The 55794-nt window shown below is 69.6% G+C and carries 56 protein-coding genes; 17 read left to right on the forward strand and 39 right to left on the reverse strand.

The annotated features are described in order from the left end of the window. Nucleotides 1-52: 52 nt before the first annotated feature. From ACWFRB_RS09595 to ACWFRB_RS09620, 6 genes are all read right to left on the reverse strand, one after another. Nucleotides 53-1045: a sulfate/molybdate ABC transporter ATP-binding protein gene (locus ACWFRB_RS09595; RefSeq protein WP_027499945.1), complete on the reverse strand. Its 993-nt coding sequence runs from the start codon at nucleotides 1043-1045 to the stop codon at nucleotides 53-55. Then, the gene (cysW, locus tag ACWFRB_RS09600; RefSeq protein ID WP_452640669.1) at nucleotides 1042-1818 is read right to left on the reverse strand and encodes a sulfate ABC transporter permease subunit CysW; all 777 of its coding nucleotides are present in this window, start codon (nucleotides 1816-1818) and stop codon (nucleotides 1042-1044) included. The genes ACWFRB_RS09595 and cysW overlap by 4 nt, the downstream gene beginning before the upstream one ends. Nucleotides 1819-1844: 26 nt before the next feature. Continuing rightward, on the reverse strand, nucleotides 1845-2639 hold the full coding sequence (cysT, locus tag ACWFRB_RS09605; protein WP_452640670.1) for a sulfate ABC transporter permease subunit CysT: 795 nt from the start codon (nucleotides 2637-2639) through the stop codon (nucleotides 1845-1847). 127 nt (nucleotides 2640-2766) lie between these two features. Then, nucleotides 2767-3813: a sulfate ABC transporter substrate-binding protein gene (locus ACWFRB_RS09610; RefSeq protein WP_452640565.1), complete on the reverse strand. Its 1047-nt coding sequence runs from the start codon at nucleotides 3811-3813 to the stop codon at nucleotides 2767-2769. A gap of 170 nt (nucleotides 3814-3983) precedes the next feature. Then, on the reverse strand, nucleotides 3984-4082 hold the full coding sequence (locus ACWFRB_RS09615; RefSeq protein ID WP_452640566.1) for an Ms4533A family Cys-rich leader peptide: 99 nt from the start codon (nucleotides 4080-4082) through the stop codon (nucleotides 3984-3986). Nucleotides 4083-4216: 134 nt separating this feature from the next. Further along, on the reverse strand, nucleotides 4217-4423 hold the full coding sequence (locus ACWFRB_RS09620; RefSeq protein WP_452640567.1) for a hypothetical protein: 207 nt from the start codon (nucleotides 4421-4423) through the stop codon (nucleotides 4217-4219). A 125-nt stretch (nucleotides 4424-4548) separates the two neighbouring features. On the opposite strand from ACWFRB_RS09620, the gene ACWFRB_RS09625 reads away from it, so the two are divergent. Beyond that, entirely contained in the window at nucleotides 4549-6495 is a 1947-nt protein-coding gene (locus ACWFRB_RS09625) for a glycoside hydrolase family 15 protein (RefSeq protein WP_452640672.1), read from the forward strand. 22 nt (nucleotides 6496-6517) lie between these two features. Here the strand turns inward: ACWFRB_RS09625 and ACWFRB_RS09630 are convergent, their stop codons facing one another. The 3 genes from ACWFRB_RS09630 to lepA form a co-directional block, all read right to left on the reverse strand. Then, the gene (locus ACWFRB_RS09630) at nucleotides 6518-7504 is read right to left on the reverse strand and encodes an ABC transporter substrate-binding protein (RefSeq protein WP_452640568.1); all 987 of its coding nucleotides are present in this window, start codon (nucleotides 7502-7504) and stop codon (nucleotides 6518-6520) included. 69 nt (nucleotides 7505-7573) lie between these two features. Beyond that, nucleotides 7574-8503 carry an NAD(P)H-dependent flavin oxidoreductase gene (locus ACWFRB_RS09635; RefSeq protein WP_452640569.1) on the reverse strand — a complete coding sequence of 310 codons (930 nt, stop codon included), beginning with the start codon at nucleotides 8501-8503 and terminating at the stop codon, nucleotides 7574-7576. A gap of 47 nt (nucleotides 8504-8550) precedes the next feature. Next, the gene (gene lepA / locus ACWFRB_RS09640) at nucleotides 8551-10407 is read right to left on the reverse strand and encodes a translation elongation factor 4 (RefSeq protein ID WP_452640674.1); all 1857 of its coding nucleotides are present in this window, start codon (nucleotides 10405-10407) and stop codon (nucleotides 8551-8553) included. Nucleotides 10408-10602: 195 nt separating this feature from the next. Here lepA and ACWFRB_RS09645 point away from each other — a divergent pair, with 195 nt between their 5' ends. Then, nucleotides 10603-11163 carry a type II toxin-antitoxin system PemK/MazF family toxin gene (locus ACWFRB_RS09645; RefSeq protein ID WP_452640570.1) on the forward strand — a complete coding sequence of 187 codons (561 nt, stop codon included), beginning with the start codon at nucleotides 10603-10605 and terminating at the stop codon, nucleotides 11161-11163. Between the two features lie 24 nt (nucleotides 11164-11187). Here the strand turns inward: ACWFRB_RS09645 and ACWFRB_RS09650 are convergent, their stop codons facing one another. Both ACWFRB_RS09650 and ACWFRB_RS09655 read right to left on the reverse strand, forming a co-directional pair. Continuing rightward, a complete protein-coding gene (locus tag ACWFRB_RS09650; RefSeq protein WP_452640572.1) occupies nucleotides 11188-11595 on the reverse strand; it encodes a DUF3224 domain-containing protein in 408 nt (135 codons plus the stop codon). Nucleotides 11596-11712: 117 nt separating this feature from the next. Beyond that, nucleotides 11713-12489 (reverse strand): aquaporin, encoded by a 777-nt coding sequence (locus tag ACWFRB_RS09655; RefSeq protein ID WP_452640574.1) that lies wholly within the window; start codon nucleotides 12487-12489, stop codon nucleotides 11713-11715. Nucleotides 12490-12707: 218 nt separating this feature from the next. Here ACWFRB_RS09655 and rpsT point away from each other — a divergent pair, with 218 nt between their 5' ends. Then, entirely contained in the window at nucleotides 12708-12968 is a 261-nt protein-coding gene (rpsT, locus tag ACWFRB_RS09660) for a 30S ribosomal protein S20 (protein ID WP_027499933.1), read from the forward strand. Between the two features lie 60 nt (nucleotides 12969-13028). Here the strand turns inward: rpsT and ACWFRB_RS09665 are convergent, their stop codons facing one another. Further along, nucleotides 13029-13802: a class I SAM-dependent methyltransferase gene (locus ACWFRB_RS09665; RefSeq protein ID WP_452640576.1), complete on the reverse strand. Its 774-nt coding sequence runs from the start codon at nucleotides 13800-13802 to the stop codon at nucleotides 13029-13031. Further along, nucleotides 13799-14773 carry a DNA polymerase III subunit delta gene (gene holA / locus ACWFRB_RS09670; RefSeq protein ID WP_452640577.1) on the reverse strand — a complete coding sequence of 325 codons (975 nt, stop codon included), beginning with the start codon at nucleotides 14771-14773 and terminating at the stop codon, nucleotides 13799-13801. Before holA ends, ACWFRB_RS09665 begins: the two co-directional genes overlap by 4 nt. Nucleotides 14774-14948: 175 nt before the next feature. Between holA and ACWFRB_RS09675 the strand changes: the two genes are divergently transcribed. Further along, a complete protein-coding gene (locus ACWFRB_RS09675; RefSeq protein ID WP_452640578.1) occupies nucleotides 14949-15947 on the forward strand; it encodes an AurF N-oxygenase family protein in 999 nt (332 codons plus the stop codon). On the opposite strand, the gene ACWFRB_RS09680 is transcribed toward ACWFRB_RS09675, so the two are convergent. Genes ACWFRB_RS09680 through ACWFRB_RS09690 form a run of 3 tightly spaced genes read right to left on the reverse strand, consistent with a single transcriptional unit; the run spans nucleotide 15926 to nucleotide 19922 of the window. Next, nucleotides 15926-16663, reverse strand: a complete 738-nt coding sequence (locus ACWFRB_RS09680) for a TetR/AcrR family transcriptional regulator (RefSeq protein WP_452640579.1) — start codon at nucleotides 16661-16663, stop codon at nucleotides 15926-15928. The genes ACWFRB_RS09675 and ACWFRB_RS09680 overlap by 22 nt on opposite strands. Before the next feature lie 31 nt (nucleotides 16664-16694). Continuing rightward, nucleotides 16695-19046, reverse strand: a complete 2352-nt coding sequence (locus ACWFRB_RS09685; RefSeq protein WP_452640581.1) for a ComEC/Rec2 family competence protein — start codon at nucleotides 19044-19046, stop codon at nucleotides 16695-16697. Next, nucleotides 19047-19922: a ComEA family DNA-binding protein gene (locus tag ACWFRB_RS09690; RefSeq protein ID WP_452640582.1), complete on the reverse strand. Its 876-nt coding sequence runs from the start codon at nucleotides 19920-19922 to the stop codon at nucleotides 19047-19049. It abuts the gene before it with no gap. A 181-nt stretch (nucleotides 19923-20103) separates the two neighbouring features. Here ACWFRB_RS09690 and ACWFRB_RS09695 point away from each other — a divergent pair, with 181 nt between their 5' ends. After that, nucleotides 20104-21570, forward strand: coding sequence for a beta-propeller fold lactonase family protein (locus ACWFRB_RS09695; RefSeq protein WP_452640583.1), 1467 nt, complete (start codon nucleotides 20104-20106; stop codon nucleotides 21568-21570). 29 nt (nucleotides 21571-21599) lie between these two features. On the opposite strand, the gene ACWFRB_RS09700 is transcribed toward ACWFRB_RS09695, so the two are convergent. The 8 genes from ACWFRB_RS09700 to ACWFRB_RS09735 all read right to left on the reverse strand — a co-directional run bounded on the left by ACWFRB_RS09700 (nucleotide 21600) and on the right by ACWFRB_RS09735 (nucleotide 28851). Beyond that, nucleotides 21600-22502 (reverse strand): DegV family protein, encoded by a 903-nt coding sequence (locus ACWFRB_RS09700; protein WP_452640584.1) that lies wholly within the window; start codon nucleotides 22500-22502, stop codon nucleotides 21600-21602. A gap of 4 nt (nucleotides 22503-22506) precedes the next feature. Then, nucleotides 22507-23280, reverse strand: coding sequence for a diglucosylglycerate octanoyltransferase (gene octT / locus ACWFRB_RS09705; protein WP_452640585.1), 774 nt, complete (start codon nucleotides 23278-23280; stop codon nucleotides 22507-22509). After that, nucleotides 23270-23938: a histidine phosphatase family protein gene (locus ACWFRB_RS09710; protein ID WP_452640586.1), complete on the reverse strand. Its 669-nt coding sequence runs from the start codon at nucleotides 23936-23938 to the stop codon at nucleotides 23270-23272. Before ACWFRB_RS09710 ends, octT begins: the two co-directional genes overlap by 11 nt. Beyond that, nucleotides 23935-24369: a ribosome silencing factor gene (rsfS, locus tag ACWFRB_RS09715; RefSeq protein ID WP_136910151.1), complete on the reverse strand. Its 435-nt coding sequence runs from the start codon at nucleotides 24367-24369 to the stop codon at nucleotides 23935-23937. The genes ACWFRB_RS09710 and rsfS overlap by 4 nt, the downstream gene beginning before the upstream one ends. Next, nucleotides 24369-25043 carry a nicotinate-nucleotide adenylyltransferase gene (gene nadD, locus ACWFRB_RS09720; protein ID WP_027499922.1) on the reverse strand — a complete coding sequence of 225 codons (675 nt, stop codon included), beginning with the start codon at nucleotides 25041-25043 and terminating at the stop codon, nucleotides 24369-24371. Before nadD ends, rsfS begins: the two co-directional genes overlap by 1 nt. A 101-nt stretch (nucleotides 25044-25144) precedes the next feature. Continuing rightward, complete coding sequence (locus ACWFRB_RS09725; protein ID WP_452640588.1) at nucleotides 25145-26587, reverse strand: vWA domain-containing protein; 1443 nt, start codon at nucleotides 26585-26587, stop codon at nucleotides 25145-25147. Between the two features lie 29 nt (nucleotides 26588-26616). Then, nucleotides 26617-27495, reverse strand: a complete 879-nt coding sequence (locus ACWFRB_RS09730; RefSeq protein ID WP_452640589.1) for an AAA family ATPase — start codon at nucleotides 27493-27495, stop codon at nucleotides 26617-26619. Nucleotides 27496-27543: 48 nt separating this feature from the next. Further along, nucleotides 27544-28851, reverse strand: a complete 1308-nt coding sequence (locus tag ACWFRB_RS09735; protein ID WP_452640590.1) for a glutamate-5-semialdehyde dehydrogenase — start codon at nucleotides 28849-28851, stop codon at nucleotides 27544-27546. Between the two features lie 71 nt (nucleotides 28852-28922). Here ACWFRB_RS09735 and ACWFRB_RS09740 point away from each other — a divergent pair, with 71 nt between their 5' ends. The 6 genes from ACWFRB_RS09740 (at nucleotide 28923) to ACWFRB_RS09765 (ending at nucleotide 35686) form a co-directional block, all read left to right on the forward strand. Then, nucleotides 28923-30317 (forward strand): amino acid permease, encoded by a 1395-nt coding sequence (locus ACWFRB_RS09740; RefSeq protein ID WP_452640591.1) that lies wholly within the window; start codon nucleotides 28923-28925, stop codon nucleotides 30315-30317. A 30-nt stretch (nucleotides 30318-30347) separates the two neighbouring features. Beyond that, nucleotides 30348-31214, forward strand: a complete 867-nt coding sequence (locus ACWFRB_RS09745) for a ribokinase (RefSeq protein WP_452640593.1) — start codon at nucleotides 30348-30350, stop codon at nucleotides 31212-31214. Between the two features lie 34 nt (nucleotides 31215-31248). Next, nucleotides 31249-33357 carry a RecQ family ATP-dependent DNA helicase gene (locus ACWFRB_RS09750; protein WP_452640594.1) on the forward strand — a complete coding sequence of 703 codons (2109 nt, stop codon included), beginning with the start codon at nucleotides 31249-31251 and terminating at the stop codon, nucleotides 33355-33357. A 121-nt stretch (nucleotides 33358-33478) separates the two neighbouring features. Then, nucleotides 33479-34015, forward strand: coding sequence for a diaminobutyrate acetyltransferase (gene ectA / locus ACWFRB_RS09755; protein WP_452640595.1), 537 nt, complete (start codon nucleotides 33479-33481; stop codon nucleotides 34013-34015). After that, a complete protein-coding gene (gene ectB / locus ACWFRB_RS09760; RefSeq protein ID WP_452640596.1) occupies nucleotides 34012-35274 on the forward strand; it encodes a diaminobutyrate--2-oxoglutarate transaminase in 1263 nt (420 codons plus the stop codon). Before ectA ends, ectB begins: the two co-directional genes overlap by 4 nt. A 13-nt stretch (nucleotides 35275-35287) precedes the next feature. Further along, a complete protein-coding gene (locus ACWFRB_RS09765) occupies nucleotides 35288-35686 on the forward strand; it encodes an ectoine synthase (protein WP_452640597.1) in 399 nt (132 codons plus the stop codon). Between the two features lie 66 nt (nucleotides 35687-35752). On the opposite strand, the gene ACWFRB_RS09770 is transcribed toward ACWFRB_RS09765, so the two are convergent. Beyond that, on the reverse strand, nucleotides 35753-36181 hold the full coding sequence (locus ACWFRB_RS09770) for a nuclear transport factor 2 family protein (RefSeq protein ID WP_452640599.1): 429 nt from the start codon (nucleotides 36179-36181) through the stop codon (nucleotides 35753-35755). A gap of 135 nt (nucleotides 36182-36316) precedes the next feature. On the opposite strand from ACWFRB_RS09770, the gene ACWFRB_RS09775 reads away from it, so the two are divergent. Then, a complete protein-coding gene (locus tag ACWFRB_RS09775; protein WP_452640600.1) occupies nucleotides 36317-37240 on the forward strand; it encodes a D-isomer specific 2-hydroxyacid dehydrogenase family protein in 924 nt (307 codons plus the stop codon). On the opposite strand, the gene ACWFRB_RS09780 is transcribed toward ACWFRB_RS09775, so the two are convergent. Together ACWFRB_RS09780 and ACWFRB_RS09785 are read right to left on the reverse strand one after the other, a co-directional pair. Further along, entirely contained in the window at nucleotides 37234-37407 is a 174-nt protein-coding gene (locus ACWFRB_RS09780) for a hypothetical protein (protein WP_452640601.1), read from the reverse strand. The genes ACWFRB_RS09775 and ACWFRB_RS09780 overlap by 7 nt on opposite strands. 41 nt (nucleotides 37408-37448) lie before the next feature. Next, nucleotides 37449-37940 carry a VOC family protein gene (locus ACWFRB_RS09785; RefSeq protein ID WP_452640603.1) on the reverse strand — a complete coding sequence of 164 codons (492 nt, stop codon included), beginning with the start codon at nucleotides 37938-37940 and terminating at the stop codon, nucleotides 37449-37451. 67 nt (nucleotides 37941-38007) lie between these two features. On the opposite strand from ACWFRB_RS09785, the gene ACWFRB_RS09790 reads away from it, so the two are divergent. Together ACWFRB_RS09790 and ACWFRB_RS09795 are read left to right on the forward strand one after the other, a co-directional pair. Next, nucleotides 38008-38859, forward strand: coding sequence for a Sir2 family NAD-dependent protein deacetylase (locus tag ACWFRB_RS09790; protein ID WP_452640604.1), 852 nt, complete (start codon nucleotides 38008-38010; stop codon nucleotides 38857-38859). A 9-nt stretch (nucleotides 38860-38868) separates the two neighbouring features. Next, nucleotides 38869-39036: a hypothetical protein gene (locus ACWFRB_RS09795; protein ID WP_452640605.1), complete on the forward strand. Its 168-nt coding sequence runs from the start codon at nucleotides 38869-38871 to the stop codon at nucleotides 39034-39036. Between the two features lie 4 nt (nucleotides 39037-39040). Here the strand turns inward: ACWFRB_RS09795 and proB are convergent, their stop codons facing one another. From proB to ACWFRB_RS09845, 10 genes are all read right to left on the reverse strand, one after another. Then, nucleotides 39041-40162: a glutamate 5-kinase gene (gene proB / locus ACWFRB_RS09800; protein ID WP_452640606.1), complete on the reverse strand. Its 1122-nt coding sequence runs from the start codon at nucleotides 40160-40162 to the stop codon at nucleotides 39041-39043. Next, the gene (obgE, locus tag ACWFRB_RS09805; RefSeq protein ID WP_452640607.1) at nucleotides 40162-41622 is read right to left on the reverse strand and encodes a GTPase ObgE; all 1461 of its coding nucleotides are present in this window, start codon (nucleotides 41620-41622) and stop codon (nucleotides 40162-40164) included. Before obgE ends, proB begins: the two co-directional genes overlap by 1 nt. A 131-nt stretch (nucleotides 41623-41753) precedes the next feature. Further along, nucleotides 41754-42017 (reverse strand): 50S ribosomal protein L27, encoded by a 264-nt coding sequence (gene rpmA / locus ACWFRB_RS09810; protein WP_031938324.1) that lies wholly within the window; start codon nucleotides 42015-42017, stop codon nucleotides 41754-41756. Between the two features lie 28 nt (nucleotides 42018-42045). After that, entirely contained in the window at nucleotides 42046-42357 is a 312-nt protein-coding gene (gene rplU, locus ACWFRB_RS09815; RefSeq protein WP_077042085.1) for a 50S ribosomal protein L21, read from the reverse strand. Nucleotides 42358-42564: 207 nt separating this feature from the next. Continuing rightward, nucleotides 42565-45618, reverse strand: coding sequence for a translation initiation factor IF-2 N-terminal domain-containing protein (locus tag ACWFRB_RS09820; RefSeq protein WP_452640608.1), 3054 nt, complete (start codon nucleotides 45616-45618; stop codon nucleotides 42565-42567). 427 nt (nucleotides 45619-46045) lie between these two features. Then, nucleotides 46046-46465, reverse strand: a complete 420-nt coding sequence (ndk, locus tag ACWFRB_RS09825) for a nucleoside-diphosphate kinase (RefSeq protein ID WP_097211416.1) — start codon at nucleotides 46463-46465, stop codon at nucleotides 46046-46048. Between the two features lie 18 nt (nucleotides 46466-46483). Beyond that, nucleotides 46484-46918, reverse strand: coding sequence for a DUF4233 domain-containing protein (locus ACWFRB_RS09830; protein ID WP_452640610.1), 435 nt, complete (start codon nucleotides 46916-46918; stop codon nucleotides 46484-46486). Beyond that, the gene (folC, locus tag ACWFRB_RS09835; RefSeq protein ID WP_452640611.1) at nucleotides 46915-48351 is read right to left on the reverse strand and encodes a bifunctional tetrahydrofolate synthase/dihydrofolate synthase; all 1437 of its coding nucleotides are present in this window, start codon (nucleotides 48349-48351) and stop codon (nucleotides 46915-46917) included. The genes ACWFRB_RS09830 and folC overlap by 4 nt, the downstream gene beginning before the upstream one ends. After that, nucleotides 48348-51020: a valine--tRNA ligase gene (locus tag ACWFRB_RS09840; protein ID WP_452640676.1), complete on the reverse strand. Its 2673-nt coding sequence runs from the start codon at nucleotides 51018-51020 to the stop codon at nucleotides 48348-48350. Before ACWFRB_RS09840 ends, folC begins: the two co-directional genes overlap by 4 nt. 74 nt (nucleotides 51021-51094) lie before the next feature. Then, complete coding sequence (locus ACWFRB_RS09845; protein WP_452640613.1) at nucleotides 51095-51706, reverse strand: GNAT family N-acetyltransferase; 612 nt, start codon at nucleotides 51704-51706, stop codon at nucleotides 51095-51097. A 55-nt stretch (nucleotides 51707-51761) separates the two neighbouring features. Between ACWFRB_RS09845 and ACWFRB_RS09850 the strand changes: the two genes are divergently transcribed. Together ACWFRB_RS09850 and ACWFRB_RS09855 are read left to right on the forward strand one after the other, a co-directional pair. Further along, nucleotides 51762-52085, forward strand: a complete 324-nt coding sequence (locus tag ACWFRB_RS09850) for a DMT family transporter (RefSeq protein ID WP_452640614.1) — start codon at nucleotides 51762-51764, stop codon at nucleotides 52083-52085. Then, the gene (locus ACWFRB_RS09855; RefSeq protein WP_452640616.1) at nucleotides 52085-52426 is read left to right on the forward strand and encodes a DMT family transporter; all 342 of its coding nucleotides are present in this window, start codon (nucleotides 52085-52087) and stop codon (nucleotides 52424-52426) included. The genes ACWFRB_RS09850 and ACWFRB_RS09855 overlap by 1 nt, the downstream gene beginning before the upstream one ends. 3 nt (nucleotides 52427-52429) lie before the next feature. On the opposite strand, the gene ACWFRB_RS09860 is transcribed toward ACWFRB_RS09855, so the two are convergent. Together ACWFRB_RS09860 and ACWFRB_RS09865 are read right to left on the reverse strand one after the other, a co-directional pair. Next, nucleotides 52430-54193 carry a DUF222 domain-containing protein gene (locus ACWFRB_RS09860; protein WP_452640618.1) on the reverse strand — a complete coding sequence of 588 codons (1764 nt, stop codon included), beginning with the start codon at nucleotides 54191-54193 and terminating at the stop codon, nucleotides 52430-52432. Between the two features lie 247 nt (nucleotides 54194-54440). Next, nucleotides 54441-54914 (reverse strand): flavodoxin family protein, encoded by a 474-nt coding sequence (locus ACWFRB_RS09865; protein WP_452640619.1) that lies wholly within the window; start codon nucleotides 54912-54914, stop codon nucleotides 54441-54443. 284 nt (nucleotides 54915-55198) lie between these two features. Between ACWFRB_RS09865 and ACWFRB_RS09870 the strand changes: the two genes are divergently transcribed. Then, the gene (locus tag ACWFRB_RS09870) at nucleotides 55199-55756 is read left to right on the forward strand and encodes a dihydrofolate reductase family protein (RefSeq protein ID WP_452640620.1); all 558 of its coding nucleotides are present in this window, start codon (nucleotides 55199-55201) and stop codon (nucleotides 55754-55756) included. Nucleotides 55757-55794: the final 38 nt, after the last annotated feature.

Genomic DNA, 55794 nt, shown 5'->3' on the forward strand with positions numbered 1-55794 from the left:
GGGGGTTCACTCGTGTCTGGACTCGTCAACCGCGCACGGGCCGCGGAGCGGCCTAGGCCGGGATGTTGGGGATCAGGGTCGCGCGGGCGTAGACGGTCTCGCCCTCCTTGAGCTGCAGCGCCTCGCTGTCGCCGCGGGTCACCTGGGCCGCGAACAGGTCGCCGGTGGCGGCGTTGCGCAGCTCCACCCGCACCTCGAAGCCGAGGTGCACCACCCGCTCGACCGTCGCCCTGGTCACGCCTGCCGATTCCGCGGTGCCTGCCTTCTGCGCGACCGCCATGCTGGGGTCGCGGCCGACGCGGATGTCGTGCGGGCGCACCAGCTGGCCGTTCAGCTTGGCCACTGGGCCGAGGAACGACATCACGAAGTCGTTCGCGGGCGTGTCGTAGAGGTCACGCGGGGTGCCGACCTGCTCGATCCGCCCCTTGTTCAGCACCGCGATCCGGTCGGCGACGTCGAGCGCCTCCTCCTGGTCGTGGGTGACAAGGACGGTCGTGACGTGAACCTCGTCGTGCAGCCGCCGCAGCCAGGTCCGCAGGTCCTCGCGAACCTTGGCGTCGAGCGCGCCGAACGGCTCGTCGAGCAGCAGCACCTGCGGGTCGACGGCGAGCGCGCGGGCAAGCGCCATGCGCTGCCGCTGACCGCCGGAGAGCTGGGCCGGGTAGCGGTGCTGGAAGCCGTCGAGGCCGACGATCTCGAGCAGCTCGTTGACCTTCTTGTCGATCTCGGGCTTCGGCCGCTTGCGGATCTTCAGCCCGAACGCGACGTTGTCGCGAACGGTCATGTGCTTGAACGCCGCGTAGTGCTGGAACACGAAGCCGATGTCGCGCTTCTGCGGGGGCACACCGGTGACGTCCTTGCCCCCGATGGTGATGGTCCCCGAGTCCGGGTTCTCCAGCCCGGCGATCGACCGCAGCAGGGTCGACTTGCCGGACCCGGACGGGCCGAGCAGCGCCGTCAGGGAACCGGCCGGGATGTCCAGCGACAGGTTGTCCAGGGCCGCGAAGTCACCGAAGTTCTTGTTGGCGCCGATCACGGAAATCATGTGTTGCTCCTCTTGCGGTCGAGCAGCGTCATCAGCAGCAGGGTCACCAGCGCGATGCCCATCAGCAGCGTCGCCGCGCAGTAGGCCCCGAAGGTGTTGTGATCGTCGATGTAGCGCGAGTGCACGAGCAGGGTCAGGGTCTGGGAGACGCCGGGGAACCCCGAGGACACCATGATCACCGCGCCGAACTCGCCGAGCGAACGGGCCACGGTGAGCACGACGCCGTAGGTCAGGCCCCAGCGGATCGCGGGCAAGGTGATCCGCCAGAAGGTCTGCCACTTGGAGGCGCCGAGGGTCGCGGCGGCCTGCTCCTGCTCGTCACCGATCTCGTGCAGCACCGGCTCGACCTCGCGGACCACGAACGGCAGCGTGACGAAGATGGTGGCCAGCACCATGCCGGGCAGGCCGAAGATCACCCGGAACCCTGCCTCGTCCAGTACGCCGAACCAGCCGTTGACGCCCCACAGCAGGATCAGCGAGACGCCGACGACGATCGGCGAGACCGCGAACGGCAGGTCCACGACGGCCTGCATCAGGCCGCGGCCGGGGAACCGTCCCCGGACCAGTGCCAGGGCCGTGACAATGCCGAAGATCACGTTGATCGGCACGACGATGGCCACGATCAGCAGCGAGAGGTTCAGCGCCGAGATCGCCGCCGGGGTGGTGATCGCATCGATGAAGGCGCCGATGCCCCGCTCGAAGGTGCGCCACAGGATGACGCCGATCGGCACCAGCAGCAGCAGGAACAGGTAGCCGAGCGCGACGACCCGCATCCCGAGCTTCGATCCGGTCGAGAGGTTCACTGGGCCTGCTCCTCACGTCGCTGGTTGCGGCTCGAGATCAGCCGCAACACCAACAGGGTGACGAAGGCGATCGCCAGCAGCGCCACCGACACGGCGGCGGCGTTGACCGGCCGGTCGATCTCGATCTGCTGCTGGATGTACTGCGAGGTCACCTGCGTCTCGCGCGGGATGTTGCCGCCGATCAGCACGACCGAGCCGTACTCGCCGATCGCCCGGGCGAACGCCAGGCCCGCGCCGCTGATGATCGCAGGCGACAGGATCGGCAGCACCACCTTCCGGAAGATGGTCCAGTTGCTGGCGCCGAGGGACGCGGCGGCCTGCTCCACCTCCCGGTCGGTCTCGATCAGCACCGGCTGCACCGACCGGACCACGAACGGCAGCGTGACGAACGCCAGCGCGACGACGAGGCCGGGCTGGGTGGCGTTGAGCTGCACACCGATCGGGCTGTTCGGCCCGTACAGCGCCAGCAGCACGATGCTCGCCACGATGGTCGGCAACGCGAACGGGAGATCGATGAGCGCGTTGACGATTCGCTTGCCGGGGAACTCGTCGCGGACCAGCACCCAGGCGATGAGGGTGCCCATCACCACGTTGATGAGGGCGACGACCGCCGAGACCGTGACGGTCACGCGCAGCGAGGCCAGCGCGACCGGGCTGGTCACGGCGTCCCAGAACCCGCTGAGGCCGTTCTCGAACGAGGTCACCGTCAGCGCCGCGAGCGGGAGCAGCACGATGACGCTGAGCCAGAGCATCGCGACGCCGATGCCAAGCGGGCCAACGGTGCCGGTCACGGCGGTCCACTTGCGCTTCTTCGCGCGGGTAGGCCGAGCGGGGGGACCGGTCTCGGTCGACTGCTGTCCTACGGACTCGGACACCAGTCCCCCCGTCGTTGCTTCTGTAATGCTGGTCACGGTCAGATTACTTGGTGGCGTTGTCGTAGATCGTCGCGATGGAGCCGGTTTCCTTCTTGAACAGGCTCTCGTCGACGGCCTTCCAGCCGCCCAGGTCCGCGATCGTCCACAGCTTCGCGGGCGCAGGGAAGTCGGCAGCGAACTCGGCCGCGACAGCGGGATCGACCGGACGGAATCCGGCCTCGGCCCACAGCTTCTGACCCTCGGTGGTGAAGAGGAAGTCCTTGAACGCGTTGGCCTTCTCGAGGTTCTTGCTGTTGTTGATCACGGCGACCGGGTTCTCGATCTTGAACGTGACCGGCGGGGTGACGTGCTCGACCGGGTCCCCGTTGCGCTCGGCGAACAGGGCCTCGTTCTCGTAGCTCAGCAACACGTCGCCGGTGCCCTGCAGGAAGGTCTCGGTGGCCTCACGACCGGACTTCGGCTGGACCTTCACGTGATCGGTGACGAGCGTGTTCAGGTAGTCGAGTCCGGCCTGCGGGTTCTTGCCGCCGTCGCTCTTGGCGGCATACGGAGCCAACAGGTTCCACTTCGCCGAGCCCGAGCTGAACGGGTTGGGCGTGACCACCTCGAGGCCGGGCTGGAGCAGGTCGTCCCAGTCCTTGATGCCCTTCGGGTTGCCCTTGCGGACCACCACCGTCACGACGGAGCCGAACGGGATCCCGTTGTAGGCGTCCTTGTTCCAGTCCTCGCTCACCAGGCCCGCGTCGACGAGGCGGGTGATGTCCGGCTCGACGGAGAAGTTGACGAAGTCGGCCTGGGCGCCGTCCTTGACCTTGCGGGACTGGTCACCGGAGGCGCCGTAGGACTGCTGGAACTCGACGTTCTTGCCCTCGTCGGTGTCGTTGAAGGCCGGGATCAGCTTGTCGTAGCCGGGCTTGGGGACCGCGTAGGCGAACAGGCTGATGGTGCCCCCGCTGCCATCGCTCGCGCCGCCCTCGGCGCCGACGGTGTCGCTCGAACCGCCGCTGCACGCGGTCAGCGCGACCGATGCGGCGGTGACGGCGGCGGCCAGCAGGAGGCCGGAACGGGTGATGCGAGAGCGCGCGCTCATGTGAATTGCCTTTCACAGGTGTGCCACGAGGGCAAAGAGGTGGGTGTCCGGTCCTCAGACCGCAGCGTGGGACCACTGCCGGCGACGGCGTGGTCTCACGGTGACACAGAATTGGGGTTGTCGCCCGCTACGTGGGGCGGAACCGGCCGCGGCTCAGGTGGCTCGTGCGGCTACTGGAATCGACAACAGTCGATGTCGGCGACCGCAAGCATGCCGACAGCGATCAACGCCAGTTCATGGCGGACCTGGTGCACGGCGGTTGCAGACACGCGGACGAATGTAGCAGAGCTACCGGCGCCGATCGAACTGGAGCCGGCGCCGTTCCACTACCTGGTCAGCAGCCAGCCGATCAGGACCAGGAGCATGAGCGCGATCAGGGCGAGGGTGACACGTGAGCGGGGCATCAGCGTGCACCGTCCTCGGTCACGGCGGAGGGGGCCGAGTCCCGGCCGAGCAGCACGAAGATCCTGGCGAGCAGCAGGTCGGCGCCGCTGGCGATCCCGATCGCGAGCGGCATCATCACCGCCATCACGAGGATCAGCTGCGGGATGAAGGGCAGCCCGATCACCCAGAGCTCGAGTCCGTCCCACCAGCTGGCAATCTGCGTCACCCGGTCAGCCTATCGCCCCCACTCCGGTGGACGCCCACGCCCGTCGGGCAGATGATGATCAGATGGCCCCACTCGATGATCAGATGGCCCCACTCGATGACACCGAGCAGCTCACGAACGGCGAAATGGTGCCCGCGAACCTGCCTGCGCGCATCGACCTGGAGCACCATCGCAGCACCTTCCCGCCCATCGACGACTACGCGTTCCTCTCCGACTGCGAGACCACCTGCCTGATCGCCCGCAACGGCTCGGTCGAGTGGATGTGCGTGCCCCGCCCGGATTCGCCGAGCGTCTTCGGTGCGGTCCTCGATCGGAGCGCGGGCCACTTCCGGATCGGCCCCTACGGGCAGAACGTGCCCGCGGCCAGGCGCTACCTGCCGGGCGGGCTGATCGTCGAGACCACCTGGCAGACCGAGACCGGCTGGCTCATCGTGCGCGACGCCCTGGTGATGGGCCCGTGGCACAACATCCAGGAGCGCTCGAAGACCCATCGACGGACCCCGACCGACTGGGATGCCGAGGGCATCCTGCTGCGGACCATCAAGTGTGTCAGCGGGACCATCGAGCTGGAGATGAGCTGCGAGCCGGCCTTCGACTACCACCGTGCCGCCGCGAAGTGGGAGTACACGGGCAAGGTCTACGAGGAGGCCACCGCCACCTGCGACGGCAGCGCCCTCGGCGCGCACCCCACCCTGCGGCTGACCACCAATTTCAAACTCGGTCTCGAAGGCCGCGAAGCGCGGATCCGGACCCGGATGCGGGAGGGCGACAACGGCTTCGTCGCCCTGTCCTGGTCCGACGTGCCCCCGCCCGGCACCTTCGAGGAGGCCGCGGACAAGATGTGGCAGACCGCGGAGTGCTGGCGCCAGTGGATCACGATCGGCCGCTTCCCCGACCACCCGTGGCGCGGCTACCTGCAGCGCAGCGCACTCGCGCTCAAGGGCCTGACCTACAGCCCGACCGGCGCGCTGCTCGCCGCCTGCACCACCTCCCTGCCGGAAACCCCTGGCGGCGAGCGCAACTGGGACTACCGGTACGCGTGGGTGCGCGACTCCACCTTCGCGCTATGGGGCCTGTACACCCTCGGCCTCGACCGGGAGGCGAACGACTTCTTCTCGTTCATCTACGACGTGTCCCGGTCCGAGGACGGTAACCCGAACCCGCTGCAGGTGATGTACGGGATCGGCGGCGAGAAGACCCTCGAGGAGGAGGAACTCAGCCACCTGTCCGGATACGACGGGGCCCGCCCGGTCCGCATCGGCAACGGCGCCTACAACCAGAATCAGCACGACATCTGGGGCACCATGCTCGACTCGGTGTACCTGCACGTGCGCTCGCGCGACCGGGTCCCCGAATCGCTGTGGCCGCTGCTCAAGCGGCAGGTCGAGGAGGCGATCGAGCACTGGCGTCAGCCCGACCGCGGGATCTGGGAGGTGCGCGGCGAACCCCAGCACTTCACCTCCTCGAAGGTGATGTGCTGGGTCGCCCTCGACCGCGGCAGCAAGTTGGCCATCCTGCACGGCGAGAAGGCGTATGCCGAGCAGTGGGCGCGGATCGCCGACGAGATCAAGGACGACATCCTCGAACACGGGGTGGACGACCGGGGCGTCTTCACGCAGCGCTACGGCGACGATTCGCTGGACGCCTCGCTGCTGTTGGTGCCGTTGCTGCGCTTCCTGCCCCCACACGACCATCGGGTGCGCGCCACGGTGCTGGCCATCGCCGACGAGCTGACAGACGACGGCCTGGTGCTGCGGTACCGGGTGGAGACCACCGACGACGGCCTGGCCGGCGAGGAGGGCACGTTCACCATCTGCTCGTTCTGGCTGGTGTCGGCGCTGGTCGAGATCGGCGAACTGCCGCGAGCCAAGCGGCTGTGCGAGCGGCTGCTCGGGTTCGCCAGCCCCCTCAAGCTGTACGCCGAGGAGATCGACCCGCGGACCGGCAGGCACCTGGGGAACTTCCCCCAGGCCTTCACCCACCTGGCGCTGATCAACGCCGTGGTGCACGTGATCCGGGCCGAGGAGGCCGGCGACACCGGCACCTTCCAGCCCGCACACGGCCCCACCTGAGACGCTGCGGGTCGACCCGCAGTCAGCCGCCGATCGCCTCGAGCTGCGGGGTGATCCGGTCCAGCGAGTAGCGCAGCGAGGCGCTCGAGGGGGTGTTGAACCCGACCACCGTCGGGTAGTCCTCGACGGCGAGGCCGCCGCTGCCGACCGAGGGCAGCGCGGCGAACCCGGGGAGCTTCATCAGGTCGTCACGGGTGCCGCCGTTGGGCAGCATCACCACCAGGTCCGCACTGAGGGCATCGACCCGCTCGGGGCTGAGCAGCAGTCGCCCGCCCGTCGCCCCCGCCTCCTCGACGAGGCGCGGCGGGACCGTCATGCCGAGCCGGGCGAACGTCTGGCTGGCGCCGTCCTTCGGATCGGCGACGACGACGAGCTGGTCGGTCGCGAAGACGAACTGGGACAGCACAGCCGTCTTGCCCTTCAGCCCCGGCAGTCGCGCGGCGAGACCGTCGATCTCACTGTTGGTGGTGGCGACGATCTCCGCGGCCCGGTCCTCCTCGCCGAGGATCCGGCCGAGCGCCGTCACCTGGTCCTCCCAGGAGTCGACCTGTGCGTCGCCGATCTCGCCGATGGTGGGCGCGATCTTGTCGACCCGATCGAAGTCGCTCCGGCTTGCCACGAACGACCCGAGGATCAGGTCCGGCTTCTGCGCGGCGATCTCCTCCACCGGCAGGGGTGCGCCCAGCTGGGTGAGGACCGCCCGGTCGAGCTCCACCGCCGACGCATCGAGCGAGCTCTCCCATGGGTAGAGGCCGCGTTCGTCGCCGCGGTCCCCTGCGGCCAGGTAGGCCACGGGCTGCACGCCGAATTCGAGCAGCGCATCCAGCCACTGGCTGCCCGCCGCCACGATCCGGGTCGGGGTCCCCTCGATCGTGGTGGAACCGAACCTGTGCTCGATCGTCGTCGTCCGATCGGCGCCGTCGTCCGCACCGGCGTCCGCGCTGCACCCGGCGGCGGCGATCGCCACCGCCCCGAGCAGCGTCGCCGTGACCAGCCTCACCGCACGCACCCACATCACTCCTTCAAAGTTAGCGAAGGCTAACCTTCGCATGCCTCGAGGGTTGGCGCCAGGGCTTCGTCAGGCGAACCGGCGGAGCAGCCGCTCCGCGTCGTCCGCGATCTGCCGAACCACCTCGCCCGCGGGTCGGGCCGAGTGCACCAGGCCGACCGCCTCACCCGCGTACACCACGCCGAGGTCGGGATCGTTCGGGTCGTAGGCCTCCGCGAGGGTCTCCTCGGACCCCTCGGCGCCGTGCCAGGCCTCGGTGAACTCGTTCGCGATCGCCCGGCCGCCCCAGCGGCTCGGCCACGGCTGGCTACGAGCCTGGTCGAAGACCGAGGTGTACACGGTGTCGGCGCTGCCCGCCTCGACCACCCGTTCCCTGGCGTAGCCGGGTCCGATGGTCTCCGGGCTGGCCAGCAGGGCGGTGCCGATCAGCGCGCCCTCCGCACCCGCGGCGATCACCGCCGCCAGCCCCCGCCCCGTTCCGATACCGCCTGCCGCGACCACCGGCAGGTCCGTCGCGTCGAGCAGTTCCTGCAGCAGCGGCAGGGTGCCGATCTGGCCGGTGTGCCCGCCCGCCTCGCCACCCTGGGCGATCACCAGATCCACCCCGGCCCGCTCGGCGACCCGCAGGTCGTCGAGCGTGTTCACCTGGGACACGACCGGGATACCCGCGGCGTGCACCCGAGGCACGTAGGCGGCCGGGTCGCCGAAGGACAGCGACACCAGCACCGGCTCCTCCGCCAGCGCCGCGTCGAGCAGGGTGTCGTCGTCGTCGAGTGCCCACGTCATCAGCCCGACGCCGAACCGACCGCCGATGCGGCGGGCCACCGCCGCCTCCTCGGCCACCCACTGCGGGGTCGCATACCGCGCCGCGCCGAGCAGCCCGAGGCCGCCGGCCTTGGACACCTCGCCGGTCAGTTCGCCGCCGGCCCTGCCGCCCATCGGCGCGCCGAGGATCGGCACCTCGATCCGCAGTTCCCTGGTCAGCCAGGTCTCGAGCATGCCGAATTCCTCTCCTGTCGCGGCTTCGCCGACTGTGCGCGCGGCGCCTACTTCTTCGGCTTGTCCGTCACCGACTCGTTCGACAGCGCCGCCACGAAGGCCTCCTGCGGGACCTCGACCCGACCGATGGTCTTCATCCGCTTCTTGCCCTCCTTCTGCTTCTCGAGCAGCTTGCGCTTACGGCTGATGTCGCCGCCGTAGCACTTGGCGAGCACGTCCTTGCGGATCGCGCGAATGTTCTCGCGCGCAATGATCTTCGCGCCGATCGCGGCCTGGATCGGCACCTCGAACTGCTGGCGCGGAATCAGCTCGCGCAGCTTGGTGGTCATCTTGTTGCCGTAGGCGAACGCCGCGTCCTTGTGCACGATCGCACTGAACGCGTCGACGGCCTCGCCCTGCAGCAGGATGTCCACCTTCACCAGCGCGGCCTGCTGCTCGTCCGTCGGCTCGTAGTCGAGGCTGGCGTAGCCCTTGGTCCGCGACTTGAGGGCGTCGAAGAAGTCGAACATGATCTCGCCCATCGGCAGCGTGTAGCGCAGCTCGACCCGGGTCTCGGAGAGGTAGTCCATGCCGCCGAGCTCGCCGCGACGGCTCTGGCACAGTTCCATGATCGCGCCGGTGTACTCGCTCGGCGCGATGACGGTGCACTTGGCCATCGGCTCGTACACCTCGCGCACCCTGCCCTCCGGCCAGTACGACGGGTTGGTCACCTCATGCTCGGTGCCGTCCTCCATCGTCACGCGGTACACCACGTTCGGCGCCGTCGAGATCAGGTCGAGGCCGAACTCACGCTCGAGCCGGTCCCGGGTGATCTCCATGTGCAGCAGCCCGAGGAAGCCGCAGCGGAAGCCGAAGCCAAGGGCCACAGAGGTTTCCGGCTCGTATGCCAGCGCAGCGTCGTTGAGCCGCAGCTTGTCGAGCGCGTCGCGCAGCACCGGGTAGTCGGAGCCGTCCATGGGGTACAGGCCCGAGTACACCATCGGCTTGGGGTCGCGGTAGCCGACCAGCGGCTCGGTCGCGCCGTTGCGGAAGGTGGTGACGGTGTCACCGACCCTCGACTGGCGGACGTCCTTGACGCCGGTGATCAGGTAGCCGACCTCGCCGACGCCAAGGCCGACGGTGGGCTTGGGTTCGGGCGAGATGATGCCCACCTCGAGCAGTTCGTGAGTGGTGCCGGTCGACATCATCGTGATCTTTTCGCGGGGACGGATCTTGCCGTCCACCACTCGCACGTAGGTGACCACGCCGCGGTACGCGTCGTACACCGAGTCGAAGATCATCGCGCGCGCCGGGCCGTCGGCGTCGCCGACCGGCGCGGGCACCTGCTTGACGACCTCGTCGAGCAGTTCCTTGACCCCGACGCCGGTCTTACCGGAGACCCGCAGCACGTCGCCGGGCTCACAGCCGACGATGTGCGCGATTTCCGCGGCGTAGCGGTCGGGGTCGGCCGCTGGCAGGTCGATCTTGTTGAGCACCGGGATGATGGTGAGGTCCTTCTCCATCGCCAGGTACAGGTTCGCCAACGTCTGCGCCTCGATGCCCTGCGCGGCGTCCACCAGCAGCACGGCGCCCTCACAGGCCTCCAGCGCGCGGGAGACCTCGTAGGTGAAGTCGACGTGACCGGGCGTGTCGATCAGGTGCAGGACGATCTCTTCCTCGGTGCCGTCCTCGTTCGTGACGACCCAGGGCAGCCGCACGTTCTGCGCCTTGATGGTGATGCCGCGCTCGCGCTCGATGTCCATCCGGTCCAGGTACTGGGCGCGCATCTGCCGCGGATCGACCACTCCGGTGAGCTGCAGCATCCGGTCCGCGAGAGTCGACTTGCCGTGGTCGATGTGCGCGATGATGCAGAAGTTCCGAATCCGTGCGGGATCCGTGAACGTCGTGTCGGCGAAGCTGCTGATTTCGGGGCTCCTGAACTCGTCACTGGCGGCGGCCCGACCCGGGCTGCGGTAAGTCGTCGCCCCAGGATATCGCCCGGGTCGGCGCGCGGCGGCACCGGAGCGACTCAGCGACGGTCGGCGCCGCTCCATCACCCGCGGCCCGGATCCGATCCGGCCGCACGGTGCCGGTCCCCGCCGCGCAGATAAGTTGGACGCATGGCACGAAGCTGGACGCAGATCGGCAAGCAACTCGGGAGCATCGCGCTGCGCGAGGGTCCCCGCCTGTTCAAGGAGCTGCAACGCTCGGGTGTGCTGCCCGGCAAGGCCCGGGTCGAGCAGGCCCCGAAGCCGAAGTCGCCCCTCAAGCCCGGACGACCCGTGTCCTCCACCGCGGTGCCGACCGCGCATCGCGCCCGCCGGGTGGAGTACTCCCCCGACCTCGACGGCCGGGCCGACCCGGGCGAGGTCGTGTGGACCTGGGTGACCTATGAGGAGGATGCCCACCAGGGCAAGGACCGGCCGGTCCTTGTCGTAGGGCGCGACGGCGACACCCTGCTCGGCCTGATGCTGTCCTCGAACTCCGAGCGGGACGGCGACCGGAACTGGATGGGAGTCGGCTCCGGCTCCTGGGACAGCGCCGGCCGCCCGAGCTGGGTGCGCCTCGACCGGGTGCTCGACGTCCCCGAGGCCGGGATCCGCCGCGAGGGGGCCATCCTCGATCAGCGCCGGTTCGACCAGGTCGCGACCCGCCTGCGGTCCGACTTCAGCTGGAGCTGAGGCACTTCCGGCCCGCCGCGCGGATCAGCTCCCGGCGAACTCCACGTCGAGCCGCAGCCGGTGGGTGCCGTCGGCGTCGACCAGCAGCTCACCCGTCCCGTTGATCCCCACCAGGTCGCCGGTCCCGCTGGTCGGTACCACGACGAGCTGGTGGTGGGTGCGCTCGGCGCCGTCCGTGGTGGCCATGTGCGCGAAGTTGAACGTGCCGCGGCGGTCGCCGATCGATCCCTCGAACGACTCCATCGCGACGTAGGTGCCCACCCCGGTCTCCTGGGAGAACGCGGAGGTGAACTGAGTCCGGGAGGTGCCTTCGATGTCGCCGGCGAAGGTCTTGGTCATGTACGTGTACCCGACGTCGAGTCCGGTCTGGATCGGCGAGGTGTACTCGGTCGGCTCGAAAGAGGTCACGGAGAACGTGCTGTCTGCCTGCATGAGGTGAGCGTAGGACCGGCCACCGACACCGCGATTGAACAAATGCGACGTCCGTGACAGATGAAAGGACCCCGGCGCGGTCCGCGCCGGGGTCCTTTGTCTTCGATCCGGGTCCCGCTAGATGTTGATCCGGTCGTATCGACCGAACACCCCTCGATAGGCCAGCGCGCCGAGCGCGCCGCCGATCAGGGGGAACACGATGAACGCCCACAGCTGGCCGAGCGCGCCGTCCTGGTAGGGCGCCACCGCGATGCTGCGGGCCGGGTTCACCGACGTGTTGTCGATCGGGATCGACAGCAGGTGGATCACCGCCAGGGTGAAACCGATGGATATGCCTGCCAGCGGCACGTCCGAGATCTGGTCGGTCGAGGCCATGACCACGAACACCAGCAGCGCGGTGAGCAGCACCTCGATCACGATCATCGCGGCGAGGCCGTACCCGTTCTCCAGCACCCCGATGCCCAGCGGACCCTTGATCGCCGACGGGCTGTGCTCACCCCACCCGTTCGCGCCGAGCCCCGACGCCGCGCGATTGTAGGAGGGCAGCGACTTGGCCACCGAGTAGAGGACGACGCCCGCGAGCAGGCCGCCGAGCAACTGGGCCACCACGTACAGACCGGCCTTGACAATGGCGATCCGGCCGAGCAGGAAGTGACCGAAGGTGACAGCCGGGTTCACATGGCAGCCCGAGATGGGTCCGATCGAGTACACGAGGAACAGCAGGGTGAGGCCGAACGCCAGGGCTACGCCGAGGTTGCCGACCTTGTCGCCCGCGATCACCGCGGTGCCCACGGATGCGAACACCAATACAAACGTGCCGATGCCCTCGGCGATGTACTTCTTGGCGTCCGAGATCGGTTCCTTCTCGGCGATTTCCTGCGCAGTTGGAGACATGTGCCACCTTCGATGAGATCGGTTTAGGGCGTACCACAAGGACTCCGGCCGGACGCTACGCGAGGCCGGTACCCTGCACAACGACATCGAGGCCGTTTCGGGGAACGCATGCCGGTTTGGGTTCACAGCGGCATCCCTGGTAATCTCGACCGTCGGCGCCCAAGTGCGCCCAAAGCTTCTTAGACAAGAAACCGAGCGAAAACGACAGGATTCTACGCGTGGCCAACATCAAGTCCCAGGTGAAGCGGATCGCTACCAACGAGCGCCAGCGACTGCGCAACCAGTCGGTGAAGTCCTCGCTGCGTACCGCGATCCGTTCCTTCCGTGAGGCTGCGTCCTCGGGCGACAAGGCGAAGGCCGACGAGCTCCTCCTGGTCGCGAGCCGCAAGCTCGACAAGGCAGCCAGCAAGGGCGTCATCCACGCCAACCAGGCTGCCAACAAGAAGTCGGCCCTCGCGCTGGCCGCCAACAAGCTCTGACGTAAACCGTCTCGCAGAAACCGCCCGGTCCACGACCGGGCGGTTTTTCGCGTTCCCGCGTCAGGGCTTGCGGGCGTTGACGAACTGGGTGACCCCGCGGATCTGCTGCGCCACCTCGATCAGGCCCGCCGCCGCGAACGCGTCCGGCAGGGTCGTGCGGTCGTACATGCGGACGCCAAGGGTGCCCGCCGCCAACCCGAGCGCCGACCGCAACAGCGGGTGCTCGCGGCCGTAACTGGTCATCACCGCGATCCGACCGCCGGGCGCGAGCACCCGGATCATCTCGTCGACGACGGTCATCGGCTCCGGCACGAGGTAGAGCGCGGCGTAGCAGCAGACGGCATCGAAGGTCCCGTCGTCGAACGGCAACCGCCTGGCGTCGCCACGCACGTAGGCGGTGTGCGGTCCGCGACCGCTGCGCACCGCCTGGTCCAACATGGGCCGCGAGATGTCGAACCCGACCGCGATCCCCTCCCCGTCGAGTCGCTCGCCGAAGTAACGGGTGAAGTTGCCGGGGCCGCACGCCACATCGAGGACCCGCTGCTCACCGGCCAGGCCGAGATCGGCGGCCGCCGTCGCTCGCTCGCCGCCTGCCGACAGCCCGTTGGCCCCCATCGCGGCGGTCCAGACCGGACGCCAGACCCGCTCGTACACGGCGGCGACGAGTCGATTGTTCATCGCGTGCTGAGCCGCCGTCGGTCGCGGCGAGCCCGCGTCAGGGAGCAGATCGAGGTAACCGGCATCGGCGCTCGCGCTCGCACGTAGTTCGTCCGGGCGGAGCAGAGCACGCGCCCGCTCGAGCGCACGCCCGCTGCCGTCCGGCGCCGGACTCACCGGTACAGCTCGGCGACCCGCCGCACCGCGAACTCCACTGCGTAGTCCGGATCCGCGGCCGCGCCCTTGACGTCGGCGTTGAGCTGGGCGACGACGCCGAGGGCCTCACCGATGGACTCGGAGCCCCAGCCGCGCGCCTGCCCCTGCGCCTTCTTGATCTTCCATGGCGGCATGCCCAGCTCCGACGCCATCCGGAACGGGTCACCGCGGCCCGCGGAGCCCACCCGGGCGACGGTGTGCACGGCGTCGGCGAGGGCGTCGGCGAGCAGCACGTGCGGGACGCCCCGCAGCATCGCCCACCGCAGCGCCTCCATCGCACCGGTGCGGTCGCCCGACACCGCCAGCTCGGCGACGTCGAAGCCCGAGACCTCGGCCTTGCCCGTGTAGTACTTCTGCACGGCGGCGGCGTCGATCAGTCCGCCGGTGTCGGCGGCGAGCTGCGAGCAGGCCGCGGCCAGCTCGCGCAGATCCGACCCGACCGCGTCGATCACCGCCTGGATCACCTCCGGCGAGACCCGGACGCCCGCCGCACGGAACTCGCCGCGCACGAAGTCGGCGCGCTCGCCCTGCTTGCTGAGCTTGGCGCATTCGTGCACGACGGCGCCGGACTTCTGTAGCGCCCCCACCATCGCCTTGGCGCGGCCGCCGCCGGAATGCAGGATCACCAGGACGAATCCCTCGGGGGGCGCGGCCGCGGCGTCGAGGACCAGGGCGACCGCGTCCTTGCCCGCCTCGGCGGCGGCTTCGAGCACGATCACCCGATCCTCGGCGAACAGCGAGGGGCTGAGCAGCTCGGCGAACTCGGCGACGCTCACGTCACCCGCCCGGAGCCTGGTCACGGGCAGCTCCTCGGCGTTCGCCGAGCTCGCCCTGACCTCGGCGACGATGCCGGTGACCGCACGATCGACCAGAAGCTCCTCGTCACCGAGTACCAGGTGGAGCGGCGCGGGGGCGGGGGATGCGGGACTCACCCGACGATGGTCCCACGATGGGCCGACACCGCACGGACAGGGAGCCGCACCCGCGCGCATCGCGGGTCTTGCATGGGACGCCGAGTCTCAGTAAATTGAGCGACACCACGGAGCCGGTCAGGCCCGGACCCACGCACTCGGGAACCACACCGAACCACGACCAGGGAGACCATCGATGGCGACGTCAACGACACCCACCGCGGAGTTGCTCGATCCCGCCTATCGCGAACTGCTGCAGACACTGTCCGAGGGATCCGTCCACCGCCGCTTCGATCCCTATCTCGACATCGACTGGGATGCACCGGAATTCGCCATCGACCCGGCGGATCCGCGCTGGGTCCTCTCCCCCGAGATCGATCCACTCGGCGCCACCCGGTGGTATCGGGAGCAGCCGCTGGAGCGACAGATCGCGATCGGGAAGTGGCGCCAGGCGAATTCGGTCAAGGTCGGCGCTGCGTTCGAGAGCATCCTGATCCGCGGAATGATGCAGTACATCATGAAGCTGCCCAACGGGTCGCCGGAGTTCCGCTACTGCCTCCACGAGATGACCGAGGAGTGCAACCACATCCAGATGTTCCAGGAGCTCGTCAACCGGATCGGGGTCGACGTTCCCGGCATGCGGCGGACCTTCCGCGCGCTGTCCCCGTTCATCGGGGTGGCAGGCGGCTACGCGCACGTGATCCTCTTCATCGGCATCCTCGGCGGCGAGGAGCCGATCGACCACTACCAGAAGGCGCTGATCCGCGAGGGGGCGAACATCCCACCCGCGATGCTGCGCACCATGGAGATCCACATCGCCGAGGAGGCTCGGCACATCTCCTTCGCCAACGAGTTCCTCAAGGCGCACGTCGGCAGGATGAGCGCCGCATCCAAGGCGGTGTGCGCGGTGAGCTTCCCCCTCGCCATGCGCTGGCTCGCCGGCGAGATCATGACCCCGCCAAAGGCGTTCGCCAAGGAGTTCGGGATCCCGCGCGCGGTGATGAAGGAAGCCTTCTGGCGCGGCGAGCACTCCCGCGCCATCCTGCGTGGCTACTTCGGCGACATGCGCGCGCTCGCCGAGGAACTGGGCCTGATGAACGCGGTCACCACGCGGTTGTGGCGGCGAATGCACATCGACGGACCGCCCTCTCGCTACCGCAGCGAGCCCGACCGTCAGGCTCGGCAGGCCGCCTGACCCGACAGCTGCGCGATGACCGCGGACAACTCCGCCGTGGGGTCGACGGTGACGCCCGCCGAGCGTGCCGCGCCGTCCAGCACGAACCAGGCCAGCCTCGCGAGATCGGCCACGATCTCCGACCGGTCACGCGTGGGCCCGGGATCGCTGACCCATTGCGTCAGGGTCCCCTCGACCATGGTCACGACCGCGAACGGCACGGAATCGAAGGCACTGTCGTCGACGTCGATGAGCATCGCGATCGACGAGATGAGCTCGCGGGCCCGGTCCGACATCCGCACCTTCAGACTGCTCACCGCGTCGATGTCCGCGCCGGGTGCGATCGGCCCGGTGCGGGCGAACTCGTTCAGGCGCGGGTGATCGGTCATCCAGTCCGCCACCGCGCGGATGGTTCGGACGAGGATCTCCTCGACCGACCCGGTGGAGATGTCCAGCTGGGCGTCGAGGTTGCGGGAGAACTCGTCGACGAGGTGCGCCCGGATCCGGCAGTCCAGGTCCTCCCTGCCGTCGAACTGCCGGTACACCACCGATTTGGCGAGTCCGGCACGGGTCGCGATCTGCTGCACCGGAATGTCCGCGCCCACCGGGCTCTCCTCGAGCATCGCGACCGCCGCTTCGAGGATCCGCGTCTGCCGCTCGAGGTTGTGCTGCTCCCATCGGGCCTCGTGCCCGCTGGCGGCGCGCGATTCCTCGGACCGCTTCGCGGTGATCGACATGGGCCGAGTCTAACGATCGGGGGCCGGGCCATCATGGCCGTCCGACGGCGATGGCCCCGCCGCCGGACCTGCTCACCGCGACGTCGCCGCCCCGGTCGGTCCTGGCGACCGTGGCGCCCATCTCCTGCAGGACACGCAGGATGCCTGGGTTGGGGTGGCCGAAGGTGTTGCCCTGCCCGACCGAGACCACGACCAGGCTCGCCCCGACCGCCCGCAGGAACTCCTCGGTGGTGGTGCGCGAGCCGTGGTGCGGCAGCTTGAGGATGTCCGCGGCCACCGGCACCCGATCCCGCAGCAGGTCCCGCTGACCCTCCGCCTCGACGTCCCCGGTGAGCAGGATCCGTCCCGCGATGGTGTCCACCGACAGCACCAGAGATTGCTCGTTCGCCATCTCCGCTCCCGCGGCGGGGCTGCGCGGCACAGGAAGCGTCGGCCCGAGGACCAGGAACGTCAGCGCCCCCAGCCGCAACTGCTCCCCCGCCCGCGCCTCCCTGATCGCCACGCCGGAGGCCGCGGCCTGCGTACTCACCTGGCGAAAACCCCTCTCCGGCTGGCGCATCGGGCCGAGCACCACGGCGCCGACCCGGCGCCCCCGCAGCACCCCTGGCAGGCCGTCGATGTGGTCGGCGTGCAGATGCGTCAGCACCACCGCCGCGACGGTCCGCACGCCCAGCCTGTCGAGGCAGCCGTCGACGAGTCGCGCTTCGGGACCGGCATCGATCACCACAGCGGTGCCGTCCCCCGCGGCGAGCACCAGTGCGTCTCCCTGCCCGACGTCGCAGGCCACCAGCACCCAGTCCCGCACCGGCCAGCCCGGCCACAGAACCCGGGCCGGCACCCACACCAGCGCCAGCCCCAGCACCGCGGCCGCGAGCACCCGCCGCAGCCACCTGGATCGGATCGCGAGCAGCAGGCCCGCCGCGATCCCCGCCATCACCGCGGCGCCGGCGAGCCCGGCGGGAACCGCGACGGTGGCGCCGGGCGCACCCGCGGACCACTCGGCGACCCGCAGCAACCACCACAACGGCGGCCCGGTCGCCCGCACGATCAGTCCGCCGAGCGGGAGCCACACCGCCGCACCCGCGGCCCCCATCGCGCCGATCACGGTGACCGGCGCGATCACAGGGGCGACCGCGACGTTGGCGGCGACCGCCACCGTGCTGAGGGTCCCGGACATCGCCGCGACGATCGGCACCGTCGCGACGTACGCGGCGGTGGCCACCGCCACCGCCTCGGCCAGCGCCCGCGGCCAGCCCCGCGCCCGCAGCCATCGCGCCCACCCGGGCGCCAGCAGCACCAGCGCCGCGGTCGCGGCAACGGACAGGGCGAACCCGAAATCGACTGCCAACGCGGGAAACAACGCCAACAGCACGATCACCGCAGCCCCGAGCGCGGGCATCGCCTGCTTGCGCCTGCTGGTCATCAGGGCGAGCAGCCCGATCGAGCCCATCACCGCGGCCCGGAGCACGCTCGGCGACGGCCGGGCCAGGATCACGAAGGCCGCCAACGCCACTGCCGCGAGCACCGCCGACGCGCGCGGACCCAGCGCCAACGCCCGCATGAGCAGCAACACGGCGCCGATCAGGATCGAGATGTTCGCCCCGGAGACCGCGGTCAGGTGGGACAGCCCAGCGGCGGTGAAGTCGTCCCGCACCCCGCCCGGCAGCCCCGAGGTGTCCCCCACCACCAGGCCCGGCAACAATCCGGCTGCCTCGGGTGGCAACGCCGATCGCGCGGCCGCGGCGAATCGCTCCCGGACCGCGCCCGCCACCCGCTGCGTCCACGGCGCCGGTTCGACCCGCAGCGGCGCCCCCGTCACGCGGATCGTCGCGACCGTGAGGTCGCGGCGGATCGGGCGGCTCACCTTGCCCCGCAGGCTCACCCGCTGCCCCGGCAGCAGCTCCTGCCAGCCGTGGGCGGGGGCGAAGACCACCACGGCACCGCCGACGGCGTAACCGCCTGCCCCGGGTGCGTCGATCGACCGCAGCGACGCCCGCACCATCACCGTGTCCCCGGCCGGGGAGCGGACCGGCCGCGGATCGTCCGTCGGCACGACGGTGAGGCTCGCGTGCCCACCCCTCGAGGCGACCGCGGTCAGCGGGTGCTCGGCCACCGCCCGCTCGCGGGCCGCGACGGCCACCGCGAAGCCTGCACCGATCAGCAGCGCCGCGATCAGCACCCCCGCGAACGCTCGGCGAGTGCCCGCGACCGCGACGACCACGGCGGTCGCCGCCGCGGCCAGCGCGCCGAACGCCGCCCACAGCGCGGCCCGCCATCCCAGCTCGATCCCGACCAGCGTTGCGCCCCAGCACATTCCCGCAGACGGCAGCAGCCGGAGATCGAGCACCCGACGGTCGGGGTCCGCGGCGCCTGGCGTCGTCATTTACATGCTCACCAGCGCGCGCAGCTTCTCCAGCCTGGCCGGCCCGATCCCGTCCACCTCGCCGAGCTGTTCGACGTCGGTGAACTTCCCGTTGGCCTGCCGCCACGCGACGATGGCCGCCGCCGTGACCGGCCCGACCCCCGGCAGGCCGTCCAGCTCCGCCTCGGACGCCGTGTTGAGGTTCACCTTGCCGGGCGCGGCCGGGTCGGGCGGACGAGCCGCGCCGGCCGCGGCCGGGCCCGCCCCGACGGTGGCGCTGCCCACCGCGACGGGCGCCCCGTCGCGGGGCGCCAGCCCGACCAGGATCTGGTCCCCGTCGTTGAGCCGCTGCGCCAGGTTCAGCCCCAGCAGGTCGGCGCCCTCCCTGGCACCGCCGGCCGCCGCCAGCGCGTCCGCGATCCGGGCCCCCGCAGGCAGGTGCACCAGGCCCGCGGTCCGCACGAGTCCGACGACGCTGACCACCAGATCGGCCGGCGGTGTCGCGGCCGCGGGATCCGCCGGTGCCGGTGCGGGCGTCGGCGCGGCCCCTGGCTGTCCCGAGGATTCGGCGGACACGACGGTCACCGGTTCGACAGCCTGCGCGACGGGCCGGTCCCGCCAGGCGAACAGGACCCCGATTACCGCCGCGACGAGCGCGACCGCCGCCAACGCCACCACCCCGCGACGGCCGGGCGCCAGCCGCGGGCGCGCCGGGGCCGCCTGCTCGGTCAGCCACCCGGGTGCGCGCGGACCCGAATCGCCGTCGCCGAGGTCCGGCGCGGAATCCGGCTGATCGGCGCGGTCCCACGAGGTGGCGGGTTTGTCGACCCGGTCCCCGTCAGCGATCGCCTCGAGTCGTTGCCTGATCCGGTCCCGGGTCTCGTCGGTGCTGCGCATGACACGACGCTAGGACCGCGATCCGCCCGGATCAGGCCGGCAGACCCCGCCTTCGGGCCTGCTGTGGATCAGTTCACAGGCTGGGGATGAAACCAACCGCAGGGCTAAACTTTTCCATCAGCGTGACAGTGCCAGGAGGTGCCGAAGCCCAGGGGGCCGACCGACCGAGTGGAGGTCTGACGTGAGTACGCATCGTGACATCATCTGGCGTGCGAGGACCGCGGTGATCGCCTGCGCCGCCCTGGTGCTGGTGTCTGCTTGTGGCGACAGCGACGTGCAGGGCGCTCAGTCCGGCAGCCCGACCCCGGGGACATCGACGGCGCAGGTGGAACAGGCGCCGGCGCTGCCCGGGGCGCAGCCGATCTCACCGAGCGACCGGGTCTACACCGCGGACCAGACCTCGAACACGGTGTCGGTGATCAACCCCGCGACCAACGAGGTCCTGGGGACGATCGCGCTCGGGGCGCAGCGGCTCGGCGACATCCTGGGACCGCAGTACCTGCGCAATGTCGACGTGCACGGTCTCGGATTCTCCCGGGACGGCCAATACCTCGACGCGGTCAGCGTCACGTCCAACACCGTCACGGTGATCCGCACGTCCGACAACAGCATCGTTTCGCAGACCACCGTTGGCCGTTCCTCCCATGAGGGATTCTTCAGCCCGGACGGCCAAACCGTCTGGGTCGCGGACCGGGCACTGTCCCAGGTCGACATCGTCGACGCGCTACACGGCGGGGTCATCGGGCAGGTCGGCACGGAGTCGGGCCCGTCGAAGGTGTTGTTCAGCCCCGACGGGAGTCGGGCCTACGTCAACCACTCACGCGCGGCGACGATCGACGTCATCGACGTCGCCTCGCGCGACGTCGTGCAGCGGATCACCGGGCTCGCCGACGCCTTCTCCTCCGACATGGCCCTCTCACCCGACGGTAAGGAGCTGTGGGCCGCGCACAAGAAGGCAGGCAAGGTCAGCGTTCTCGACCTGACCACCGGCGCTATCAGCGCGGTCCTCGACACGGGGCCGAACACCAACCACCCGGCATTCGTGACGACACCCGAAGCGGAGCTCGTCTACCTCACAGTGGGTGGCACCGACGAGACCAAGATCTACCAACGTCACCCGGACGGGCCGCCCACCCAGGTCGGGTCTGTTCCGTCCTCCGGCGTCGAACCGCACGGCATCTGGCCCAGCCCCGACAACACCCGCGTCTACGTCGTCAACGAGGGCTCCGACAGCGTCGACGTCGTCGACACCGCCACCCGCTCGATCGCCACGACCCTGCGGACGGGACAGGAAGGTCAGGCGGTGGTGTACGTCGCCGGTGCTGTGCCCAGCGGGCCGGGGACGGCCACCCTGACCCGGCAAGGCCTGAACCTTCCCATCCAGAACGTCACCCCGGCCCTGGTGGGTCCGGGCTCGAGCGATCTCATCGTGCGGGCCGTCGACGGCTTGGACATGGTGCAGTTCACCGGACGCGGGATGACCCCCGACACCAGCTACACCGTGTACGCCACCCATGCCGGTCTGCCGGTCCCGCTGATGTCGTTCACCACCGACCAGAACGGGGACAAGCCGCAGGCGCTGGCCTTCGTCCAGTTCCTCGGCGTCTACGACATCAACTCGGTCACCGTCAGACCCAGTGCCGGCTGAACGGCACCATCCCGGGGCAGCGCTGTGGATCAGTTCTCGGACTGGGGATGAACGCTGTCGCCCGGGCCCGCGGGCTCCGCCGACATGTTCTCGGCGTCCGCTCCGCCCGGACAGACCAGCACGCCGATGGCACCGGGGCCGACGTGCGTGCCGATCACCGCGCCGATCTCCGAGACCACCATCTCGCTGATCGAGGGGATCCGCTCCCGCAGCGCCTCCGCGACCTCCTCGGCCCGCTCCTGCGCCTGCAGATGATGCACGGCCACCGCTGCGGGGCCGTCCCCCGCGTACTCGGCCGCGCTCTCGACGATCTTGGCGAGCGCCTTGGTCGCGGTGCGTGTCTTCTCCCTGAGCACCAGCTTGCCGTCCACCAGGTGCAGCACCGGCTTCATGGCCAGCGCGGTGCCGAGCAACGCCGCGGCGGTGCCGATGCGGCCGCCCTTGCGCAGGTGATCGAGCCGATCGACCATGATGAGCAGCCGGCCCCGGTTCGCGACGTCCACGGCGCGCTCATAGACCGCCCGCAGATCGCCCCCCGCCTTCGCCACCCTGGCGGCGGCCAGCGCCGGGTAGCCCAATCCCATTGCCGTGGACTGTGAATCGACGATGCGGACGTTGCCGCCGAATCCCTCCGCGGCCTGCCGTCCCGCCTCCCATGTGCCGGAGAGCTGGCGCGAGATGTGCACGGCGAGCACGCCGTCGCCCGCGCTCTCGTCCAGTGCCCGCGAGTACGCCTCGGTCAGCTCGCCGGGCGACGCCCCCGACGTGGTGATCGTGGCGCCCTGCGGGAGCGGTTGAGGCATCTCGTCGACACCCTCCCTGACATCGCTGCCGCCGACGAGGACATGCAGGGGCACGACGCGAATCCCGTACCGCTGCGCCACTTCGGGAGCGATACAGGCCGAGGAATCGGTGACGACGACGACGGGCACAGCGTTACCGTATGCCCTCCAGCGGTTCCCGGCCGGGAACCGCCGCACGGATCGCGCTCAGCATGGCCGCGGCGACCCGCTCGTGCCCCTCCCAGCCCCAGTGGATGCCGTCCGGATTGCCGTGCTCCGAGAAGACGTTCTCGCGAACCGCCTCGGCGAGGTCGACGAGAGGCACGTTCTTCTCCGCACCCCACCGCTCGAGCGCGCGGACCGCACCGGGCCTGCCCGAGTGCACCTTGCCATAGGCCTCGCAGTCGTGGACGGACGGCAGGGTGCCGATCACCGGGAGCTCGGGGCGCATGTATTCCAATGCGCTCCTTGCACTCTCGAGATACTCGACGCTCAGTTTCGGGGGCAGCGCGACCGGCCAGCCGAGCGGCGACAGCCGCGGCTGCAGCCAGCCGTAGGCAGACCGGACCACGCGCCGCAGCGCGGGCGGCCGCACGTACCGGATCTGCTCACGCAGCGCGGTTGGCAGCGGCGAGGGCAGCGAATCCATGCCGCCGACGGCGAAGACGACGGCACCCGCGCGCGGCACGGTTGCCCACACCCGCGGGTCCTGGATCAGCGCCCAGTAGGCGTCTCGACTGGTCCAGCCGATTCGGGCGACCAGTTCGACGTCCCAACCGAGCTCGGCGGCAACGATGTTCGGCCAGATCCGTGGGTGGTCGGCGGCCAGCCCGCCCTTCGGACCGAAGTAGGACAGCGAATCGGCCAGCACCAACAGGACCGGGCGGCCAGGATCGACGGGCGGTTCGACCGCGAGCTCAGAGGACATCGCTGGCCACCGTCGCCGAGGCGTTCCACACGTCCAGGCGCCAGCTCGGCGCGTCCGGGTCCCCGTGGCCGCTCAGCTGCACCCAGCTGGTGTTGCCCAGTCCCCCGAACACCGCCCACCGGTCGACGGGCAGATCCAGCAGCGCCGCAGTGAGAGCGGCGATCAGCCCTCCGTGCGCCACCAGCACGATCGGTTCTTCGCCCCAGCTCTCCTGCCGGGCAACCAGTTCGGTCACCACCGGCGCGGCGCGCCTGGCCACGTCGATACGGCTCTCGCCGCCGGGAGGGGCCCACCGGGCGTCGGCGCGCCATGCCGTCCTGGCACCCGGGTCACGCTCGTCGACCTGGGTATGGGTCAGGCCCTGCCACTGGCCGAGATGTGTCTCGCGCAGCCGCTCGTCGAGTCCGATCTCGAGGCCGGCGTGCTCACCCAAGGCGGTGGCCGTGTCGCGGGCCCGCCGCAGGTCGGAGGAGACGATCGCGATCGGACGCCGATCGGCGAGCACCCTGGCCGCCGATTTCGCCTGGACCCGACCGAGTTCCGAGAGATCGGTGTCGAGCTGACCCTGCATCCGGTCGCCCGCGTTGTATTCGGTCTGGCCGTGCCGGAGCAGGATCAAGCGCCGGACGGACGGACCGGTGGTGGGGCTTTCGGTCACTGAGCGGACTCCGGGTAGTCGGGGGACTCCACGGCCTCGTCCTCGGGGGTGCCTGCGATCTTCGACCGCGGCTCGATGCCGTCGACCGGGACGACCGGGCAGTCCTTCCACAGCCGCTCGAGCGCGTAGAAGTTCCGCTCCTCGTCGTGCTGGACGTGGACGACCATGTCGACATAGTCGAGCAGCGCCCAGCGGCCCTCGCGGGTGCCCTCCTTGCGGACCGGCTTGTGACCGGCCTCGCGCAGCTTCTCCTCGACGTTGTCGACGATGGCGTTGACCTGACGCTCGTTCGCGGCCGACGCGATGACGAAGCAGTCGGTGATGACGAGCTGCTCGGAGACGTCGAGCACCACCACATCGCTCGCCAGTTTCTCGTCTGCTGCCAGCGCCGCGATTCGCGACATTTCAAGGGCTTCGGCGGATGCGCTCACTACGTGTTCTCCCGGTTCTGCGGATGGGTACTGATCTTGTGCGGTGCCGGTTGCGACACGGTGACGGCGCCGTCGAGGCGCTCGGAATCGTGCGGTCGGTACAGGTTGCGTTTCGAGATGTACTGCACGACCCCGTCCGGCACCAGGTACCAGACGGGACGGTTCTCTGCGGCACGGAGCCGGCACTCGGTCGAGGAGATCGCCAGGGCGGGGACCTCGATCAGCGTGACCGCGTCCTCCGGCAGGCCCTCCAGGTGTTCGGCCAGGTGCCCGACGCCGAGCTCGAAGCCCGGACGGCTCACGCCGACGAACTTCGCGAGCTCGAACAGTTCCTCCCAGTCCTGCCAAGACAGGATGCTCTCCAGCGCGTCGGCGCCGGTGATGAAGAACAGTTCGGCATCGGGATGCTGGCGGTGCAGATCGCGGAGTGTGTCCACGGTGTAGGTGGCCTTCTCGCGGTCCACGTCCACCCGGCTGACCGAGAAGCTCGGGTTCGAGGCCGTCGCGATCACGGTCATCAGGTAGCGGTCCTCGGCCGGACTGACAGTGCGTGCGGCCTTCTGCCACGGCTGCCCGGTCGGCACGAAGATGACCTCGTCGAGCGCGAACCGGTCCGCGACCTCGCTGGCCGCGACCAGGTGGCCGTGGTGGATCGGGTCGAACGTGCCGCCCATCACTCCCAGGCGACGCGGTCGCCGCCTGGGGGTTGTTCCTGGTTCCTGCTGCACGAGTGTCGAGCTTACTGGCTGCCTCGGCGCGGCCCGACCGTGCGCCGTCACACCGGGAGCAGACCCTCGACGACCGCGGCGAGCTGCTGCGCCGACCGGCACTCGTGCATGGTCACCGTGTCCGCATAGACGTAGGCGGCTGAGTCGCCGCTGCCCCACTGCCCGCGCGGCTCCGGGTTGAGCCAGTGCGTGTGCTTGGCGACCGCGGCGAGATGGGTGAGCGCGGCGACATTCGGGTCGCGGTAGTTGTTGCGCGCGTCGCCGAGGATCAGCAGAGAGCTCTTGCTGGTCAGACTGTGCGCGAAGCGTTCGGCGAAGACACCGAGCGCATTGCCGTAGTCGGAGTGGCCGTCGTAGGTGATCAGCTCGGCCTCGCGGATCATCCGCGACATCGCCGCGCCCAGGTCGGCGCCCGCGTCGAAGAAGCGGGTCACCTCGTCGGTGGTGTCGATGAACGCGAAGACCCGCACCCGGGAGAACTGCTCCCGCAGGGCGTGCACGAGCAGCAGCGTGAAATTGCTGAAGCCCGCCACCGAACCGGAGACGTCGCACAGGACCACCAGCTCCGGTCGGGCAGGCCGCGGCTTGCGCTGCACGAGGTCGATCGGCACCCCGCCGGTCGACATCGACTTGCGCAGCGTCTTGCGCAGGTCGATGGCGCCCGCCCTGCTGCGCTTGCGCCTGGCCACGAGCCGGCTCGCGAGTTTGCGCGCCAGTGGGCTCACGCTGCGTCGCAGCGCGACGAGCTCGGTGTCCGAGGCCCGCAGGAAGTCGACCTCCTCGGCGAGCCGGGGCACCCCGTAGGTCGCCACCCGGTCCTTGCCGAGTTGTTCGGCGGACCTGCGGCGCGTCTCCACCTCGACCATCTTGCGGAAGTCCGCGATCCGTTGCGCCGCGGTCCGGCGCGCGACCTCGGTGGCGTAGTCGCCGTCCGGGTGCTCACCGTCGACGCTGTTGCCGATCAGTCCGTCGAGGATCCGGGCGAGCAGCGTCTCCGGCGCCACGTCGCGCAGCGCCTGGTACGCGGAGAAGGAGGGCCCCTTGGACGACTCGTACTTGCCGAGCTCCTCGACGAGTTGCCCGGTGAGCAGCTCGGTCAACGCCAGCGACTCCGAGGATCCGTCGGCGAGCAGTCCGGCGATCAGCTCCCGCAGGGCGTCGAAGTCCACCTCGCCCTCGGGGGTGCGCGGGATCGACACCTCCGCGCCGCCGTCCGCGCGCAGGCCGACCCCGGCCGGGAACCAGAGGTCGAACAGGGCGTCGAAGGTCGCGCGGTGAGTGGGCCTGCGCAGGAGCGAACAGGCAAGGCCCTCACGCAGCGACTCGCGGTCGAGCAGGTCGAGCACCGCCATCACCCGACCGGCGTCGACGGTTTCCGAGGGCCCGACCGCGATCCCCCGCTTGCGCAGCGCCTCGACGAACTCGACGAGGTGGCCCGGCAGCCCGTGCGGCGACGCGAGGGCACCGGGCGTGTGGGGCGTTGCGGCCATGTCGGTTCCGTCCTCTCGGTTCGGACGAGCTAGTTCAGCCGGAGTTCGGCCGCGGCCCGCAGCTGATCGGACTGGTGCTTGAGGATGACGCCCATCGTGGCGCGGACCGCATCGTCGTCGAGCGTGTCCATGCCGAGCGCCAACAGCGTGCGACCCCAGTCGATGGTCTCGGCGACCGAGGGCAGCTTCTTGAGCTGCATGCCCCGCAACACCCTGATGGTCCGCACGAGCTGCTCTGCCACCGCCTCTGGCAGCTCGGGAACGCGGCTGGCGAGGATGCGGCGCTCGAGATCCGCGTCCGGGAAGTCGAGGTGCAGGAACAGGCAGCGGCGCTTGAGCGCCTCGGACAGCTCGCGGGTCGCGTTCGAGGTCAGCACCGCGAACGGCTTGCGGGTGGCGACGATGGTGCCCAGCTCGGGAACGGTCACCGCGAAGTCGCTGAGCACCTCGAGCAGCAGGCCCTCGATCTCGACGTCCGCCTTGTCGACCTCGTCGATCAGCAGCACGGTCGGGTCTTCCCGGCGAATCGCGGTGAGCAGCGGCCGCGGCAGCAGGAACTCCTCGGAGAACACGTCCTCCTTGGTCGAGTCCCAGTTGTCGCTGCCGGCCTGGATGCGCAGGATCTGCTTGGCGTGGTTCCACTCGTACAGCGCGCGGGACTCGTCGACACCCTCGTAGCACTGCAGGCGCACCAGTTCCGCGTCCGAGACCTGCGCGACGGCCCGGGCCAGCTCGGTCTTGCCGACGCCCGCGGGCCCCTCGATGAGCAGCGGCTTGCCGAGCCGGTCGGCGAGGAACACCGCAGTGGCGGTGGCCTTGTCGGAGAGGTACCCGGTCTCGGCGAGCCGGGTGATCACCTCATCGACGCTCGCGAAGATCGGCGGCGTCGTCGGAAGTGCGCGGTCCACACTCGCTCCTTGTGCTTGTCGGGTCGGTCTGTCCTGCGGGGCGGGCGACTACACCGGTCGGGTGTGCCCGTCGCCCCAGACGGTCCACTTGGTGGAGGTCAGCTCGGGCAGGCCCATCGGACCGCGAGCGTGCAGCTTCTGTGTGGAGATGCCGATCTCCGCGCCGAACCCGAACTGCTCGCCGTCGGTGAACGCGGTGGAGGCGTTGACCATCACGGCGGCCGCGTCGACCCGGGCGGTGAAATCGCGGGCCGCGGCCAGGTCCGCCGTCACGATGGCCTCGGTGTGACCGGTGCCGTAGCGGTTGATGTGGTCGATCGCGTCGTCGATCCCGTCGACCACCTTGAGTGCCACGTCGAGCGAGAGGTACTCCTCAGCCCAGTCGGCCTCGGTGGCGGGCACCTGTCCTGGCAGGTCGCCGTGGATGATCACGCCCTGCGACTGCAGCGCCTGGGTCACCGCGGGCAACGCGGTCTCCGCGATGGCCTTGTCGATGAGGACGGTCTCGGCGGTGTTGCACACGCTCGGGCGGCGGGTCTTGGAGTTCAGCACGATCTTGACGGCCATCGGGAGGTCGGCCGCGGCATGCACGTACACGTGGCAGTTGCCGACGCCCGTCTCGATCGTCGGCACGGTGGCGTCACGGACGACGGCGTTGATCAGACCCGCGCCGCCGCGTGGGATCACGACGTCGACCAGGCCGCGGGCCTGGATCAGGTGGGTCACGCTGGAGCGGTCCTCGCTGGAGAGCAACTGCACGGCGTCGGCGGGCAGGTCCTGCGCGGCGAGCGAGGCGCGCAGCACCTCGACGAGCGCGGCGTTGGAGTGCACGGCGGACGACGAGCCGCGCAGCAGCGCCGCGTTCCCGGACTTGAGCGCGAGACCGAACGCGTCGACGGTGACGTTGGGTCGGGCCTCGTACACCATGCCGATCACGCCGAGCGGCACCCGCACCTGACGGATCTCCAGGCCGTTGGGCAACGTCGCGCCGAGCACCACCTCGCCGACCGGATCCGCGAGCCCGGCGACCTGCCGCAGGCCCGCCGCGATGCCGCCGACGCGGTCGGCGGTCAGGCGCAGCCGGTCGAGCAGGCTCTCCTCGGTGCCGGTCGCCCTGGCGGCCTCGATGTCGAGGGCGTTGGCGGCGAGCACGGCGTCGGTGGCGGCGAGCACGGCATCGGCCGCCGCGTACAGGGCCGCGTTCTTCTGCGCGGTCGTCAGCTGGGCCAGCACCCGCGACGCCACACGGGCGTTGCGGGCAGCCTCGTGGACGGCCGCACGGGCCGGGTCCCCGCGCCCGTCGTCGTCGCCGTTGGCAGCGCCGTTCGTCTCCACCGTCTTGCTCACCGCGGTCATGAGTACAGGGTAACGACCGGTCCGGCGCATAATCGTTCAGCCCAAGTAGTTAACAGAGGAAATAAGCTCCCATGACCCAGTCCCACCTCGAGGTGCTCACCGAGGAACCGTCCGAGGGCTACAGCCGCGGACTCAGTTCCCGGACCATCCAGATGATCGCGCTCGGTGGCGCCATCGGAACCGGCCTGTTCTACGGCGCGGGCGGAGCGATCGAGGAAGCCGGGCCGTCGCTGATCCTGGCCTACCTCGCGGCGGGGCTGGTGATCTTCGTGATCATGCGCGCGCTCGGTGAGCTGCTCAGCTACCGCCCCGTCTCGGGCAGCTTCGGCGAGTACGCGGAGGAGTTCCTCGGCCGCTTCTTCGGGTTCGTCACCGGCTGGACGTACTGGGCGGTGTGGGTGGCCACCTGCATGGCCGAGATCACGGTGGCAGGCAAGTATGTCGAGTTCTGGTGGCCCGCCGTGCCGACCTGGCTGACGGCGCTGGTGGTGCTGGTCGGCCTGTTCGGCGCCAACCTGATCTCGGTCAAGCTGTTCGGCGAGGCCGAGTTCTGGTTCTCCGCCATCAAGATCACCGCGATCCTGGGCATGATCCTGATCGGCATCGGCGTGCTCACACTCGGCTTCGGTCACGCCACCAACCCGACGGTGACCAACCTGTGGGCGGACGGCGGGGTGTTCCCCAACGGGTTCGGGGCCGCGCTGATGAGCCTGCAGATCGTGATGTTCGCGTACGTGGGCGTCGAGCTGGTCGGCGTGACCGCGGGCGAGGCGAAGGACCCGAGGCCGACCCTGCGCAAGGCGATCAACACCCTGCCGTTCCGGATCGGCCTGTTCTACATCGGCTCGCTGGTGGTGATCCTCTCGGTGGCGAGCTGGCGCGATTTCCACGCGGGCATGAGCCCGTTCGTGGAGGTCCTGCAGCAGATCGGCATCCCCGCGGCGGCGGGCATCATGAATTTCGTGCTGCTGACGGCGGCGCTGTCCTCGTGCAACTCGGGCATCTATTCCACCGGCCGGATGCTGCGCAGCCTGTCGCAGCGCCACGAGGCCCCGGCCGCGCTCGGCGCGCTCAGCAAGCGATCGGTCCCGTTTGCGGGCATCACGCTGTCCGCGGGCGCGATGGTGATCGGCGTGATCGTCAACATCGTCTCCCCCGACCGCGCCTTCCTCTACATCACCTCGGTGTCCACGGTTGGCATCATCTTCGTCTGGGGCACCATCCTGGTCTGCCACCTCAAGTTCCGGGCGGCGGTCCGGGCAGGCCTGCTGCCTGCCGCGGAATACCGCCTGCCGGGGGCGCCGGTGACCAACTGGCTGGCCCTCGCCTTCCTGGCAATGGTCGTGGTGCTGCTCTTCTTCACCCCCACCGGCCGCACCGCGCTGGTCGTCGGCGTCGTGTTCGGGGCCGCCGTGTGCGGCGGATACGCGCTGCTGCGCGCGCGTGTCCCCGCCGACACGAACTGAGACCCCGCGGAACCCGGCTAGCCTCGGCCAATGTCCGCTCCCCGGATCACCGTCCTCGGCAGCATCAACATGGACCTGGTCACCACCACCCCGCGACTGCCCGCGCCCGGTGAGACCATCCTCGGCCACGGCTTCTCGACCGGACCGGGCGGCAAGGGCTCCAATCAGGCCGTCGCCGCGGCCCGTGCGGGCGCCGATGTGCGGTTCCTCGGTGCCGTCGGCGACGACGCCTTCGCGCCGGAACTGAGGGCCGCGCTGGTCGGCGCGGGGGTCGACGCCATCCTGCTGCGCGAGACCGAGGGGCCGAGCGGGGTCGCGGTCATCTCGGTCGACGACTCCGGCGAGAACTCCATCGTCGTGGTGAGCGGCGCCAACGCCGCCCTGCGCGAACCGACGGACGCCGAACTCGGCGCGATCGCCGACGCCGACCTCCTGCTGTGCCAGCTGGAGCTGCCGGTGGCCGCCGTCACCGCAGGCGCTCGGCACGCCAGGGCGAACGGGACCACCGTGATCCTCAACCCGTCGCCTGCGGCGCCACTCCCGGACGAGCTGATCGCGTGCGTGGACGTGCTCGTCGTCAATGAGACCGAGGCCGCGCAACTCGGCGCCGCGACCCTGGCACGGGTGCCCGATGTGGTCACCACGCTCGGCGCACGGGGCGCCACCCTGCGCGGTCCCGGTGGCGTGCAACTGCGCAGTGATCCGCCCGCCGTCGAGGTGGTGGACACCACCGGTGCAGGCGATGCCTTCGCCGGGACCCTCGCCGCGTCCTGGCACCTCGGGCGGGAGGTCGCGCTCGCTCGGGCCTGCGCCGCCGGAGCCCTCGCCACCACCAGGGCGGGGGCAGGCTCGGCGCCGACCCGCGCCGAGGTCGACGCCGCGCTCGGGCGGCAATGACCCCATGTCGTGGTCGTCGGGCACCATGGGAGCCATGACCACAGCCACCGAGCCCGCGACCCTCGATCTCCGTGCCGACGCCGAACGGTTGCTGCGCGAGCTCGCGGGCCCCGACGCCACGCTGCGTGAGGATCAGTGGACGGCGATCGAGGCGCTGGTGGTGCAGCGCAAGCGTGCGCTGGTGGTGCAGCGGACCGGCTGGGGCAAGTCCGCCGTGTACTTCATCTCCGCCAAGCTGCTGCGGGCGCGCGGACACGGGCCAACCGTGATCGTCTCCCCGCTGCTGGCCCTGATGCGAAATCAGGTGGCCTCCGCAGAGCGGGCAGGCGTCCGCGCCGCGACGATCAACTCCGGCAACGTCACCGAATGGGACGAGATCCACGCCGCCATCGCCGACGGGACCGTCGACGTGCTGCTGGTCAGCCCGGAGCGGCTGAACAATCCCGACTTCCGCGACCAGGTGCTGCCCTCGCTGGCCGCGGACGCCGGCCTGGTCGTGGTCGACGAGGCGCACTGCGTCTCCGACTGGGGCCACGACTTCCGTCCCGACTACCGGCGGATCCGCACCCTGATCGGTGAGCTGGGCGAGGGCATTCCCGTGCTGGCGACCACCGCGACCGCGAACGACCGGGTGGTGGCCGACGTGTCCGCACAGCTCGGCGTCGGCGGCTCCGAGACCCTGGTGCTGCGCGGCGGCCTCGAGCGGGAGTCGCTGCGGCTGTCGGTGGTACACATCGACGAGGCGAGCAAGCGCGCCGCCTGGCTCGGTCAGCAGCTGGACCGGCTGCCGGGGTCCGGCATCATCTACACCCTCACCGTGTCCGCGGCCCGCGACCTGGCCGGGCTGCTCTCCGAGCAGGGCCACGAGGTGGCCGCATACACAGGCCAGACCGACCCGGCCGAACGCGAGAGTCTCGAAGCGGACCTGCTCGAGAACCGGGTCAAGGCCCTGGTCGCGACGTCGGCGTTGGGCATGGGGTTCGACAAGCCCGACCTCGGGTTCGTTGTCCACCTCGGCGCACCCTCCTCCCCCATCTCCTACTACCAGCAGGTCGGCCGCGCGGGCCGCTCCACGGACCGGGCCGAGGTGGTGCTGCTGCCCGGGTTCGAGGACCGGCAGATCTGGAGCTATTTCGCCAGCATCGCGTTCCCCCATGAGCATCTGGTGCGCCGGGTGATCGAGGTGCTCGACGCCGAACGACCGCAGTCCACCCAGGCCCTCGAACCGCTGGTCGAACTCAGCCGGAACCGGCTGGAGATGGTGCTGAAGGTCCTGGACGTGGACGGCGCCGTCAAGCGGGTCCGCGGCGGCTGGATCAGCACCGGGCAGCCGTGGGAGTACGACGCAGAGCGATACGGCAGGCTCGAGCAGGCCCGCGAGTCCGAGCAGCAGGCGATGGTGGAATACCAGCGAACGTCCATGTGCCGCATGGAGTTCCTGCGCCGCCAGCTCGACGATCCGGGCCTGTCCGCCGACCCGCAGCCGTGCGGGCGCTGCGACAACTGCGCCGGCTCCGCCCACTCCGCGGAGGTGGACGAGGAGGCCATCGCGCGAGCGCGGGCGCGGCTGGACCGGCCCGGCGTCGACCTGGCCCCGCGCAAGCAGTGGCCGACCGGCCTCGCCAAGCTGGGCGTGCCGTTGTCCGGCAAGATCACCGACGGACCCGAGACGGGCCGGGTGCTCGGCCGCCTGTCCGACCTCGGCTGGGGCCAGCGGCTGCGCACGCTGTTCGACGAGCCCGACGGCCCGGTGCCGGACGCGATCGTCGACGCATGCGTCAAGGTGCTCGCCGCCTGGGACTGGCAGCAGCGACCGACGGCGGTGATGGCCCTCGAGTCGGCGACCCGCCCCCAGTTGATCTCCTCGCTCGCCGACCGGCTCGCGCAGGTCGGGCGGCTCCGCAACCTGGGCACCCTCACCAGGAACCCCGAGCGTCCGCCGGTGTCCGCGGCCAATTCCGCCTACCGCGTCGCGGGGCTGACGGGGGCTTGGCTGGCCCCGGATCTCGGCGGCGCCGACGGCCCGATCCTGCTGCTCGACGACCTCGCCGACACCGGCTGGACGCTCACGATGGCGGCCCGCGAACTCCGCATGGCCGGCGCTCCGGCCGTCCTGCCGTTTGCCCTGGCGAGCGTCAGCTGACCCCCGCCGTGTGACCAGCCTCACACTGTCACGCTCACCAGTGCGGGAGCCGGGTCAGGGCATGCGTAATCGCCCGGGGTAGCTGTAATCCGTTGCGCCCATTGTTACGTTCGTTCGACAGATGAGCCCCGTTACACAGAGTGCGACCCCGACCACCGCTCCAGGAGCGGTGACGACAAGGCAGCCCGATATCGATGACGCCGTGCGCATGTGGGAGATTGCCCGCGATTCGCAGGTGCTCGATCTGAACTCAAGTTATGCATACCTGTTGTGGTGCAGGGATTTCCGAGACACATCCGTAGTTGCGGAGCAGGACGGCCGCGTCGGCGGTTTCGTCACCGGTTTCGTCCGCCCGGAAGACCCGCGGACGGTCTTTGTCTGGCAGGTGGCGGTCGACGAATCGCTGCGCGGCCGCGGAGTGGCCGCCGCAATGCTGAACGACCTGCTCGATCACCTCGCCCTCCAAGGCGTCACCAGGCTCGAGACCACGATCAGTCCGGGCAACAACGCGTCACGAGCCCTGTTCTCGTCGGTGGCGCGGATGCGATACGTCGACATCACGAAACGAGAACTGTTCACCGACAAGCACTTTCCCGATCAGCACGAATCCGAAGAGCTCTACATCATCGGCGATGACACCACCGGAGGAGAGCAATGACCACCATGGAAGACATCAGCATCTTCACCACCCTCGAGTCCGAGGTCCGCAGCTACAGCAGGAGCTGGCCGACCGTGTTCAGCTCCGCTTCGGGATCCTGGATTCGCGCCGAGGACGGCCGCGACTACCTGGATTTCTTTGCAGGCGCGGGCGCGCTGAACTACGGCCACAACAACCCCGTGCTCAAGCAGGCCCTGGTCGACTACATCGTGGGCGACGGCATCACCCACAGCCTCGACATGTCCACCGTGGCGAAGCGGCAGTTCCTCGAGACCTTCCAGCGAAACATCCTCGAACCGCGCGGGCTCGACTACAAGGTCCAATTCCCCGGCCCGACCGGCACGAACACCGTCGAGGCGGCACTCAAGCTGGCCAGGAAGGTCACCGGCCGAGAGTCGATCATCAACTTCACCAACGCCTTCCACGGCATGACCCTCGGCGCGCTGTCGGTGACCGGCAACTCGATGAAGCGTGCGGGTGCGGGGGTTCCGCTGGTACACGCCACCCCGATGCCCTTCGACAACTACTTCGACGGCGCCACCGAGGATTTCCACTGGTTCGAGCGGGTGCTGGACGATTCCGGTAGCGGGCTGAATCGTCCCGCCGCCGTCATCGTGGAGACCGTGCAAGGCGAGGGCGGGGTGAACGTCGCGCGGCCCGAGTGGCTGCGTGCGCTCGCCGAACTCTGCCGGAGCCGGGGTATCCTGCTCATCGTCGACGACGTCCAGATGGGCTGCGGGCGAACCGGTCCGTTCTTCTCCTTCGAGATCGCGGGGATCACGCCGGACATCGTCACGCTGTCCAAGTCGATCAGCGGCTACGGACTGCCGATGGCCCTGACACTGCTGCGGCCCGAGCTCGACGTGTGGGCGCCCGGCGAGCACAACGGCACCTTCCGGGGCAACAACCCCGCCTTCGTGACGGCGACGGCCGCGATCGAGCAGTACTGGACCGACGACACGCTGGAGCGCTCCACCGCCGCGAAGGGCAAGCGGATCGCGCAGATCTTCGCCAACCTGTCGGACCAGTTCGACGGGGTCAGCACCCGCGGCCGCGGCATGGTCCAGGGCCTGGTGTTCGACGATCCGGGCAGGGCGGTCAAGGTGTGCGGGCTCGCGTACGACGAGGGCCTGCTCGCCGAGACCTCCGGCCCCTCCGACGAGGTGGTCAAGCTCCTGCCGCCGCTGACGATCACCGACACCGAGCTCGACCACGGCCTGAGCATTCTCGCCGAGGCCACCGCCAAGGTCTGCGCCTGAGGAGGGACCGAAGATGATCGTCCGTACCACCGAAGAGATCACCGGCACCGAGCGCGACATCACCAGCGCCGATGGGAACTGGCGGAGCAAGCGCATCGTGCTCGGCGCCGATCGCGTCGGATTCTCGTTCCACGAGACCACGATTCGGGCCGGATCCGTCAACGAGTTCCACTATGCCCATCACGTCGAGGCGGTCTGGCTGATCGAGGGCGAGGGCATCCTCACCGACCTGGACAACGGCGTCGTCCACCAGCTCGGCCCCGGCTCGATGTACCTGCTGGACGGCCACGAGCGGCACCGCGTGGAGCCGGTCACCGAGATGCGCATGCTGTGCGTGTTCAATCCCCCGGTCACCGGTCGCGAGGTCCATGACGAGAACGGCGTCTATCCGCTGATCGAGATCGCCGGCTAGCCGTAGGCGCTACGCGCCCGTGCGCGGTTGACGAGTGTAGGGACTCGTGAACCGCGCACAGGCGGCTCAGCCGGTCGTGATCGAGCGCTCGGCCAGGAGCCAGCAGTCGTCGACCTTGCGGAAAACATCGCGGTAGGTCCCCATGCTTGCAAGTCTCGGCGCGGTGGTGGTGTCGACGAAGAACTGCCAGACCGACTGCACGCGGGCGGAATCCTCGGAATCAAAGGCTATGGACACGCAGCCGCTCACATGTCGTGTCGCGGTGCCGGGACCGGCGATCCCGTCGGCCCGTCGACCGCCGGCACTCGCCGCGATCGCCTGCCTGCCCTCGACGATCTGGGGTGCAATCGCGACGCTCGGGCCTGCGCTTCTCATCTCCCAGACCGCATCCTCCGTGAAAAGCTGGATGTACTCGTCGATCGATCCCTCGTCGGCCAGATGAGCAATCCGCGCAACCAGCGAACGGATCACCTCGGACGGGCACTCAGTTGCCATCGATCACTCCTCGCTCGCAGAATCTGTCTCGGTGAAATGTAAGCGGGTTCGCGGAGGCGGTTCCGGCGGGCCGGATGTCCGGCTCACGCGGTCGATACCCTCAAGGCACCGGAACCAGGCCCCGAGGAGACCGACATGACGCCCGTGCCCATCGCCCTTGGCCCGCACGCCGACCCCCTGCTGATGGAGGCCATCGCCTCGGGCGGGGGCGAATGGGCACCGATGGTCGACGCGCAGGCCCTGGTCTGGGCTGCGGACCCGGACCGTTTCCCCGACGAGCTGCCGGAGTCGGTCCGATGGGTGCAGCTGTACTCCGCCGGGGTCGAGGACTGGTTCACCGCCGGGATCTTCGCCCGCCACCCGGGAATCGTGTTCACGTCGGCCGCGGGCGCCTTCTCCGCGACCGTCGCCGAACACGCCTTCGCGCTGCTGCTGGCCGGGGTCCGGGCACTGCCCGAGCAAGTCGCGGCCACCAGCTGGCGCCAGCAGGAGTTCTTCGGCAAGGTCGGAACGCTGCGCGGGAGCACGGTGACGATCCTCGGTGCGGGCGGCATCGGGCGCGCGCTGATCCCGATGCTCACCTCGGTCGGCGCGTCGGTGATCGCGGTCAACCGCTCGGGCCGGGCGGTTCCCGGCGCGGCCGAGACCCTGCCCGCCGACCGAACTACCGAGGTCTGGGACCGCACCGATCACGTCGTGGTCGCGGCGCCCGCGACGGCAAGGACGCGGCGCCTGGTCGGCGCCGAGCAACTGGCCCGCCTAGGCGCCCACTCGTGGGTGATCAACGTCGCGCGGGGCTCCCTCGTCGACACCGACGCCCTCGTGAAGGCGTTGCGGGACAAGACGATCGGCGGCGCCGGGCTCGATGTCACCGACCCCGAGCCGCTGCCGGACGGGCATCCGCTGTGGACCCTGCGGAAAGCGATCATCACACCGCACTGCTCGAACCCGCCGGCCGTCCGGCCGCCCGCCTTCGCCGACCACGTCGCGACGAACGTGCGACGCTTCGTGGCCGGCGAGGAACTGCTGGCGCGGATCGACCCGGTCGCGGGTTACTGAGCCCCTGACTCCTCGTCCGGGGTGACGGCCGGCTTCGCAGGCGACACCCGGATCACGCCCGCATCCAGGTCGAGTTCGAGACTCGGCTGATACGTCTGCCCGCCGCCGTCCTGGCTGTCGTCGTTCTCCAGCTTCTTCCCCGGGAACAGCTCACCGATAACTCCCATGCGATCGACCGTACTCGCGCCGCGACGGGTCCGCTCGATCCTCAGGGGCGTTCGGCAGGCTCCGCCGCCTCGGCCGGGTAGAAGAGCTCGCGGGCGCGCCTGGCCACCTCCTCGGCAGGCACGTCCTCGACCTTCGTGCAGACCGCCCACCGGTGTCCGAACGGATCGAGGAACACCCCGTGCCGGTCCCCGGAGAACGTGTCCGCGACGGCGCTGATGAGGGTGGCACCCTCGCGGACCGCCCGGTCAACGAAGGCGTCGGAGTCCTCGACGTACACCACCACCGAGCTGTGCACCCAGCCCTGCTCGGGCGCCTTGAGGCCGTAGTCGGGCATGTCGTCGGACAGTTGCAACATCGAGTCGCCGATCCTCAGCTCGGCGTGCATCAGGCCGCCGTCGGGGGCGTCCATCGCGTCCACCACCTCGGCGCCGAGGCCGCGGCGATAGAAGTCCAGCGCCGCCTGGCCGTCCTTGACGGCGAGGTAGGGCGTGAGGGTCCGGTATCCCGCGGGAACGGGGTTCACTGTGCTCATGCCACCAGTCTCGAGCGAGGCACCCGATGCGGGATTGAAGATTCGCGACACGGCTAGCCTGGAAACCATGTCCGCTCCCCCACTCGAGAACACGGCGGCAGGCGAGGACCACGAACGCCTGGCCGGCCTGGTCAGCGGCCGCCGGGTGGTGGCGCTGACCGGCGCGGGGATGTCCACCGACTCGGGCATCCCGGACTACCGGGGGCCCGATTCCCCGCCCCGCACTCCGATGACGTTCCAGCAGTTCATGGGCGACGCCGCGTTCCGCAGGCACTACTGGGCCCGCAACCATCTCGGCTGGCGACACATGGACGCGTCTCGCCCCAACGCCGGACACCGCGCCCTCGCCGGGCTGGAACGGGCGGGCGTGGTCGACGGCGTGCTCACCCAGAACGTTGACCTGCTGCACACCAAGGCGGGCAGCAGGAATGTCATCGACCTGCACGGCAGTTACGCGCAGGTGCGATGCATGGGGTGTGAGGCCCTGATCTCGCGGTTCACCCTCGCGCAGCGACTCGATGCCGCGAATCCAGGGTTCGCCGAATCCGTCTCCGCGGCAACGGGAGTCGAGATCGCACCCGATGCCGACGCGGTGATCGAGGAGACCGCACACTTCGTGATGGTGGACTGCGAACACTGCGGCGGGATCCTCAAGCCGGACATCGTCTACTTCGGCGAGAGCGTGCCCAAACCCCGGGTCGAAGCGGCGTTCGCGATGGTCTCCAGGGGCGAGCTACTGCTGGTGCTCGGATCCTCGCTGACCGTCATGTCCGGCCTGCGTTTCGTCCGCCGTGCCGCCAAGGACGACATCCCGGTCGTCATCGTCAACCGCGGCCCGACAAGGGGCGACGAGTTCGCGGCCCTCAAGCTGGATGCGGGCTGCTCGCAGGTCCTGACCGCCCTGACACCGCATCGGTAGACTCCGGGCATGTCGAAGTTCAGCGACAAAGTGAAATCGCTCTTCAGCAGGCGCAAGCCGGTCACCCCGGAGGATGCCGCCGACATCTCCGACTGGGTGAACGAGGGCGGCGCACTCCACCCCGAGGGACCACCCAAGGTCATCGGCGACCCGCAGGACAAGCCGAAGACACCCTGACTCGTCAGAGGCGAACCAGGTCGTCCGCGTGCACCACGGGCCGCTGCAACTCTGACGGCAGCTCGACCGTTGACCGGCCCAGCATCTCCCCGAGCTCGGTCGAGTCGTAGGCCACCACGCCACGCGCGACCGGCGAACCGTCTGGCCCGAACAGCGACACCACGTCCCCGCCGTAGAACCGGCCGTCGACGCCGGTGATCCCCGCGGGCAGCAGCGACCGTCGTCTGTCCACCACGGCGCGCACCGCGCCCGCGTCGAGATGCAGCCCGCCCCTGGTGTCGGCGGCGTGCCGCACCCAGAACTTGCGCGCGGACATCCGGGTCGGCCTGGCCGCGAAGGCCGTGCCGACGCCCGCGCCCGTGAGCGCAGCGGCGGCGTCGGTGGCCGCGGCGAGCAGCACCGGCACGCCGGAGTCGGCCGCGAGCCGGGCCGCGGACAGCTTGGAGGCCATCCCGCCGGTGCCGAGTGCTCCACCGGACCCGGCGACCACGCCGTCGAGGTCCTCGGGGCTGGTCACCTCCGGGATCAGGGTCGCGCCGCCCTTGCGGGGGTCACCGTCGTACAGTCCGTCGACGTCGGAGAGCAGGACCAGCGCGTCCGCCCCGACGAGGTGCGCGACCATCGCGGCCAACCGGTCGTTGTCGCCGAACCGCAGCTCGGTGGTGGCAACGGTGTCGTTCTCGTTGACGATCGCGACCGCACCGAGGGCACGGAGCCGGTCGAGGGTGCTCTGCGCGTTGCGGTGCTGGGTGCGCCGGGCGATGTCGTCGGCGGTGAGCAGCACCTGGCCGACGGTCCGCCCGTACCGCGCGAACGAGGTGCCCCATGCATGCGCGAGCGCCAGCTGCCCGACGCTCGCCGCCGCCTGCTTGGTGGCGAGATCCCGTGGCCGCCTGGTCAGCCCGAGCGGGGCGATGCCTGCACCGACCGCGCCCGAGGACACCACCACGACATCGGAGCCGGCACGCATCCTGGCCTCGATCGCATCGGCGAGGGCGTTCAGCGCCCGCAGGTCGATGCCGGACTCCATGCTGGTGAGCGCGGAGGACCCGATCTTCACGACCACGCTGCGCGCGGTCGCGATGGTGGCGCGGGTCTCCGAAAGCGAACGGACCGCGTCGTCCATCACTGTTCTTCGGGATCCAGGCCTTCGAGACCACGCCGGATCCGGTGCGCGTGCTTGCGCTCGGACGCACCGATGCGGTCCACCTGATCGAGTCGCGGGTCGGTGCCGCGACCGGTGCGGGTCAGGTCGATGCCCGCCGGGGTCTGCGGCTCCCATTCGAAGCTGACGTCGCCGATGGTGACGTAGCAGCCGGGCTCCGCGCCATGCTTGACCAACGCGTCCTCGACGCCGAGCCGGGCGAGCCGGTCCGCGAGGTAGCCGACGGCCTCGTCGTTGTCGAAGGCCGTCTGACGGATCCACCGCTCGGGCCGGACGCCGCGGACGATGAAGCCGCCGGGGGTCTCGGGATCGGCGATGACGGTGAAGTCGCTCGCGTTGGAGGCGATGGGACGGATCACCTGACGCTTCGGCTCCGCCTTCGGATGCGCCTCGCGGTACTCCTCGACGAGCTTGGCGAGCGCGAAGGTCAACGGCCGCAGCCCTTCCCGGCTCACGGCCGAGATGGTGAAGACGGGCCAGCCGCGTGCCTCGAAGTCCGGCGTGACCATCTCGGCGAGCTCTGCCGCGTCGGGGACGTCCGCCTTGTTGAGGACCACGATGCGGGGCCGGTCGGCCAGGTCGCCGAGGCTCGCGTCGCCGGAGAGTGCCGGCTTGTAGGCGGCCAACTCAGCCTCGAGCGCGTCCACGTCGGAGACCGGATCACGGCCGGGCTCCAGGGTCGCGCAGTCCACCACGTGTGCCAGCACCGCGGTGCGCTCGATGTGGCGCAGGAAGTCCAGTCCGAGACCCCGCCCCTGGCTCGCGCCCGGGATCAGACCCGGCACGTCCGCGACGGTGAAGGTGGTGTCGCCACTGGAGACCACGCCGAGGTTCGGCACCAGCGTGGTGAACGGGTAGTCGGCGATCTTCGGCTTGGCCGCCGAGAGCACGGAGACCAGGGATGACTTGCCCGCGGACGGGAAGCCGACCAGTCCGACGTCGGCCACCGACTTGAGCTCGAGGACGAGGTCGCGCTGAACGCCCTCCTCGCCGAGCAGCGCGAAGCCAGGCGCCTTGCGGGCCTTCGAGGCCAGCGCCGCGTTACCCAGTCCGCCACGGCCGCCGGGGGCGGCGTCGAATCGGGTGCCCGTGCCGATCATGTCGGCGAGGACATTGCCCTCGGAGTCGAGGACGACGGTGCCGTCGGGAACCTTGAGGATCAGGTCCTGACCGTTTGCGCCCTCGCGGTTGCTGCCTGCGCCCTGCGTGCCGTTGCTCGCCTTGGCGTTCGGGTGGAAGTGGAAGTCCAGCAGGGTGTGCACGTTCTCGTCGACGACGAGCACCACGTCACCTCCGCGCCCGCCGTTGCCGCCGTCGGGACCGCCGAGCGGCTTGAACTTCTCGCGGTGAACGGAGGCGCAACCATTGCCGCCTTTTCCGGCGCTGACATGCAGCACCACGCGGTCAATGAATCGGGACATGACTGCCGGATCCCTTCCTCAGGGTGAAAAGCAAATAGGGGCGAGCAGGGTATGAGACCCTGGCCCGCCCCTACTGGGAGCTTAGAACTGTCATCGGTCACCGTGATGGTGACACGAGCGACGCAGCAGAATCAGGCCTCTGCGGCGACCGGAACGATGTTGACAGTCTTACGTCCACGCTTGGTGCCGAACTCGACCGCACCAGCGGAGAGAGCGAACAGCGTGTCGTCGCCGCCACGTCCGACGTTCACGCCGGGGTGGAAGTGGGTTCCGCGCTGACGCACCAGGATCTCGCCGGCGCTGACGGACTGGCCGCCGAAGCGCTTCACGCCGAGGCGCTGTGCGTTCGAATCGCGACCGTTACGGGAGCTGGATGCACCCTTCTTATGTGCCATGTCGAACCCTCCTGGGTACTAAAGCTGGTTACTTGATGCCGGTGACCTTGAGCACCGTCAGCTTCTGACGGTGGCCCTGGCGCTTGTGGTACCCGGTCTTGTTCTTGAACTTGTGGATGCGGATCTTCGGGCCCTTGGTGTGCTCGACGACCTCACCGGTAACCGAGACCTTGGCCAGCTTGGCGGCGTCGGTGGTCAGCTCGGAACCGTCGACGACGAGAACCGGGACCAGCGAGACAGCAGTGCCGGGCTCACCCTCGATCTTCTCGACCTTGACGAGGTCGCCGACAGCGACCTTGTACTGCTTTCCGCCGGTCTTGACGATCGCGTACGTTGCCATCGGAGGGCTACCCCTTGCTTCTTCGAACGTGCTCGCACGGCTTGAGCCGCGCGACTGGTCTGGTGTGCTTGCTACCTCGGGCAGGCCCGCCGCCGCCCTCGCGGGCGCAGCTGAGCCATATCGCCGGGTAGCGACCGGTCAAGGCTACGGGATGGAGAACCGCAGGGTCAAACTGGCGGTCTCCGATCCCCCTCGACCGGCCGTCGGTCAGGCGTCGACGTCCGCAGGCGGTCCCGCAGGCCTGGCCGCGGCCCGGCGACGGGGCCGACGAGCCGGTGCCGCGGGTGCGCCGTCCCCCTCGACCGGTTGAGGCGCCGCGGTGGTCTCCGCGGCCTTTGCCGGCTCGACGACCTCGGGTTCGACAACCCTCTTCGCCACGACCTTCTTCTCGGCGACCTTTTTCGCGACGACCTTCTTCTCGGTCGGTGCGGGGGCGGCCTCGATCACGACCACGGCGCCTGCCTCAGCCGCCTCCTGGGTCTCGGTCGCGGGTGCGGCGGTGGCACGGGACGCACGCCGGGAACGACGCCTGCCCTTCGTGGGGGCCTCGGCGGGCTCCGGCGCGGCCGGGGCCTCCGGTTCCGCCACGACCTCCACGGCGACCTCCACGACCGGCTCCACTGCGACCTCGGCCACCGACGGCTCCGGCGTGGGGGCCACGGTCTCGCCGGCCTCCGGCTGATGCTCGGCGGCTTCGTCGTCGTGGTGATGCGCGGCCATCGCGAGCGCCACCGGGTGGGCACGCTTGACCGTCGCGTCGACCTCGGCCGCGGGCGTCTGTCCGTTCTTGGGTGCTGCGGTCTCCGCGGCACCGGACTTGTCGCGTCCACGCTTCTTGCGGCCGCCGGATTCGCCCTTCGGCGCGCCCGAACGTCCGGCGTCCTCGGAGGACCGCACCTCGACCGGCTCAGCGTGCACGATGATGCCGCGGCCGTGGCAGTGCTCACAGTTGGTGGAGAACGCCTCGACCAGCCCGGTGCCCAGCTTCTTGCGGGTCATCTGGACCAGGCCGAGCGAGGTCACCTCGGAGACCTGATGGCGGGTCCGGTCGCGGCCGAGCGCCTCCGTGAGGCGACGCAGGACGAGGTCCCGGTTCGACTCGAGCACCATGTCGATGAAGTCGACGACGATCATGCCGCCGATGTCGCGCAGCCGCATCTGGCGCACGATCTCCTCGGCCGCCTCCAGGTTGTTCCTGGTGACGGTCTCCTCGAGGTTGCCGCCCGCGCCGGTGAACTTGCCGGTGTTGACGTCGACGACGGTCATCGCCTCGGTGCGGTCGATCACCAGGGTGCCGCCCGAGGGCAGCCACACCTTGCGGTCGAGCGCCTTGGCGAGCTGCTCGTCGATCCGCTTGGCCTCGAACACGTCGGGGCCGCCGTTGCCCTCGTACTTCTCGACCCGAGGCAGCAGGTCGGGTGCGACGGTCTTGATGTAGTTCTCCACCGTCGACCAGGACTTCTCGCCCTCGATGACGATCTTGGCGAAGTCCTCGTTGAACAGGTCACGAACGACCTTGACCAGCAGGTCCGGCTCCTCGTACAGGGCCTTCGGGTTGCTCCCCTTGCCCTTGTCCGCGGCCGCGGCCTGCTTCTCGATTTCATCCCACTGGGTCTGCAGACGCTTGACGTCGCGGGCCAGCTCTTCCTCGCTCACGCCCTCCGACGCGGTGCGAATGATGACACCGGCCTCCGGCGGCACGATCTCGCGCAGGATCTCCTTGAGTCGCTTGCGCTCGGTGTCGGGCAGCTTGCGGCTGATGCCGGTGGAGCTACCGCCGGGCACGTACACCAGGAATCGCCCGGCCAGGGAGATCTGCGTGGTCAGGCGGGCACCCTTGTGCCCGACCGGATCCTTGCTGACCTGGACCAGGACCTGGTCACCCGGCTTGAGGGCCTGCTCGATCTTGCGGCTGTTGCCGCCGAGTCCCGCGGCCTCCCAGTTGACCTCACCGGCATAGAGCACGCCGTTGCGGCCACGGCCGATGTCGATGAACGCGGCCTCCATCGAGGGCAGCACGTTCTGAACCCGACCGAGGTAGACGTTGCCGACCATCGACGCGGACGCCGAGCTGGTGACGAAGTGCTCGACGAGGATGCCGTCCTCGAGGACCGCGACCTGGGTCAGGCCCTCCGCGTGCGCGCCGGTCTTCTCGCGGACCACCATGACGCGGTCGACGGCCTCGCGGCGCGCCAGGAATTCCGATTCGGTGAGGATCGGCGGGCGGCGGCGACCGGCGTCACGCCCGTCGCGGCGTCGCTGACGCTTGGCCTCGAGTCGGGTCGAGCCCGAGATGCCCTGGACCTCGTCCTTGACCCTGGCCTTGGTGCGCGGCTCTCGCTCGTGCACCACGGTGGTGACGCCGTCGTCCTCGGTGGCTGCGTCCGCGCCATCGCCACTGCCCTTGCGGCGGCGACGGCGACGGCGGCGACGGCTCGATCCGTCCCCGGCCTCGCCTGCCTCGTCCGACTCCTCGGACTCGGCCGCTTCGGACTCGGCCGCCTGCTCGGTTGCCTCGGCCTGCCCGGCCTGCTCGGTGCCCTCGGCGGCGGGCTCGGCCGCGCCTTCGGACTCGTTCTGCTCGTCCTCGGATGCCTGCTCGCCCCGGCCGCGACCGCGACCGCGACGACCGCGGCGCCTGCGACGGCTCTGCGACTCGCCGCCGTCCTCGTCGGACTCGACCTCGGCGGCCTCCTCGGTCACCGAGGTGTCGGCCTCCTCGACTGCACGCTCTTCGTGACGCTCCTCGTGCTCGACGACGGTGGTCACCTCGATGGGCGCGTCCTCGCTCGGCGCCGCGGCCACGCGGCGGGCACGGCGACGCCGGGGTGCGGCCTCCGCTGCGGCCGCGTCGGGCTGCAGGAACAGCGGGGCCTGGAACACGGGGGTCACGTCGGGAACGACGTGCACCTCGGGCTCGGCGATGTTGGTGAACAGCGACGCGGGGGCCCGCTCGGGCTCGGCGGCCTTCTCGGGCTCCGTCGGCGCGGCGGCCTCGGGCTTCGCCTCGGCGGCGGGCGTCGGCTCCGCCTCGGCGGCGGGCGCCAGTGCGGCGTGCACCCGCTCGGCGAGAGCGCGGTCCACGCTGGACTGCGCGCTGCGTACCTCGGCGCCGAACTCGGCGACCTGGGCGAGCACCTGCTTGCTGGTCAGTCCCAGCAGCTTGGCGAGCGCGTGCACCCGGATCTTCTCCGGGAATGTCGGCACCGCATTCGCTGCGGCTGAAGTCTGTGAATTTTCGGGCGGCGCTTGATCGGCCACGTAGTCTCCTCGGACCCCCGGGCGCGTCCACCCAGAGTCGTACTGGGTGTGAAGCGGCCACGCGAGGGCGCTCATTGTGTACTCATACCGGTGGGCATGAGATTGTCTGGTCTCGCCCCGCACGTCTCGCAGTGACCCGTTAAATCACTGCCAGCTCGCACGGCGCCTGGCTGGATGGCCGTACTCCCTGGTCCGTGCGCCTGATCATCCAGCGTGCCTGGGATCGCGAGGGATTTCCTGCGCGCCGTGGCAGCGATGATCGGGCATCGAACCGTGGTGTCATCCGATCGGGCCCGTATGGAACACATCGCGGGTCGACCGCCATCAGTATCCCACACCGTCGGGCCCGACCACGCCAACGGCGCACCGGCGACGATCCAGCGCGGCGTGTTCGGACCTCTTACGGGGTGGGCGGAGGTGATGCGGACTAGCCGCGGGCGAGCTCCGGGAACCAGAGCGCGATCTCCCGCTCGGCCGACTCGACGGAGTCGGAGCCGTGTACCAGGTTCTGCTGGCCGTCCAGTGCCAGGTCGGCGCGGATGGAACCGGGGACGGCCTTCTCGACCGGGTCGGTGCCGCCCGCGAGCTGTCGGAATGCCGCGATCGCGCGCGGGCCCTCGAGCACCGCGGCGACGAGGGGTCCGGACGTGATGAACTCGATCAGCCCCGGATAGAAGGGCCTGCCAAGGTGCTCGGCGTAATGCTGGCCTGCCAGCGCCTCATCCGCGGTCTTCATCTCGAGGGCCGTGATGGACAGCCCCTTCCGCTCGACACGGGAAAGGATTTCTCCTACGAATCGGCGGGCGACGCCATCGGGCTTGATAAGTACCAGGGTGCGCTCAGTCACGGCGGACAGCTTAAGGGGTCAGTCCCGCTGGCCCGGAAGCAGACCCTGTTCGATCCGGTCGGTGAGGTCCCGCTTGAGATACAGCAGGTAACCCCACACCGCGCCGAATAGCAGTCCGACCGCGCCGATCGCGGGGTGCACCGCGAAGCCGGCGATCAACGCCGCCTGCAGCGCGAAGTTGTACCCCATCGCCCACGGCTTGCCCTGGACACCGCCGCCGAGAACCATCAGCAGCGCGAGTCCGACCAGGTAGACGCCGGACAGCCAGGTGACGCCGCCACCGACGGTCGCCACCACCGGGAGCGCCAGCAGCACCACGATCGCCTCCAGGATCAGGGTGCCCGCGCAGACCCCACGGAAGCCCTTCCACGGGTCGTTCACCGGCGGACGGAAGCGCGGAGCGCCGCCCTCCGCGTCGCCTTCGGGTGTGCTCGATCCCTCGGGAGTACTCACGCCGGGTCCTTTCCGAACAGGGTGCGGGCCACGCCCGCGGTGACCACCGATCCGGTGACCACGACACCCGCCCCCGATACTGCCTCACCGGGCTCGGCGACCTCCTCGGCCAGCCCGATGGCCGTCTCGAGTGCGTCCGGGAGCGTCTGCGCCACCACCACGCGTTCGTCGCCGAACCGGGCGACCGCCAGGTTGGCGAGTTCCTCGACATCCATGCCGCGCGGAGATCCGTTGTGCGTCACGACGATCTCGTCGAACACCGGCTCCAGCGCGGTCAGGATCCCGGCCACGTCCTTGTCCGCCATCACCGCGACGACGCCGACCAGCTTGCGGAAGTCGAACTCCGCGACGAGCGCGGCGGCCAGCGCCTTGGCCCCGTGCGGGTTGTGCGCGGCGTCGAGGAAGACGGTGGGCGCGCTGCGCACCCGCTCGAGACGCCCCGGGTTGGTCATCGAGGCGAAGCCTTCCCGGATCGCGTCGACGTCGAGCTGGCGGTCCGCCCCCGCCCCGAAGAACGCCTCCACCGCGGCGAGCGCGAGCGAGGCGTTGCGGGCCTGGTGCTCGCCGTGCAGCGGCAGGAAGATGTCGCTGTAGACCCCGGACAGGCCTTGCAGTTCCAGTTGCTGTCCGCCGATCGCGATCCGGCGGGCCAGGACCTTGAACTCGGACCCCTCGCGGGCCACCGCGGCGTCGGCCTCGACGGCCCGGCGCAGCAGGACCTCGGTCACTTCCGGGGTCTGCTCCGCGAGGATCGCGACGGTGTCGCGCGGCACCAGCGACTCGGGCGCCTTTTTGATGATCCCGGCCTTCTCGGCGGCGATCCCGGCGATGTCACTGCCGAGGAACTCGACGTGGTCGAGGCCGATGGGGGTGATCACCGCGACCTGACCGTCGATGACATTCGTTGCGTCCCAACGGCCACCGAGGCCAGTCTCCACGACCGCGACGTCCACCGGCGCCTCGGCGAAGGCCGCGAACGCCATCGCGGTGAGCACCTCGAACTTGCTCATCGCGGGGCCACCCGCCGCCTTGGACTGGGTGTCGATCATCTCGACGTACGGCAGCAGCTCGCGGTAGGTGTCCACGTAGAGGCGAGGCGAGATCGGCTTGCCGTCGATGCTGATCCGCTCGGTCGCCAGCTGCAGATGCGGGCTGGTGGTCCGCCCGACCCGGCGGTGCAGGCGCGTCATCAGCGCGTCGATCATCCGGGTGACCGAGGTCTTCCCGTTGGTGCCAGCGACGTGGATGGCCGGATAGCTGTGCTGCGGCGAGCCGAGCAGATCCATCAGGGCCGCGATGCGGGCGGTGGAGGGCTCGATCTTGGTCTCGGGCCAGCGCTGGTCGAGTTCGGCCTCGACGAGCGCCAGCTCGGCCAGATCGACGGGCGAGGGCTGCGATCCCCCGTCCCACTTCTCAGGTGTCTCGGCGTTCACGCCTGCGCCTGCCCCTTCAGATCCGCGTCCTTCATGTCAGCAGCATTGAGCCGGGCGGTGATCCGCTCGACCTCCTCCGCTGCCAGGGTCTGCCGGGCACGGATCTTGTCGACCACGTTGTCCGGCGCCTTGCCGAGGAACGCCTCGTTGGACAGCTTGGCCGCGGTGCCCGCGAGCTCCTTCTCGGCCGCCGCCAGATCCTTCTCGAGGCGCTTGCGCTCGGCGACAAGGTCAACGGTGCCCGAGGTGTCCAGCTCGACGGTGACGGTGCCGCGACTGAGCCGAACCTCGAGCGACGCGGTGGCCGCGAAGTCGTCGGCCGGATCCGTCAGCTTGACCAGGGAGGCGACCGCGGCCTGCTTGCCGTCCAGATCGGCCTCCGCGATCCCGCTGAGCCTCGCCGCCACCTTCTGGCCGGGGTTCAGGCCCTGATCGCTGCGGAACCTGCGGATCTCGGTGACGAGCCGCTGGACGTCCGCGATGCGCTGCGCGGCAACGGCATCGGCGGTCGCACCGGTAGTGGTCGGCCACTCGGAGATCACCACCGACTCCCCGCCGGTCAGCACCTTCCAGAGGGTCTCGGTGACGAACGGCATCACCGGATGCAGCATGCGCAGCAGCGCGTCGAGGACGTTGCCGAGCACGGCCTTGGTGCCCTCGGCCTCGGGACCGGCGAACTGCACCTTGGCGAGCTCGAGGTACCAGTCACACACCTCGTCCCAGGCGAAGTGGTAGAGCGCGTCGCAGGCCTTGCCGAAGTCGTAGCGGTCGAACGCGGCGTCGACCTCGGCCCGCACCTGCTCGAGCCGGTCCAGGATCCAGCGGTCGGCATCGCTGAGCTCGGCAGGCAGCGGCGCGGGCGCAGCGCCGTTCATCAGGGCGAACTTGGTGGCGTTGAACAGTTTCGTGGCGAAGCTGCGGGAGGCCTTCGCGTGATCCTCACCGACGGAGAGGTCGCTGCCGGGGTTCGCGCCGCGGGCCAGCGTGAAGCGCAGCGCGTCGGCGCCGAACTCGCGCACCCAGTCCAGCGGGTCGATGCCGTTGCCCTTCGACTTCGACATCTTCTTGCCGAACTCGTCGCGGACCAGGCCGTGCAGGAAGACATCCTTGAACGGCATCTGCGGACCGGACTTGCCCTCGCCCGCGGTGATCGCGTCGTCCTCGGAGACGAAGGTGCCGAACATCATCATCCGGGCCACCCAGAAGAACAGGATGTCGTAGCCGGTGACGAGAACGCTTGTGGGGTAGAACTTTTCGAGCTCAGGGGTCTGCTCCGGCCAGCCCATCGTGGAGAACGGCCAGAGTCCGGACGAGAACCAGGTGTCGAGGACGTCGGGGTCCTGCTCCCAGCCCTCGGGTGCGGTCTCGTCGGGTCCGACGCAGCGGACCTCCCCCTCGGGGCCGTACCAGATCGGGATGCGGTGACCCCACCACAGCTGGCGCGAGATGCACCAGTCGTGCATGTTGTCGACCCAACCGAACCAGCGCGGCTCGAGGCTGGCGGGGTGAATCGTGGTGTCTCCGTTACGGACCGCGTCGCCCGCGGCCTTGGCAAGCTCCTCGACCTTGACCCACCACTGCAGCGAGAGCCGCGGCTCGATCGACTCGCCGCTGCGCTCGGAGTGGCCGACGCTGTGCAGGTAGGGACGCTTCTCGGCGACCACACGACCCTGCTCGGCGAGCGCCTCGCGCACCTTCACTCGGGCCTCGAACCGGTCCATGCCGTCGAACTGCGTTCCGGTATCGGCGATCTTGCCGGTCTTGTCCATGATCGTGGGCATCGGCAGGTTGTGCCGCAGGCCCATCTCGAAGTCGTTGGGGTCGTGCGCGGGGGTGATCTTCACCGCACCGGTGCCGAACTCCGGGTCGACGTAGTCGTCGGCGATGATCGGGATCTGCCGCCCGGTGATGGGGTGCTCGAGGGTGGTGCCGAGCAGGTGCTGGTAGCGCTCGTCGTCGGGGTGCACCGCGACAGCGGTGTCGCCGAGCATCGTCTCCACACGGGTGGTGGCCACGATCACGTGCGGCTCGTTGTCGTCGAGCGAGCCGTACCGGAGCGACACCAGTTCGCCCTCGACGTCCTCGAACTTGACCTCGATGTCGGAGATGGCGGTCTGCAGCACCGGCGACCAGTTGACCAGGCGCTCGGCCCGGTAGATCAGTCCCGCGTCGTACATCCGCTTGAAGATGGTCTGGACGGCGCGCGAGAGGCCCTCGTCCATGGTGAACCGGTCACGGCTCCAGTCGACGCCGTCGCCGAGTCGGCGCATCTGGCCACCGATGGTGCCGCCGGACTCGCGCTTCCAGTCCCAGACCTTGTCGATGAACAGTTCGCGACCGAAGTCTTCCTTCTTCTTGCCGTCCGCCGCGAGCTGCTTCTCCACCACGTTCTGGGTGGCGATACCCGCGTGGTCCATGCCGGGCAGCCAGAGCACCTCGTAGCCCTGCATGCGCTTGCGGCGCGAGAGCACGTCCATGAGGGTGTGGTCGAGGGCGTGGCCCATGTGCAGGCTGCCGGTCACGTTCGGCGGCGGCAGCACGATCGAGTAGCCGGGCTTGTCGCTGGTCGGGTCAGCCGTGAAGTACCCGGCGTCCACCCAACCCTCGTACAACTCCTGCTCTACCGCGCTGGGGTCCCAGCTCTTCGGGAGGGCGTCGGCGGGGTTCATGGGGTCCTGCGGCACGGCACTGGTCACCCGGTGATTCTAGAGAACCCGCGGGCTCCCCCGACACCGCCGTCCGGTCAGCGAGGCGCCCGCCACATCGCCCACAGCGTCGGGCCACCGTTCGGGATCACGATCTCGCCCGTCACCTCGAAGCCGAATCGCTCGTAATAGGGGACGTTCGACTCCTTGCTCGACTCCAGATAAGCAGGCGCATGCTCGGCGTCACACCGCTCCAGCCGGGAGTTCATCAGCGCTTTGCCGTGGCCCGCGCCACGCGCCGAGGGATCGGTCCCGATGGTGCTGAGATACCAGTGCGGCTCTTCCGGGTGCGCCTTCTCGACCGTCCCGGCGAACTCCGCCCCCACCATGATCCGGCTGCCGAAGGCGTGGATCAGTCCGGGCAGCGCGCGCAGCTGGCTCAGCGCCGACTGCCGCCAGCGTCCCGGCGGATCCCACATGGTGGCCCCGGTCACCGATCCGTCCGCTGCGAGCGCAACCTCGACGCCGCCGAGCGGGAAGTGATGGTGCCGGATGAGCGTCCCGAACAATCGCGGCAACCCGGTCCGGCGCGAGCCGACGTCCGGCCACATCCATTCCGTCACCGGGTCGTCATCGAAAGCCGCGGCCAGCACGCGTCCGGCGGCGGGGACATCGGAGGGGGCGGCGGGTCGAACCGTGACGGCGGCCATGCCGTGACGCTACCGCCCCGAAGGCGGCTGTCCGGTCGCTCCGTACGTTGTAGGCATGACGACGGCATGGATTTTCCTCGCGGTGGCCATCTGCGCGGAGGTACTCGCAACAAGTCTGCTGAGTCGGACGGAGGGCTTCCGACGGCCCGGTCCGACCGTGGCTGTCCTTGGCCTGTACGGCGTGGCGCTGTACTGCCTGTCGCTGACCCTGCGCACCCTCGACATCGGTGTGGCGTACGCCGTCTGGGCTGGCGTCGGCACCGCCGCGATCGCCGCCATCGGAATGCTGGTCCTGCGAGAACCACGGTCCGCAGGCCGAATCCTCGGCATCACCCTGGTGGTGGCCGGAGTGGTCGCGCTCAACCTGGGCGGTGCCTGATGAGCGACGGCAAGCGGGCGTGGGCCTTCCTCGCCGCCGCGATCACCTGCGAGATCCTCGCGACGGTATTCCTCGGCAGCACCGAGCAGTTCAGCCGGCCGTTGCCGACGATCGCCGTTCTGCTCGGCTACGCCACCTCGTTCGCCTGCCTCGCCCAGGCGCTGCGGTCACTGCCCGTGAGCCTGGCGTACGCGCTCTGGTCCGGGATCGGGACCGCGACGGTCGCGCTGATCGGTATCGCGTTCCTCGGCGAAGAGGCATCCGTCGCGAAGTTCTTCGGGCTCGCGCTGATCATCGCGGGCGTGGTGATCCTGAACATGAAGCAGCCGGCGCCCGAGTAGCACCTACCGCCGGACAGGGAGGGTGAGGGCGTGCTGTCCGATCGCGTTGTGGATGTGCATGATCGCGCCGGCGAGCATCTCGTGACGCCAGAGGCCCGCGGTCTTGAGTTGGTGATGCAGGACGCACAGACACTGCAGGTTGGTGAGAATGGTCCAGCCGCCGAGGATCGGATCACTCCTGTCGAACGCCACTACATGATCGATCTGGCAGTCCGCGGCGGCGATCAGGCAGTCGGGGTGTCGGCAGGTGCCGTCACGCAGCCGGACGGCGGCGGCGAGTAGGTCGCTGGGTCGGTACGCCAGGGCCCCGGGTGGCGGCCTCGTGAATCCACCGTGGCCGTCCGGAAACGCGGCCATGAGATCCGCGGGGTCGTTCAGGATCGTGCGGAACAGACGATCGATGGCGTCGGCCGGCGAGGCGACACCGGGACGCGGGAGCTTGCGTACCGGAAGCGCGGTCGAGCCCGCGGGCAGGATCCGACTTCTGAGCACGAGCAAACCAGATCCGGGGTTCGACTCGCGGAGGTCGTCGGGCCCCGCCACGGCCGCAAGGCATGGATCTGGCACTTCGGATCGGCATGACGGGTCCGGTTCGCGCACTACGGGTTCCGCCGCGATGCCAGGTGGCCGGTGGTCCGATTCCGTCGCGGCCGCTGCCCCGGTCGATTCGGCGCCGTCCGCAGTGCCATTGGCCTCGTCGATGCCATCGTCGGCATCTGTGCCATCGTCGGCGCCGATGCCGTCGGCGTCGGTGCCGTCGGCGTCGGTGCCGTCGGCGTCGGTGCCGTCGGTGTCGTCGGCGCCATCGGTGTCGTAGCGGGCGACGGCGTGATCGCGATGTAGACGGTCGAGCGCCTGCGTGGCGCAGTCGATGATCGCCTGCCAGGTCGCATCCCCGGCGATGGCGCGGGCCTGCCCGGCGTCGAGGTATCCGTAGCCTTCGAGGTAGGCGGGGTTGTCGGCGAGGCCGAGCAGCGTCTCCAGCCCGCACGAAATCGTCAGATTCACCTGCGCGGCGGCGGGCTCACAGTTGCGGGTGGCAGCACAGTCACGGTCGCCACACTCGCAGGTCAGGACCCTCCCGCCGCGCATCAGGACCATGAACGCGTCCGCGCACCGGACGTCGAGCGGGCGCGGATCTGCCCTGCACGCCGTCTTGGCAACCGTCACGATCAGCCCCGTGACTGCCGCCAGCTGAGTCGCCGTCAACGTCACCGAGAGCACCCCCATCCCGTGAGGAAGGCGGCGGGAGCGAACCTTGCGTTTGGCCTCGGCCTCGTCGCGAGCGCGTTGCGCCCAGGCCGCGTCGTCCTCGATCAGCAGTCGGTCGATCTCGATTCCGAGGGCGGTTGGCGCGAGCCGTCTTGCGGCGGCGAGGATGTCGGCGTCGAGGCGCAGCACCGCTGCGATGGCAGCCTTGCGGGTGTGCTCATCGATCACCCGGACCTTGACCAGAGACACCTCACCAGCGGCGAAGGCGCCCCGAATATCGGGCATCCGCTCAAGGGCGAACCCGAGTCGCATCAGCGACGACACCGACCTGAAGGTGCTCGACAACGCCAATGCGACTTCCGCGATCGCGGACCGCTCCGCTTGCTCGGTATCGAAGCCTGCGCCGGGAGCCCGCTGGTCGAAGGTGCCCCGAGAGTTGATGTACTCCATGATCTGCCCGACCAACCGGGCCGCCGCCGCATTCTCGGCGCGCGAGGTCTCGGCGATCGCGTCGAGCAGGCACCGCTCACGATCCATCGCCACCGAGCCCGTCATGTGCATCACACCCCCGGGAGAATCACTAGAACATATGTTCGATTCTACTCGAGAGCGGACCCGACGCAAGGGGTTTGCGGAACTCCGGACCAAGTGGAATCGCATGATGGCGCCGACCGGCCCGAGCCGCGATACTTTGGATATCCCAGCCGGGGCCGACCTGCAACGCACACGCTTCTCGTCACCCGGGTCGACTCATCCCGGCGGCGCAGGTGAATGGCCTGATCGTGCTCTGACACCGGACAGCTCAGGATGCAGAGACCATCTGCGCACGTAGGCGCTCGGCGAATGTATGCGCTGCCCGCAGATCGTTGATGTCCGGCCGTTCCTTTCTTCTGCCGCCGACCAGCTTGAACGGCAGATAGGTATCGAACGCCCGGCAGGAGAACGTGTCGACCACCTTGAGCCCCTTCTGCTCGAGCAGCCGCTCGAAGGAACGGCTGTACCGCCTGAACGGAGGCTCGGGAAGGCCGCTGGTGGAGAACACAAACGCCGCGGTTGCGGGCTGCGGCGGGAGCGCCCCGACGAAATCTCGTAGCTGTGGATGGAAGGACATCTGGAAGATCCCGGAACCGAATCCCACCAGGTCATAACCTGCCAACTCGACCGGATCGACGTCCTCGGGAGCCATGACTGGCGCCGACAGCACGGCACCCATGACGTCGGCGATCTTTCTGGTGTTGCCGTGCGAGACGGACGTACACACGATCAGTGCCTTCACGCTGATTCTCCTGTCGTTTGAGCCATCACCCCAACCTTCCCGCATCTCGCCAACCGCGATCACACAACAAAGGACACCGAACGCGACGAAAACGTGACACCTGGGAGTCGATCGGTCCCACCCGGCCTTTGCTCGACTCGAGGTGGAGGTCGCTCTCGAGATCTCTGTGCGGCGCCTGCAATGGCCGTACGATCGCGCAGAAGGATGGAGATCCCGATGTCGAACCTGAGGATGGGCATCATCACCGATCGTCGCCGGTCGCTCCGGCCCGACGGGCTGCAGCCATGCTGATCTATTCGATGAGTGTCTCGGTGGACGGCTTCATCGCCGACCGCGAGGGCGCGTTCGGCTGGTCGATCCCCAGCGATGAGCAGTTTCGTTTCCACATCACGCAGACACGCGAGCTCGGCGGCTTCCTGTGCGGCCGCAGGCTCTACGAGACGATGCTGCCGTGGGAGACGGATCCGTCGATGCGCGACAACGAGCTCGACGCCGCCTTCGCCGACGCCTGGTGCGCGATCCCGAAGGTCGTCTTCAGCCGCACGCTCGACGGCGTCCAGGGCAATGCCCGGCTCGCCGAGGCGCCGCTGGCCGAGGAGGCAGCGTCCGCGCTCGGCGCGACCGACAAGGATGTCGCGATCGGCGGCGCCGGCCTGGCCGCGGGGGCCATCGAGCTCGGACTTGTCGACGAGCTGTGCATGTTCCGCAATCCGGTCGTCATCGGTGGTGGCACACCGTTCCTGCCGCCGGTCACCGAAGACGTCACGCTTGACCTCATCGAGACCAGGACATTCGGCTCGCGCGTGATCTACGAGCACTACCGGCGCGTTCGCGGCCACTAGGACCGGCACCTCCAACGGCTGGCTTGCCCAATTCCTTT

The organism is Rhodococcus sp. NPDC055112 (assembly GCF_053607505.1).

Excerpts from the sequence above, each read along its gene's own strand:
- ACWFRB_RS09595 (WP_027499945.1), bottom strand. The coding sequence starts at position 1,045 with ATGATTTCCGTGATCGGCGCCAACAAGAACTTCGGTGACTTCGCGGCC.
- cysW (WP_452640669.1), bottom strand. The coding sequence starts at position 1,818 with ATGCGGGTCGTCGCGCTCGGCTACCTGTTCCTGCTGCTGCTGGTGCCG.
- ACWFRB_RS09610 (WP_452640565.1), bottom strand. The coding sequence starts at position 3,813 with ATGAGCGCGCGCTCTCGCATCACCCGTTCCGGCCTCCTGCTGGCCGCC.
- ACWFRB_RS09625 (WP_452640672.1), top strand. The coding sequence starts at position 4,549 with ATGGTGCCCGCGAACCTGCCTGCGCGCATCGACCTGGAGCACCATCGC.
- ACWFRB_RS09635 (WP_452640569.1), bottom strand. The coding sequence starts at position 8,503 with ATGCTCGAGACCTGGCTGACCAGGGAACTGCGGATCGAGGTGCCGATC.
- ACWFRB_RS09645 (WP_452640570.1), top strand. The coding sequence starts at position 10,603 with ATGGCACGAAGCTGGACGCAGATCGGCAAGCAACTCGGGAGCATCGCG.
- ACWFRB_RS09650 (WP_452640572.1), bottom strand. The coding sequence starts at position 11,595 with ATGCAGGCAGACAGCACGTTCTCCGTGACCTCTTTCGAGCCGACCGAG.
- ACWFRB_RS09655 (WP_452640574.1), bottom strand. The coding sequence starts at position 12,489 with ATGTCTCCAACTGCGCAGGAAATCGCCGAGAAGGAACCGATCTCGGAC.
- ACWFRB_RS09675 (WP_452640578.1), top strand. The coding sequence starts at position 14,949 with ATGGCGACGTCAACGACACCCACCGCGGAGTTGCTCGATCCCGCCTAT.
- ACWFRB_RS09680 (WP_452640579.1), bottom strand. The coding sequence starts at position 16,663 with ATGTCGATCACCGCGAAGCGGTCCGAGGAATCGCGCGCCGCCAGCGGG.
- ACWFRB_RS09685 (WP_452640581.1), bottom strand. The coding sequence starts at position 19,046 with ATGACGACGCCAGGCGCCGCGGACCCCGACCGTCGGGTGCTCGATCTC.
- ACWFRB_RS09690 (WP_452640582.1), bottom strand. The coding sequence starts at position 19,922 with ATGCGCAGCACCGACGAGACCCGGGACCGGATCAGGCAACGACTCGAG.
- octT (WP_452640585.1), bottom strand. The coding sequence starts at position 23,280 with ATGTCCTCTGAGCTCGCGGTCGAACCGCCCGTCGATCCTGGCCGCCCG.
- nadD (WP_027499922.1), bottom strand. The coding sequence starts at position 25,043 with ATGGGCGGCACGTTCGACCCGATCCACCACGGCCACCTGGTCGCGGCC.
- ACWFRB_RS09725 (WP_452640588.1), bottom strand. The coding sequence starts at position 26,587 with ATGGCCGCAACGCCCCACACGCCCGGTGCCCTCGCGTCGCCGCACGGG.
- ACWFRB_RS09735 (WP_452640590.1), bottom strand. The coding sequence starts at position 28,851 with ATGACCGCGGTGAGCAAGACGGTGGAGACGAACGGCGCTGCCAACGGC.
- ACWFRB_RS09740 (WP_452640591.1), top strand. The coding sequence starts at position 28,923 with ATGACCCAGTCCCACCTCGAGGTGCTCACCGAGGAACCGTCCGAGGGC.
- ACWFRB_RS09745 (WP_452640593.1), top strand. The coding sequence starts at position 30,348 with ATGTCCGCTCCCCGGATCACCGTCCTCGGCAGCATCAACATGGACCTG.
- ACWFRB_RS09750 (WP_452640594.1), top strand. The coding sequence starts at position 31,249 with ATGACCACAGCCACCGAGCCCGCGACCCTCGATCTCCGTGCCGACGCC.
- ectA (WP_452640595.1), top strand. The coding sequence starts at position 33,479 with ATGAGCCCCGTTACACAGAGTGCGACCCCGACCACCGCTCCAGGAGCG.
- ectB (WP_452640596.1), top strand. The coding sequence starts at position 34,012 with ATGACCACCATGGAAGACATCAGCATCTTCACCACCCTCGAGTCCGAG.
- ACWFRB_RS09765 (WP_452640597.1), top strand. The coding sequence starts at position 35,288 with ATGATCGTCCGTACCACCGAAGAGATCACCGGCACCGAGCGCGACATC.
- ACWFRB_RS09770 (WP_452640599.1), bottom strand. The coding sequence starts at position 36,181 with ATGGCAACTGAGTGCCCGTCCGAGGTGATCCGTTCGCTGGTTGCGCGG.
- ACWFRB_RS09775 (WP_452640600.1), top strand. The coding sequence starts at position 36,317 with ATGACGCCCGTGCCCATCGCCCTTGGCCCGCACGCCGACCCCCTGCTG.
- ACWFRB_RS09780 (WP_452640601.1), bottom strand. The coding sequence starts at position 37,407 with ATGGGAGTTATCGGTGAGCTGTTCCCGGGGAAGAAGCTGGAGAACGAC.
- ACWFRB_RS09785 (WP_452640603.1), bottom strand. The coding sequence starts at position 37,940 with ATGAGCACAGTGAACCCCGTTCCCGCGGGATACCGGACCCTCACGCCC.
- ACWFRB_RS09790 (WP_452640604.1), top strand. The coding sequence starts at position 38,008 with ATGTCCGCTCCCCCACTCGAGAACACGGCGGCAGGCGAGGACCACGAA.
- ACWFRB_RS09795 (WP_452640605.1), top strand. The coding sequence starts at position 38,869 with ATGTCGAAGTTCAGCGACAAAGTGAAATCGCTCTTCAGCAGGCGCAAG.
- proB (WP_452640606.1), bottom strand. The coding sequence starts at position 40,162 with ATGGACGACGCGGTCCGTTCGCTTTCGGAGACCCGCGCCACCATCGCG.
- obgE (WP_452640607.1), bottom strand. The coding sequence starts at position 41,622 with ATGTCCCGATTCATTGACCGCGTGGTGCTGCATGTCAGCGCCGGAAAA.
- rpmA (WP_031938324.1), bottom strand. The coding sequence starts at position 42,017 with ATGGCACATAAGAAGGGTGCATCCAGCTCCCGTAACGGTCGCGATTCG.
- rplU (WP_077042085.1), bottom strand. The coding sequence starts at position 42,357 with ATGGCAACGTACGCGATCGTCAAGACCGGCGGAAAGCAGTACAAGGTC.
- ACWFRB_RS09840 (WP_452640676.1), bottom strand. The coding sequence starts at position 51,020 with ATGAACCCCGCCGACGCCCTCCCGAAGAGCTGGGACCCCAGCGCGGTA.
- ACWFRB_RS09845 (WP_452640613.1), bottom strand. The coding sequence starts at position 51,706 with ATGGCCGCCGTCACGGTTCGACCCGCCGCCCCCTCCGATGTCCCCGCC.
- ACWFRB_RS09850 (WP_452640614.1), top strand. The coding sequence starts at position 51,762 with ATGACGACGGCATGGATTTTCCTCGCGGTGGCCATCTGCGCGGAGGTA.
- ACWFRB_RS09855 (WP_452640616.1), top strand. The coding sequence starts at position 52,085 with ATGAGCGACGGCAAGCGGGCGTGGGCCTTCCTCGCCGCCGCGATCACC.
- ACWFRB_RS09860 (WP_452640618.1), bottom strand. The coding sequence starts at position 54,193 with ATGACGGGCTCGGTGGCGATGGATCGTGAGCGGTGCCTGCTCGACGCG.
- ACWFRB_RS09870 (WP_452640620.1), top strand. The coding sequence starts at position 55,199 with ATGCTGATCTATTCGATGAGTGTCTCGGTGGACGGCTTCATCGCCGAC.